Here is a 57,671-nt window from a genome sequence, read left to right on the forward strand (position 1 = left end):
CAGCGCACCCATAGGACCGACGAAACCGCATGCTGGCGTAATCGCTACCAGACCAGCTACCGCACCGGATGCACCACCCAGCATGGAAGGTTTGCCTTTGGACATCCATTCACCAAATACCCAGGAAACAGTCGCTGCAGCAGTTGCCAGCAAGGTGTTGATGAATGCCAGTGCTGCGACGTCGCCTGCTTCCAGCGCGGAACCGGCATTGAAACCAAACCAGCCCACCCACAACAGGGATGCACCGATCATCGTCATGGTCAGGGAGTGCGGTGCCATCGATTCTTTACCGTAACCTACACGTTTGCCTATCAGATAAGCACCCACCAAACCGGCGACCGCTGCATTGATATGAACCACCGTACCACCGGCAAAATCGAGCGCGCCTTTTTGTTGCAGGAATCCGCCTTTAGCCAATTCAATTGCCCCGCTGGCTGCATCTTTGATGGTATCCGGACCTGTCCAGAACCAGACCATATGTGCAATCGGCAGATAGCTGAAAGTGAACCACAACACCACGAACAACAGAACCGCTGTGAATTTTGCACGTTCAGCAAATGCACCGATGATCAGGCCGCAAGTGATGGCTGCAAATGTCGCCTGGAAGGCCACATAGGCAAATTCAGGAATGACCACGCCTTTGCTGAATGTCGCTGCCGTAGCGAATGTTGCCTTGGCTGGATCCCAGATGCCTTTCAGGAACAGACGGTCAAACGAACCGATGAACTTGCCACCTTCGGTGAATGCCAGTGAGTAGCCGTAGATACACCACAAAACAATGATCACCGCGAAGATCATGAAGACCTGCATCAGGATGGACAGCATGTTTTTGGAACGAACCAGGCCGCCGTAGAACAGTGCCAGGCCAGGTATGGTCATCAAAATGACCAGCAAGGTGGCAACCATCATCCAGGCGGTGTCGCCTTTATTCGGTGTGGGTGCCGGTGCTGCCGCCGCAGAAGCGGCAGCCGGATCAGCAGCAACCGCTGGTGCAGCTGGTGCAACCGCTGCCGATGCAGGCGCTGCTACTGCCGAAGCAACAGGAGCAGATGCTGCAGGGGCGGATGCTGATGCAGATACGGCGGTAGATGCTGCTGCAGCCTCAGGCTTGGCTGGTGCATCTTCGGCGATTGCCATCGATGCAAAACCCAGACTGACCAGTATGGCTGTCCCTGCCACTACATTTTTTAATAGTTTTTTCATGTGAACTCCCTGGTAGCCGATCAGAGCGCGTCGTTGCCGGTTTCACCGGTACGAATACGCACAACTTGTTGCAAGTCGTAGACGAAAATCTTGCCATCGCCGATTTTTCCGGTGCGCGCAGCGGTTTCTATCGCTTCGATCGCACGGTCAACAATGGCATCATCCACGGCTGCTTCAATTTTTGTCTTCGGCAGGAAGTCAACAACATACTCGGCGCCACGGTACAGCTCGGTATGGCCTTTTTGACGGCCAAAGCCCTTCACTTCAGTCACCGTGATCCCCTGTACACCGATGGTGGACAAGGCTTCGCGGACTTCATCGAGCTTGAAAGGCTTGATAATTGCAGTAATCAGTTTCATGCTAGCCTCAAATGTTTAAAAGGTTTTGACTGCAGACAATACCAGAGTGGTCTTGCCTGTAAACTTGCCTGCTGGTGTCACATACAGCTTCTTGTCGGCATTGGTGCCCAGTGCTGCCAGACCAAAGTTGACGCCGAAGAATTCCTTGTTGATGCTGATTTTCCAGTCAGAGTAAGAAGAAGCGCCATTGTTTTTGACAGTTTGGCGGCCTACATGCAGACCCAGTGTATAGCCTTCAGGTACTTCAATATTCGCCCCCAGGTCCAGGTAACCACTGTTTTTACTGTTGACGAAACCGAACAGGTTGGTCACGGAGTGCGAATATTTTGCATACACAGGGCCGGTGCCGATCTGGCCATAGATTTCTGTCGTGTTGGCATCAGCAAAACCAGCCACTTTGTTCAGGCCGTTGGATGGGTATATATAGCTCAGTACACCGACATCATACGAAACGTCTTTGACAATCTCGCCCTTTTTACCGGCATAGATATCCCATTCGATGTCGCCGCTACCACCTGCATCCTTGGTCCATTTGATGGTCGACAACCATGTACCAGCGTAAAAACCGCTAGGATTGTTCACATAATCAGCACCGCCCTGCAAAGCCGGGTCAAGACGAGACTGCGAAATGGCACGATAGCGGTATTCACTGACTACGCCAACGTTGAAGCTGACTTCATTATCTGGCTTGGCATCTTCTGCCTGGGCAAAACCACCAAAGAATGATGCGGCTACAGCAGCGGCGATTACTAATTTTTTCATTGCGCTTCCCCCTAGTTGATTAAGATTTGAATCGGATTAAACCTTTTGTGCATGCATGGCCTGCTTAGAACCTGTTTTCGATCTTACTGCGCGAGCGTGATCGGGGCTCATGTGCTGCTCAAAATGCTCATGTACTTAAGTACATTCCGCTTTTTGCGCTGCTCTTCACCCCGCTGACGCTCGCTCGCTACAGATCGTAAACAGGTTCTTACAGATACCACTGCCATGAATGCCTGAATTCTCTTTTCATCTCTCTGTTAGCAGGAGTCGTGCCAACTGCGCAAGTTTCTACGTATTAACCGAAATACCTCCGGCAATACCAATAAGCATCAGGGATAGATGCGTTATCATTACCTTATGGGTAAAATGGCAAGCGCATTGTGCAGCATAGATGCACCAATAAAATGCACTGATTATTCTGCACGAAAAAGTGGCGTCAGCAAATTTGCACCATATTGGTGCAAATTCCAGAGAGAGGATAGAAAATGAATAAGCAAAATTTCTTTAGTGACATGCAGGCCAAAGTTAACCAGGTGCTGGAAAATTCCCCGGCAAAAGACCTGGAAAAAAACGTCAAGGCCATGATGAGCCAGGGATTTTCCAAGCTGGATCTGGTCACCAGAGAAGAATTTGATATACAGGCGCAGGTACTGGCCAAGACCCGCGCCAAGCTGGAAGCACTGGAAGCCCGGGTCGCCGCCCTGGAAGCACAACAAAACGACGAATAAACAGGTTCAGCAGCCGATGTCGCTCGCCGTCCTCAAAAGCCGCGCCCTGAATGGCATGGATGCACCACAAGTTACCGTGGAAGTGCATCTGGCCAATGGCCTGCCAGCCTTTACCATCGTCGGCCTGCCCGAAACCGAGGTGAAGGAATCCAAGGACAGGGTCAGGGCTGCGCTGCAAAATGCGCGTTTTGATTTCCCGGCCAAGCGGATTACGGTCAACCTGGCCCCGGCAGACCTGCCGAAAGAATCGGGCCGTTTTGATTTGCCCATCGCACTGGGCATACTTGCCGCCTCCGGGCAAATCCCGGCAGATGCACTGGACCAATATGAATTTGCCGGCGAACTGTCACTATCGGGTGAACTAAGACCGATACGCGGCGCGCTGGCAATGACCTTTGCCATCTGCAAAAGCCAGCAGCACAGTAAACAAGAACCCGCCTTCATCCTGCCGCGAGCCAATGCCGATGAAGCAGCGTTGGTCAGCGACGCTGCCATTTACCCGGCAGATTCATTGCTACAGGTGTGCGCCCACTTTGCCGCTCTGGGTAATGATAGCAAGCTGGTACGCCACCGAGCGCATTCCCAGGTGCAGCGCCCTCGCTATGCCGACTTTGCCGAAGTCAAAGGGCAATTGCAGGCCAAGCGGGCACTGGAAGTGGCGGCAGCAGGTTCGCATTCGGTCATCATGGTGGGCCCGCCAGGCACCGGCAAATCCATGCTGGCAGCCCGTTTCCCCGGTATTCTGCCGACCATGACCGATCAGGAAGCACTGGAATCAGCCGCTGTACTATCGCTGACATCCGGCTTTGCGATAGAGCGCTGGAAGGCCAGGCCTTACCGTTCACCCCACCATACAGCATCTGCCGTGGCGTTGGTTGGTGGTGGCAGCACGCCGCGCCCCGGTGAAATTTCACTGGCACATCGCGGCGTGCTGTTCCTCGATGAACTTCCGGAATTTGACCGGAAAGTGCTGGAAGTCTTGCGGGAACCACTGGAGTCTGGCCACATTACCATTTCAAGAGCGGCACGGCAGGCAGATTTTCCCGCCAGTTTCCAGTTAATCGCTGCGATGAACCCATGCCCTTGCGGTTATTTCGGGCACAGTAATGGCAAATGCCGCTGCACGCCGGATAACATCGCCCGTTACCAGGGCAGGATATCCGGCCCCCTGCTTGACCGCATAGACTTGCAGATACAGGTCGGTGCCCTGCCCCATGCAGATTTGCTGAAACAAGCGGATGGTGAAGCCAGCCAACAGATACACGCACGGGTTGAAGCTGCTTTTGCACACCAGCAGCAACGCCAGGGCAAAGCCAACAACCTGCTATCCACCACTGAAATCGACGAATACTGCCGCCCCGACAGCAGCGCCGAACAGTTGCTGCGCAACGCCATGAACAAGTTCAGCTGGTCTGCCCGCGCCTATCACCGCGTATTAAAAGTCGCCCGTACCGTTGCCGACCTGGCAGGAGCCAGACAAATCACGGCTGCGCATGTGGCCGAAGCCATACAGTACCGGCGGGCGTTGAGGGAACATTAAGTAGTTCTAAGCATTTCTGTGTCGGATGCCGACATACACGACCATGACACCAAGTCGCCTTGACCTTGAACAAGCATTGAAATCCCCAGCTACGTAACCACATAGTGAATAGTTAGTTACATCAGGAGATGACCATGTCCCCACAAGAAACCCAGGCTTTACAGAATTTTCTCGATCAGTTGGTGAAAGTGCAAGGCATCAGCAAAGATGTGCAAGCGCAAAGCCTGATTAATGATGCTGTCAGCAAGCAGCCTGACGCCAGTTATCTGCTGGTGCAAAGGGCTTTGCTGCTGGACCAGGCATTGGCCCAGGCCAATACCCAGATCACCAGCCTGCAGACAGAGCTACGTGAATTACAGGCGGGTAAGAATAACGGCTATGGCAATCCTGGCGACAATTTCCTGGATCCGGCCACCAGTGCCTGGGGTAATAGTTCCAGCAGCCGCCCCATACAGGCAGCAACGGCAGCGACCACAGCAACATCAGTCACTGGTAGCCCCCTGCCAGGCTACAGCGGCATGCAACCGCCACCGCTGCCCGTCAGCGCCATGGCTGCGGCACCGGCTTCCAGCTTCTTTGGTGGTACTGGCGGCAGCATGCTGGGCACAGTGGCAGCAACGGCCGCTGGCGTAGCGGCGGGTGCTTTTTTGTTCCAGGGTATAGGTCATTTGATGGGCAACCAGTCGCATCAGCAAATGGCTGACAGCGGCAGCGGTACAACGCAATTGAACCAGGGTGGCAGTGATTTGTTACCCGGTTATTTTGACAAGGCACCAGAAGTGCAAGAGACTGCACCGGAAGTTCCAGCGGTAGATGACACGCAATCGGCCAGCCTGATGGATGATTTTGGTGGCGATGATATGGCGGATTTTTCCTGAAACCTTGCTGGCAACATAGCCCTTCCTTATCGCCTACTGCCCCGCAAGTAACAAAGTTTGCAAATTGATTACGGCGCTGTAACAACTACCCTTGTTCAGCGCCGCACAAAGATAGCTTCCCCCTTGCCAGATCAGATTTGAAGCCTTGCCATTGTGCAAGGCTTCAAGCATGTCCATAAAGCACATCGATGCTGACACTGGGTTTGCGGAGGGTGCTTTCACAGGCGCAGCCACCATCCCGGCAACATTGATCCCAATGGCAATTTTCTGCTAGAAGATATCGCCAGATCTGCGTTGTTACAGCGCGTTACCAAATTTCCTTAAAATTTCTTATTTCAGGTATCACAATTCGCCAGTCGGTGCGTTAATGGCTGATGTCAGTCCATAATCGGGTGGCACCACTATTCTTTTGTGCAATACGGAAGAGGTTAAAAATGAGAATTCAACAGACCATACAGCAGATGCTGAGTGCCAGCCTGATCGTCTTGCTGGCAGCATGTAGTACCAATCCACAACAAGCGAGCAATACTGGCAGCAGCAAAAGCCAGCCTGTCATAGGCAATACCCTGACGCAAGCGGCGATTCCACCCGAACAATTACTGAACCGCATCACCTGGGGTAGCAACCCGACGACCCTGCAAGCCTTGCAGGCAGTTGGCCCGGATCAATACCTGGACCAGCAATTGCGCAGCCGTACTACGGCCTTGCCTGCCCCTATCCAGGCGCAGATTGATACCCTGACTATTTCCAGCAAGCCGTTTGAAGACATCATGCGTGATCTGGAAGCGCGCCGTATCGCTTCAGACCAGCAAAAAGGCACGGATGACACCTTGCGCAAGGAATACCAGCAAGAGTTGACCCGTCTGGCACGCGAAGCGTCCAACCGTGCGCTGCTGCGCGACGTGTATTCGTCGAATCAGTTGCAGGAACAGATGAGCTGGTTCTGGATGAACCATTTCAATATCCATAATGGCAAAGCGAATGTACGCGCCATGCTGGGTGATTTTGAAGAACAGGCGATACGCCCGAACGCGCTTGGCAATTTCCGTGACCTGCTGCGCGCCACGGTCATGCATCCTGCCATGCTCAGGTATCTGGACAATGAACACAATGCCGTCAACCGCATCAATGAAAACTATGCGCGCGAGCTGATGGAATTGCATACCATGGGCGTCAACGGCGGCTATACCCAAAAAGATGTGCAGGAACTGGCACGGGTACTGACCGGTGTCGGCATCAGCATGAATAAAGACACACCACGCATGAAGCCGGAACTGGAAAAACTGTATTACCGCAAAGGCCTGTTTGAATTCCAGCCGCAACGTCATGACTTTGGTGAAAAACTGATCCTCGGCAAAACCATCAAGGGTCGCGGCATGGCCGAACTGGACGAAGTCTTGCTGATGCTGTGCAGGCAACCTGCCACCGCCAACTATGTCAGCCAGAAACTGGCGGCCTTCTTTGTCTCTGATACCCCGTCCAAGGCACTCATAGACAAAATGGCGGGCCGCTTCTTGCAGACCGATGGCGATATTCCATCTACCTTGCGGGCGATGTTTGATTCACCTGAATTCATCGCTTCGCTGGGCAAGAAGTTCAAAGACCCTATGCACTATATGCTGGCATCGGTACGCCTGGCGTATGACGGCACGACCATCGTCAATACCGGGCCGATGCTGAACTGGCTGAACATGATGGGTCAGCAATTGAACGGACGCCAGACACCTGACGGCTATGGCCTGAATGAAAGCGCCTGGGCCAGTTCTGGCCAGATGACGGTGCGTATCGATATTGCCAAGTCCATCGCCGGTGGTAACCCGGGCCTGTTCAAGGTAGACAATCAGCCCGCAGCACAGGAAAAACCACCACAACCAGCACTGGCGATATCCAATTATGTCAAGAGCTGGACCAAGCAATTCAGCCCGTCTACCCAGACGGTCCTGAGCCAGGCAAATACGACACAGGAATGGAATACCTTGTTTCTTGCCTCCCCCGAAATGATGCGTCGTTAATCTTTTCATAGAAAGATCAAGGATATGAACCGCCGTGACTTATTGAAAGCGATGGCCTTGTTGCCATCCACCGCCATGCTGGGCATGAGCAGCCATGTAATGGCCGCACCCGCCACCCAAAACCGCCTGCTGCTGGTGTTTTTGCGTGGTGGCTATGACGCCAGCAATTTGCTGATCCCTACTTCCAGCAATTTTTATTATGAAGCCAGACCAAATATCGCCATTGCGCGACCAGGCTCAGCACCGGATTCGGCGCTGGAACTGACCGCCGACTGGGGCCTGCACCCGGCGCTGAAGGACACGGTCTACCCCATGTTCCAGAACGGGGAAGCCAGCTTTATCCCGTTTGCCGGCATTGATGACCTGTCGCGCAGCCATTTTGAAACCCAGGACAGCATAGAACTGGGACAGCCACTGACGGGCAGCCGGAATTTCCATTCCGGTTTCATGAACCGTCTGGCCAAGGTATTGAGCAACAACAGCAAAGTTGCTGCCATGTCCTTCACCGACCAGTTGCCAATCGCCATGCAGGGCTCGGCGCGCATCTCGAATACCGCTTTGCGCAATGTCAACAAGCTCAATGTCGATCAACGTCAGCGCGACATGATCTTGCAGATGTATGGCGATACCAGTCTGTCGCAGGCAGTCAAGGATGGCTTTGCCATGCGCGAAGAAGTGGCCCGTGACTTGCAGGAAGAAATGAACAGCGCCAACCGCAATGCCATTTCCACCAAAGGCTTTGAGTTGGAAGCGCAAAGAATCGCCAAGCTGATGCGGGAAAAATATGCGCTGGGTTTCATCGATGTCGGCGGTTGGGATACGCATGTGAACCAGGGTGGTGTCAACGGCACGCTGGCAGTCAAGTTTGAAGAACTGGGACGCGGCCTGGCGGCCTATCGCACTGAAATGGGCAGTGCCTGGCGCAATACCACCGTGGTGGTCATCAGTGAATTTGGCCGCACTTTCCGTGAAAACGGCAAACGTGGCACTGACCATGGTCATGGCAGTGTGTACTGGGTGCTGGGCGGCGGTGTCAAGGGCGGACGTATTGCCGGTGAACAGATCGCGCTGGAACAGGGCAAGCTGTTCCAGAACCGTGATTACCCAGTGCTGAACGAATACCGGGCCGTGCTGGGCGGCTTGTTCACCAATATCTACGGGCTGAGTAGCGCCCAGGTGGACCAGGTCTTCAGCGGTGTCAAAGCGCGTGATCTTGCTTTGGTGTAATGGTACCCATGTCGGTAATCACTTCTTCATGCAGGGGTAAGTCGATATAGAAATGGGTGCCGACAGCCTCAAACGCAGACTCCATGTAATAACCGATATCACCATGCATCTGCCGGATGATGGCCTGGGAAATTGCCAGGCCTAATCCGGTTCCCCCTTTGGCGCGGGTATCTGAAGAATCTGCCTGTGAAAATTTCTGGAACAGGCGTTCGCGGAAATTTTCCGGGATGCCGCTGCCCTGATCTATCACTTCTATACGTACGCTTTTCCCCTGACGAATCTCGGTCAGGACGCGCACGACTGTGCCTTCCGGCGAATATTTGCAGGCATTCGACAACAGATTCGCCATCACTTGCTGGAAGCGGCCCGCATCGACCATCACATGGGCATCCGTGATGTGCGCGTCAAAGACGATTTCCGTGCCTACGCTGTGGGCAAAAGCCTGGTTATTGTTCACGGCAATTTGCAACAGCGCATACAGGTTCAGGTGTTCAAACATGAAGTCCATCTTGCCCGCTTCGATTTTCTGGATATCCAGCAAATCATTGATGAGCCGGGTCAGGCTTTCGCTATTCTTGTGCGCCATGTTGAGCAGAGGGGCAATCTTGTCCGGCACACTGCCGACGGCACCACCCACCACCAGGCCCAGTGCACCACGGATGGCAGTCAGCGGGGTACGCAACTCATGGCTGACGGTAGAGATGAATTCACTCTTCATGCGTTCCATCTTGCGTCGTTCGGAAATATCCCTGACGATGACGATCAGCTTGCGCCGGCCTGCATGATAATACTCACTGATGGCCAGTTCGGCGGGGAACAGGCTGCCATCCTTGCGCATTCTTTCCACCTCGGTACGCAGGCAGCCGGTTTCCAGAAATTCACTGCGGCTCATGGCCAGGCCCAGCAAATCGGGTTGCCCCGGCGGCGAAAAAAACCTGCCATTCTTGCCCACCACTTCGCTGGCCGGATGACCATAGATGGCCACCGCAGCCGGGTTCAGTGCCTCTATCTTGCCGGTATCATCAATCATGACGATACCGTCTGCGGCGTTCTGGAAGATGGCTTGCAGACGCTCGGATGAATCTTTCAACGCGATCTGCTGTTCCGTCAGGTTTTTCAGTAAATGGGCCTGGTTGCGGTTGATAATTTCAGCCTGCTGCTTCAATTCGGTCGTGGCGAGCAAATCATGCTCGCGTTTTTCCAGCAGATTGACCAGCACGCTAAATGCCGCTACCAGCGCCAGAATGCCACTCATGGCGACCACCACGATGCCGGTCGTGATCTTGCGCCAGTCAGACAGGTATAAATCTTCATCCACCGAGAAATTAATAATCAGCGGATATTTCTGCAACGATTGTACGGCCGCCATGCGCGTCACATGCTTACCCCCATCCCCCATGCGTGAAGTGTTGGTGATGATGACGCCGGATTTTTTGTTTTGATTGTGCACCAGCTCATAGGTGCTGCCGGTCAGGTTTTTCATGCCCATGATTTCACCGCGCTCTGGCCAGCGTGCCAGATAGGTAAAATCATTCCTCAGCAAGGCTATCGATGCATGTCCATCGGCGCTGAGTTTTTCATAAAACTGTGAATAGAACGAGGGCGACATGCCAAGGATGACCACACCGATGAATTCACCATCACTGCCAGTCAACCTGTGGCTAAGGAAAAACATCCATTTCCCGGTGGTCTTGCTGCGCACCGAAGCACTCAGGTAAATTCCCTGCACAGGATTGTCGCGCTGGGCAATGAAATAATCACGATCAGCCAGGTTGTAGGTTGGTGCCGGAAAATTGCGCGAAGTGTTGATCACATTGCCGTTCACGTCCAGCACAGAAATCACTTCAACGGCCGGTGACAGGCTGGCCTTTTCGCGCAAGAACTGATGGAAGTCATACGTTGATAATTTGGCAGACAGGTATTCAGCACTGACGCTCCAGCGATCCTGTATGCGTTCAGAAATACTGTCCAGCGCCGTATAGGCAAAATCCATTTGCTGGCTGACGGTTTCCGTCAGGACGACACTGAAGGTCTCGGTCTGTTTTTCCCATTTGCCGACTTCCTGCGCCCGCAACATCCAGACCGCACTGGCTGCCCCCAGGATAATCGCCAACACCAGGCACGCGGCAAGCGCGATGGCCAAACGACTGGTGGGTAATCCTGTTTCCTTCATCTCAATCTGTCCATTGACGCTTATTCGCCATATTATTCACCATGTTATACGCCATGTTGTCCGCCAAATAGTATTCGTAAATTTTGCCACACAGACATGTTGCCTGATTTTTACACTTGGGGGAATGCCTGTCGATGTTGCCCAACAATTTAGCGACGATTCGTCTATAGTAAAAAAGGATACTGGTGATCCCGGCATCGATTCTTATCATAGCTATAACTGCTGTTTTACGCGAAAAATAGATATGCATTACTAACGCAACAACTGCCACAGCTTATATTAATAAAAAAATAATTCCACTTTTCCCCAGGGGGCTGTCGTAGAAATGCCATACCAATCAACATAAAAATAGCTAACAATTACCACTGCAATGCATTGTTGCGGATGATTTACTACACTTTCCCTAAAGAAATGAATGTATTTCTGTTAAAACTTGGCAAGAAATGTTACGGTTTTACCACCTGCCGGACAGAGCACCGTTCAAACAACAATCAAGACCTGGAAATGCAACATCAAGCATGGAACAGGTCTGCACAATATCCGATCAAGGAAAAGGAGCAAACAAAATGAAAAAAAACGTATTGATACATACCTTGGCAAGCGGTTTGCTGCTCATTGCTGCCGCAGCCCATGCAGAGGCCGGCATACTCAGTTGTGAAGCCTTGAAAGAAAAAATTGCCACCAAGCTGGAAGGCAAGGGGGTGAATAACTATACCCTGCAAGTCGTCTCGAAAGACACCGAAACCAAACACCGCGTGGTTGGTTCCTGTGAAGGGGATAAGAAAAAGATCATCTATAGAAAGGAAAAAGCTGGTGCCAAAGCAGAAGAATAAGCAGAAGAATAAATAGAAGATTTGCGGTCGCGGTCCCAGGCGCATTGCACTTGTAAAAGTGCAATGCGTTTATTTTTCTACCTGCGTATCAACGTATCAACGTCGGTATGTAAGCGCTATCTTCATGTAAAACGCATCGCCTGTATAGCTGGCCAGCTTTTCCAGTTGCTGTTGGTCGAGCCCGGTTTGCTCGACAAATCCACGGCGTTGCCAGAATGCACTGGTGCTTTGTACTGATACCAGACATACGTGCTGCCAGTTTTGCCTGCGGGCATAGGCAAAGGCATGTGCCAGCATGGCCTGTGCCAGACCTTTGCCGGCATGTGCCGGATCAACCGCCAGATCATGCACATACAAGGCATTGGGCTGGCCAGCCAGGCTGAATGCCTGACCCAGTGCAGAAATACGACCGCCGATACTGGGATAAGCGACCAGATATGCCATGACGCAGCCGTCCTGCTCTGCCACCCAGGCTGTATCAGGCGCACTTTGCAGGCGAGCTGCCAACAGGGGCAAGGCTTCCACCATAGCGGGCACATAGGCCAAAGACTGTATATCAAATACCGCCGCCACATCCTGCGGCAGCATAGTGCGCACCTGCCACGTCATGTCCGCAGATTTCTTTTACTTTTCTGCTTTGACACTGGCAGCGACACTGGCACTGGCACTTTCTGCCTTGGCGGATGCATCTGATTTGGCCAGTTCTGGCTTGACGACATCGATCTTGTTTTCGCGCATGTAGTCATTCATTTCCTTCCAGCCGGCGTATACCGCAGCACGGGCCGCATCAGGATTGAGGGCGTAACAATCTTCGATGGCACGTCCGGCATGACGACAGGCGCTGCCGGTCGCCCTGGCATCCGATTCCCTGGCAGCCGCGTCTCTTGCCGGATCAGGCAGACCAAGGCGGTCACAGGCGCTGATCGATATCAATGATATCAATAGCAATAAGGAAATTCCAAGTGGTTGGCGTAATGACATCGTGGCACCAGAATAATAAATAAAAAACCATAGTCGAATTCAGACTTGCCCCCATGATACCCCAGTGTATGGCTACTTTGACAGCAGTGATCATGGAAGCAAAGTCAGAATATTGCATGCTGACAGTGTTTACGGCCAATCTGGCCCAGACTTAAAAAACCGGCGCAAGCCAGGGCAAAGCATTATCATGTGGGCTTGGTCGCTGCTTAGACTGACTGGCCACTGTTTGTCTCGCACACCCACAGAATTGACGTCATACCAGAACCCGCAAGTCTCATGAAACTCATCATCAGAAGTATTATCCTCAGTGCTGCCATCGGTCTGGCGGCATGCAGCCCCAGGTTTGACTGGCGCGAAACCCGCAGTAATGACGCCCCGTTTTCCATCCTGATGCCCGGCAAGGCTCTCAGCGATACCAAGAGCATGCAGTTGGAAGGCGTGGATGTGAAAATGACTATGCTGGCTGGAGAAGCAGGCGGCGTCAGTTTTGCCGTCGGCAGCACCAAGCTAGCCGATGTGGGCCATGCAGGCCTCATCATGGAAGCGATGAAGAAGGGCATGATACGCAATGTCCAGGGCAATGCCGACAATACCCGTGTCACCCCCGAAGGGGATGTGGAAGTCCGCGGCAAATTACGGAATGATGTACCGGTACTGATGGTAGGCCGTTTCCTGATACGTGGCCCCTGGGTATATCAAATCGTCATACTGGGGCCGGAAAAAGCGGTCAGCCGTGATGTTATTGATACATTTATGACATCATTCAAAACAAACTGAACCAACACCGGGTAAATTTAGGATTATGATATGACTATGCGGGGCGCATTTCTCTATCCGACATGCGCGCCAACATCATAGCTACCCACAAAGAGGAGAGATGTCCATGCTGATCACATTCAAATCCAAAGCTGCTACAGAAATCACCATGTATAAAGAGCATGCGCGTCGCATCCTGGATCTGATACAGAAAGATGTGGAACGCGGTGTGATTACACCGCAGGAATTACCACAAGCCATACAAAAGATTGAAGCTGCAGTAGCGGACAGCAAAGCCCATCCCATCTCGGATGAAGTCAACCGCGACATCAATGCGCATCACAATGAAAACGGTGATGACAACGAGCATGAAGCGCCGGAACCCGTCAGCTTTGCCACCCGCGCCTTCCCGGTACTGGAAATGCTGCACGCGGCCAACAAGATGCAACGCGACGTGATGTGGGGCGTATAAAGCCATGACTTCCCATGTAGAAAATACCCGGGAATTCGATCTGGATGCCGCTGACGGCACTCCCATTTTTGTACGCGACTGGCCACCGACAAACCCGGCCAATGCCACCAATACAGCATTACCGCAGCAGCAGGGCGTGCTGATCATGCATGGCCTGGGTGAGCACTGTGGACGCTATAGTCACGTGGCACGCTTTTTCAACGCCCTGGGGTTTGTAGTCAGGACTTATGACCACCGCGGACATGGCAAATCCGGTGGTGCCGTGGGCGACGTGCCGGATAACCACGCCATGCTGGATGACGCGCAGATGGTGCTTGCCGACTTCCGCCAGCAATTGTCCGGCCCGCCGATTTTACTGGGGCACAGCATGGGTGGCCTGTTTGCAGCCCGCTTTGCGCTGGAACACCAGAACGACTTGCGTGCCTTGATCCTGTCTTCGCCAGCGCTGGCGATACGTATGTCGGGCTTCCAGCAAGGTCTGTTGAAAACAGCATTCCGCCTGATACCAGGCGTAGGCTTACCGAACGGCTTGCAAACCCGTTACCTGTCACATGACGCAGAAGTGGTGCAAGCCTATAAAAACGATGCGCTGGTGCACGGCAGGCTCAGTGCGCGGCTGTTAACCAGCATGCTGACGGCCATGGCCTATTGTCACGAGCATGCTGCAGAGCTGCATATGCCCGCGCTGCTGATGGTGGCCGATGACGATCACCTGGTTGATCCCGACGGTAGCCGCCGCTTTGCGCAAAAAGTCAATGAAACCTGGCTCAGCAGTCATTTTTATGCCGGTTTTTATCACGAAATTTTCAATGAACTCGATGCAACCCGGGTTTTTGATGACTTGCGTACCTGGCTGGAAGTGCAACAATTCACCCCGCTGGAAATGGACCAGAGAGCAGCTTAAGTCCGCGCAGCCAGCGCTAATCGCTCACAGCCTGAGCGGGTTTCATCTGCAGCAAAAGCCATAGAAACCGGGTTTATACGCACCTGCTGTTACACTTACGCGTCGGTTCAGACCTAGCCAATTCAAAATATGCAAGAAAATACAAGAAAAACACTGGGGAAACCCCAAAAACCTGCACGCCCGGATGCACGTAAAGATCCACGCTCAGGCCCGCGTTCAAGTGCGCGCCCAGGTGCCCGCCCCGATGCAAGTAAAAATGCACGCCCAGACACCCGTACAGAGGTGCACCCGGCGGTAGCAGTGGCCACAGCCACAGCGGCCGCAGAATTCCAGCCTATCGACATCAAACCCGATTCGTTGGCCTTTTGCCTGGTAGGTGCAGCGCAGGCGGTCAGTTATGTACTGGAAGGCACGGCCTTGCCCATGGCCCTGTCACGTGTGTTTACCCAGACCAATGCCTTGCCTCAGGCACGCGGCGCGATCCAGGATATTTCTTACCGGACCATGCGCCAGGTAGGCCGGGTAGATGCCCTGATCAAGGTCATGGCCAGCAAAACCCCCGAACCAGCCCTGCTGTACAGCCTGTTGTGCTGTTCCCTGACTTTATTGATAGGCAATGAAGGGGAAGAGCATCCCGCCTACGAAGAGTTCGTCGTGGTGGACCAGGCGGTCACCGCCGCCACCTCCAGCCCGCATATGGTGTTTGCCAAAGGCATGGTGAATGCCGTGCTGCGCCGCTATTTACGCGAAAAAGACGATTTGCTGAAGCTGGTCATGAAACAGCCAGCCGCCACCTGGAATTATCCACAATGGTGGGTTGACCAGTGCAAAACTGCCTATCCGCAAGACTGGCAAGCCATACTCACCACCGGCAACCATGCGCCACCCATGACTTTACGGGTCAACAGCCGTGTCACCACGGTCGCTGCCTATCTGGAATTGCTTGAATCGAAACAAATTGCCGCCAACCAGATCGGCCCGTCTGCCATCAAGCTGGTAAAACCCATGCCGGTACAGCATATTCCCGGCTTTGAAGAAGGCATGGCATCGGTGCAGGATGCCGCAGCCCAACTGGCGGCCCCATTGCTGGATGTGCAAGACGGCATGCGCGTGCTGGACGCCTGCGCCGCCCCCGGGGGCAAAACCGGACATTTGCTGGAGCTGGCTGATATTGAACTGTTGGCGCTGGATAGCGATCCGGCCCGCATACAGCGCATACATGACAACCTGGCAAGACTAAAACTGTTCGCCACCGTCAAGGATGGTGATGCCAGCCGCACTGGCTGGTGGAATAACAAGCCGTATGACCGCATCCTGGCCGATGTGCCCTGCACCGCCTCTGGCGTGGTACGACGCCATCCGGACAGCCGCTGGCTGCGCCGCAAGACGGATGCTGCCCAACTGGCCGCCCTGTCTGCCCGCATCCTGGACAATCTGTGGCACATGCTGAAGCCGGGCGGCAAGATGCTGATGGTGACCTGCTCGATCTGGCCACTGGAATCAGAAGCCCAGGCTACCGCCTTTGTCACCCGGCACGGTGCCATAAGGCTGGATGCGCCGGGCCAAATGTTGCCGACACTACCAACAGCGTCCGCTGGCAACAACGAACATGATGGTTTGTTCTATGCATTGTTTCAAAAACCACCGCAAAATTAACGAATGCCAACAAGTTCAAGCTATCATTAGCAGACTTTTGATTTCGTATTGATTGCATGATCCGACGCTCAACCTCCCTGCTGCGCCAATTGCTGCTGACGTTTCTGTTAGCCTTGCTGGCATTGGCGGGCCCATCGCTGGGCCATGCGGCGGATGTGGAAGTCAAATCAGCCAAGATAGAATCCGGCGAGGAAGGCTACCGGCTGGCAGCCGTGTTTTCCATAGAACTGAGTGACGGCCTGCGGAAAGCCATCAAGGAAGGCATTCCGGTATCCTTCACGACCGAGGTCGAATTGACGCGCTCGCGCTGGTATTGGGTTGATGAAAAAGTCGTGCGCAGTGAAAACACGGTCAAGATCGCCTTCAATGAATGGACGCAGCAATACACCGCCATCGTCAATAATGGCCTGCAACAGACCTTTCCTTCACTCGATGCTGCGCTGAACCTGGTAGTCAGGCCCAGTCGCTGGCTGATCGCTGAAAAATCGCTGCTGACCAATGGTGCCACGTATAACGTGGCTTTACAGTTACGCATGGGCCTGTCCAAGATACCAATCCACTTCCAGATTCCGTCCTTCAGTGACAGTAACTGGAGTCAAAAGACGGAGTGGAAGCGTTTTTCCTTCAAGGCAGACGACAAGTGACACGATTTTTGCGGTATGCCCTGATTATCGGCGGTGCTCTGATGAGCATACTGCTATTCTTTCTGACCACCGTTTCAGAAAATTCCTCGCGCTTCGAACGCTATTATGAATGGCTGCTGGACGCCAATGCCATCGTTGCCCTGGCACTGCTGATCCTGGTTCTGACCCTGGTCTGGCGTTTGTTCCGGCGCTTTCGCGCGCGCGAATTCGGCTCGCGCCTGATGACCCGGCTGGTGGTCTTGTTTGCCCTGGTCGGCATTTTGCCGGGTACCGTCATTTATGTGGTGTCGGTACGCTTTGTGTCGCTGTCTATCGAATCCTGGTTTGACGTCAAGGTCGAGTCGGCACTGGATTCCGGCAAGAACCTGGGCCTGACGGCACTGGATTTCCTGCTGGCCGATTTGCAAACCAAGGCGCGTGACATGGCGTCGGAACTTTCCGACCCGACCGAAAGCTCGATGTCCATCCACCTGTCGCGTCTGCGTGAAAGAATGCAGATACAGGAAGCCACCATCGTCAACGGCAAAGGCCGGCTGATCGCCACTGCCAATGAAAATGTGGGCAGCCTGTTACCAGAATTACCCACCGCAGAAATGCTGCGCCAGGTTAAGTTGTCACGCTATTACGCCGCCAGGGATGAAAAAATCGCCCCGGCCGATTCGGAAACCGCCACTGCTGCGAATGCCAATCGCGGTGCCAGCCACCCGACGCTGGCGGCAGAACCAGCCAGGATACTGCGCTCGCGGGTGGTCGTGCCGATACGCGGCAACAACTGGATTTCCCTGCAAAATCAAGCGCTGTACCTGCAACTGATACAACCTGTGCCCGCCAATCTGGCCATGCATGCCGAAGCACTGAGCAGTGCCTCACGCGAATACCAGGTGCGCTCCATCGGTCGGGTGAACCTGAAAAAGATGTACATCATCACCCTGACGCTGACCTTGTTGCTGGCGATTGTGGCCGCCATTACCAGCGCCTTCCTGATTTCCGGTGAGGTGGCCCGCCCCCTGCTCTTGCTGGCGGAAGGTACCAAGGCGGTGACTGAGGGTGATTTCTCGCCACGCCCGATCGTCACCAGTGCGGATGAACTGGGCAGCCTGACCAAGTCCTTCAACACCATGACCAGGCAGTTGTTTGATGCCCGCGCAGCGGTGGAAAAAAACCGCAGTGAACTGGAAAATGCCAAGGCTTACCTGGAATCGGTACTGGCGAATATGTCGGCCGGAGTGATGGTGCTGGACCAGAGCGGCAACCTGGTGACCTGTAATGAATCGGTGGAACGCATACTGCAACGCAAGCTGGAAAGCGAAATCAATAAACCGCTGGCCACTATCGAAGGCATGCAGGCATTTGCCTTCGCCATTTCCAAGGCGTTTTCCGAACAGCATGCACAATCGGCTGCCGGAGGTGAAAACGAACGCGAACAACACTGGCAGCAACAGATAGAAGTACCCCGCCCCAACAAGGGTAAAAAAGTAGCCACGACAGGGGACAACGTCGCCGCCGAAGAAGAGCAAAGCATTACCTTGCTGGCACGTGGCTCACACTTGCCGGTTGTGTCCGGCAGTGGCTACGTGGTGGTATTTGATGACATCAGCAATATCATTTCTGCCCAGCGCTCTATCGCCTGGGGTGAGGTAGCACGTCGTCTGGCGCATGAAATCAAGAATCCGCTGACGCCGATACAATTGTCGGCCGAACGTCTGCAAATGAAACTGCAGGACAAGCTCAGCGAGAGTGATGTCCTGATACTGAACAAGAGCACAACAACGATTGTCAATCAGGTCACTTCCATGAAACGCATGGTGGATGATTTCCGCGATTATGCGCGCACGCCGCCAGCGGTTTTGATGCCTTTGAACCTGGCTGGTCTTATCGACGAAGTGCTGCATTTATATATCGCCGGCGACGACAGGGACGCAATACGTTTGACGCTGGCGCCCGATTTGCCGCAGATAATGGGCGACGCAACCCAGCTTCGACAGGTAATTCACAATCTTTTACAAAATGCCCAGGACGCGGTTGCCGACAACACCAATCCGGATTTTATGCCACGCATTGACGTCATCACCGATGTGGTGCGTTACACCGGGACTGACCAGATTACTCATTCTGCAGTACGGCTGTCAATTATCGATAACGGCCCGGGATTTTCGAGCAAAATTCTCGGTCGCGCGTTTGAACCCTATGCCACTTCCAAGCCGCGAGGCACCGGTCTGGGGCTGCCAATGGTGAAGAAAATCATCGATGAACACGGCGGTAGAATTGATATTCAAAATCGCAGCGATACAAACGGTGCAAAAGTAGCGATTTTGCTGTTAAAGTTAGCACCGGATTCAAATACAGTGTAAGAAAGTGGTATTTGAGCGAACCATCCTTCTGATGTTCCCAAAAGAGGAATACGGACAAAAAGCAGTCGGGTCATTTTGAAATTTTTATCCGGCAGACAGTAGGCGGCAATTTCCGGAAACGGGATGGTGGCAGACAATGCAGGAAATGAACGGCAAGAAGCACCCAAGAAAACATAGAGGCAGTAATAGGGTAGATTTATGGCAAACATATTGGTCGTAGATGATGAAATGGGGATCCGGGAATTGTTGTCTGAAATTCTCGGGGATGAAGGCCACGTGGTCCAACTTGCTGAAAATGCACAGCAGGCGCGACAGGCGCGACAGGAAGCGCGACCAGACCTGGTCTTGCTCGATATCTGGATGCCGGATACCGACGGCGTGACACTGCTGAAAGAATGGCAGCGCGACGGATTGCTGACCATGCCAGTCATCATGATGTCTGGCCATGCCACCATCGATACCGCAGTGGAAGCAACTCGTATCGGTGCCCTGAATTTCCTGGAGAAACCTATTGCCCTGCAAAAACTGCTGAAAGCCGTACAACAAGGCCTGACCCGCAGTTCAGAAGCACCAAAACCGGCCACACCGGCCCTGCGTGTGATCAGCAATGACAACACAGCAGCACCGACCATGTCTGGCAGCTTTGGCAATGCCACTCCGGCGTATGAAGCACGTCATTTTTCGGCAGCGCAACCGGTAGCGGCAACGCCGAATAACCAGTTTGCCAGCCTGTCCTTTGACTTGCCGCTGCGCGAAGCGCGCGACGCCTTTGAACGCATCTATTTTGAATACCACCTGAACCGCGAAGGTGGCAGCATGACACGTGTTGCTGAAAAAACAGGTCTGGAACGTACCCATCTGTATCGCAAGCTTAAGCAACTGGGTGTGGAATCGATGAAATACGCCAAACGTGGTGAGTAAGTTTGAACACCGCGAAAGCGCAATTACATCTGGTACACGGTGGTAGTTATACGCAAAGGGAGACGGCGATTGCCGCCTCCCTTTCCCGTTTACCTGCCACACTGAGCAATGCCGTCATCCTCGAAGGCTTGCCCGCCGGGCAAGATATCCTGCTCGCCACCAACAATCTGCACGTCACTCGCATTGCCCCCGGCTGTTTTTGTTGCATAGGCAATCTCAGCCTGCGCGTCACCCTGAATCGCGTCCTGCGTCAAAAACCTGCCCACATCTTTCTGGGCGTCGCCAGCGATGCCCATCTGGACCAGTTAAGCCTGACCCTGCAAGAGCCGGGTTATGCAAACTGGCTGGAGATCGCCAGCCAGCCTCGCTTGTGAACCAATGTTACGCGCACTAAAGTTGAGGGGTTGCCGTGCCGTAATACTTCATGTAAGCCAGTAACACATTAAAAGAAGAGTACCCGAGAAAGCGTAGCAAACGGCGCTGGTTTGAGTTAAGAAGCGCAAACGTACGAAGCTACGGTGAGCATCACTGGCACAAAATTGCGTTTGCAGTAGCTTCATCAGGTACTATTCTTGAAATTCGCTGTCGTCAGCACCATGTCTGCTCTATGTACGGTAACCAGAGGAAAATCTCCTCCAGCCAGAAAGGATGCACAAAATGAATCTTATTTATAACAGCGAACAATACAGCGTCATCGAATATGTCGCTGACACTGATCACGAAGCCCTGCGCTTCGGCGGTTATGAAATCACTGACAAGTCGGTACGCCGCGAATGGTTTATCGGTGGTCCACTGGCGATCAATTTCCGCAAGGACGTCACCGACCTCATCGCATCCGAACCCAGCATAGAAGAAATCGACGATTTTCTTGGCCAATATGATGGCTATATGGGCCAGAGCGTCCTGCTGCACTAACTACACTAACACCAGTCTGCCATGACACCGCTGTCATGGCAGCATGCTTACCTTCTTTCCCACATCCATCATTGCTTGCCGTGATCGAACAAACGTTAAGCAAAACCACTGACGATATGCCGCCAGCGATACAGGACATCATGTGCACCTGATATCCGCATCGCTGCCAGAATGTTATTTTAGAACGCATTTCATCCATATTTCATCAATACGTGGTTGGCATGATTGATGCATCCTCCGCTGATACGAAACGGCGTTTGCATTACACTGAGCGCTTGGCGTCCCACTATTTTTATTCTTGATCCAGGTCTGACTTATGAGTACTACGCACCATGACTTTATCCGCGGCCTGCCGAAAGCCGAATTGCATCTGCATATAGAAGGTTCACTGGAACCGGAACTGATGTTCGCCCTGGCACAAAAGAATGGCGTGCAACTGCCGTATGCGACGGTGGATGAAGTACGCGCTGCCTACGACTTTGAAGACTTGCAGTCTTTCCTGAACCTGTATTATGCCGGTGCAGCCGTATTGCAGACCGAACAGGATTTCTTTGACCTGACCCACGCCTATATCCAGCGTGCGCTGGCCGACAATGTACGCCATGTGGAATTGTTTTTTGACCCGCAAACCCATACGGCACGCGGCATCCCCATCGCCACCGTGTTTGCCGGCATCGCCCGCGCCTTGCGTGAAGCACGAAGCAGCCATGGTTTTTCTGGTGCAATGATATTGTGCTTCCTGCGTCATCTGAGTGAAGAAGATGCCATCACCACACTGGAAGCAGCACTGCCCTTGCGTGACCAATATGCCGACCTGTGGGCAGGCGTGGGACTGGATTCTGCCGAAGTCGGCAATCCACCAGAAAAATTTGCCCATGTGTTTGCCATTGCCCAGGCCATGGGTTTTCGCCTGGTCGCGCATGCGGGTGAAGAAGGTCCACCGGCTTATATCCATAGTGCCCTGGATGTGTTGCAGGTCGAACGCATAGACCATGGTGTACGTGCCGAAGAAGACCCGGCCCTGATGGCGAAACTGCAGCAAAGCCGCATGCCACTGACCGTCTGCCCGCTATCGAATCTGAAACTGTGCGTGGTCAAGGATATGCGTGATCACAATCTGGCGCGCATGTTGCGGGCTGGCTTGTGCGTGACCATCAATTCAGACGACCCCGCTTATTTCGGCGGCTACATGAATGCGAATTACATTGCCACCGCCGATGCCCTGCAACTCAGCCAGGAAGAATTGCTGCAACTGGCGCGCAATGCGTTTGAAGCCTCGTTTGTCACGCCTGAACAAAAACAGGTATGGCTGGATGAGCTCGATGCGTATGCTGCTAGCACGCATTAATTCAAATCACATTCTTTTCCAGCAGCGGCCTGCCATCCAGTAAACGTTGCGCTGACAAAGCTGACAAATCCAGACTGCTATATGCACCATCCGTCAACAGTTCTGCAATACCGCGCCCGACTGCGGGTGCGTGTTGCATGCCATGGCCACTGAAGCCATTTGCCAGTATCAAATTCGATAACTGCGGATGCGCGCCGATGACTGCATTCTGGTCAAACACATTGTATTCATAGTAACCAGCCCAGGCTCTTTGCATGCGCAGGGCTTCAAAAGCAGGAACACGGCTTGCCATGATTTGCCAGACTGTATCGAACTGTTCGTAATCCGCTTCCAGCGGCGCATCGTCGGGATCATCTGCCGGCGGCAAGCCGCATATCCAGTACTGACCTTCGGGACGTAACCACAAACCGGATGGATCAATGATGAGCGGGCAGGCGGGTGTCTGTGCCGGGCTGGACACCACAAATACCGTGCGCCTGCGAGCAACCACCGGCAAATCGAAACCTGTATCGGCCAGCAAGGGGCGCGCCCAGGCGCCAGCCGCATTCACTGCCACATCACAAGAGATGACGCGACCATCGCGCAAACGCACGCCCTGCACTTTGCCCTGACTGTGTTCAATCCCTTGTGCATCCGCCTGCACATAATTGACACCCAGGCTGCGCGCCTTGCGCCGAAACGCCATCAGCAAGGCATAGCCGTCGAACCAGCCTTCACCACTCAAACCTAAGGATCCGAGCGCCAGATCATCTACATTCAACCATGGAAATCGGCGTTGCAATGCATCTTGCCCAAGCAAGGCAACATCCACCTGCTGCGCCTTTTGCACCTGATGATTTTCCCGCAGGGTGACGGCACCGGCCGCCGTTGCCAGGTACAGGTAACCGTGTTCGGTCAAACCCAGTTGCGGTACCTCGCCATCCACCGCCAGATGCTGATGCAGTTCACGCAAGAAGGCGATGCCGAACTGCGACATCTGTATATTCAGCGGGGTACTGAATTGCTGGCGTATGGAACTGGCCGACAGGGCTGAAGACGCATGGGTATAAGTGGGGTCGCGTTCCAGCACGCTCACCCGACCCTGAAAGCGCGCATGCGCTGCCAGAAAATAGGCAATCGCACTGCCAATGACGCCACCGCCCACGATGACTATGTGTCTGTTATCCATTGCGCTATCCATTGCGATTGTCCCATCCCGGATGTTTAAAAACGCAGGCCAAATCTGCGCCGGTAATCCTTCGGTGTCACCTGCGCCCACTGCTTGAAGATTTTACTGAAACTGGAGACATCTTCATACCCGCAACGTGCAGTGATATCTTCCAGCGACAGGCGCGTGGTTTCCAGCAGCGCCTTGCCACGTTCAACCCGTAATTGCTGCACATAGTGGATGGGGCTGAGATTGGTGGCATCCTGGAAGCGTCTGAGCAAGGTGCGCTGGCTGACATGGCAATAGCTGGCCAGTTCTGCCATGCTCCAGCGCTGGTCCAGGCGCTGGTTCAGCCAGCGACGTGCGCGCTCTATCACTGCATGGCCCTGGTCCTGCATCATGGCCTTGGCAATATACGGTGCCTGGCTATTCCGGTTGGCATCGACTACCAGAATCTTGGCCGTCAACTGACGTAATTCTTCACCACCGAAATGGGCCACCAGCCACAACGACAAATCGATATACGAAGTCACCCCGCCCGAAGAAACCAGCTTGCCATCCTGAACGATGAGTTCTTCTGCCTCCAGCAAAACCTTTGGGAAATGCTTGCGGAAATAGGCACTCAGCCACCAACTGGTGGTAGCACGCCGGCCATCGAGCTTGCCGGTCCTGGCTAGCAGGCTGGTGCTGGAACAACTGGAAATCAGCAGGCTGTCACCTTGCAGGTAATCATGCAGTAAAGCCTGTTCCGGCCCCAGTGCGGCCATCAAGGCATCGAGCTGGCTACTATCCCGGTGGTCAATGCCAGGCACCATCAGCGCATCCAGCTTCTGCGTTGTGATGTCACGCGCCTGGAAATGCAGGCCGCCGACTTCCTGCAAGATGTCGCCGCGGGCGCTGACCCAGAAGGCCTCGAACTGTACTGGCCTGGCACCAGCCGGGCGTATGCCGGCCAGAGTATTGACAATCGAGAATACATCCAGCGGCATCACGGCACCGCTGCGCAAACAGCCGGGATACACCAGCACGCCGATACGAATAACAGGGTCTGCGATCGCCATATGGCCAATTCACACCTTTTTTTGTCGATTCAGCCAATGGTACAACTTTTCAATGGCCGCCACAATCCAGGTTCTTACCAACCGCTGTGGACTGTGATTCAGCTTCAGCCGCAGCCACAACCATCTCTACAGGAATCCGCCATGCCCTACGTGCAAATACATACCATCAAAGGAATGTTAACCCCCGGTCAAAAACAGTTATTACTGGAAAGAATTGCCGATGTCATGGTGGACATCGAGGGGGCGGGTGACCCTGAATTCAGGAAATCCATCTGGATCAATATCCAGGAGACTGAGGCAGAAAACTGGTCCATGAGTGGCTTGCGCCCGTCCACCCGGCACATCGAACAATTCCTCGCTGTCAGGGATGCACGGGCTACAACGCAAGCGGAGGTGGCCAAATGATGGCCTTCCCTGCCCTGTCCAGCTTTGTGCTGGCCATGCTGGCCCTGTTTTTGAAAGCCAGCCTGTTAAGTGCCATACAGATCATCAGCCGCATACGCAGCCGCCGCTACCTGTTGCCGGAAGACGCCGGCATGTTTAGCCTGCGACCGGCGGATGCCGAAGCTGAACTGGTGCAGCGCTGCGCCCGTGTCTGGCGCAATGATGTCGAAAACCTGCCGCTGTTTCTGGCGCTGGCACTCAGCCATGTCTTGCTGGGTGGCGACGCACACAGCGCCAACTGGCTGTTTGGTAGCTACGTACTGATACGCTACCTGCATACCATCGTCTACCTGCGTGGTTTGCAACCCTGGCGTGCCATGCTGTATTTGGCGGGCATGCTGGTATGCTGGATGATCGCAGTGGGCAACTTTCACCATATCCATCCATAAAGCAGTATGCTGTTATTTTGCTGCATGTTCAGATGCATACTCAAAGACATATTCGTAGGCATATTCAGAGACATACTCAAAGGTAAATATGGCTTTCATTGGTCCCGATGTCACACTCGATCAACCCGTGTATGTGCATGACACGGCACACCTGTATGGCAAGATCAGCGTGGGGCAACATGCCTCTATCTGGATCAATGTGGTCGCCAGGGCCGAGCACAAGGAAATCATCATCGGCCCCTACACCAATATCCAGGATTTTGTCATGCTGCATATCGGTGACCAGACCCCGACCATCATAGGCAGCCATTGCTCGATCACCCATCATTGCACCATCCATGGCTGCACCATAGGGGACAACTGCCTGATAGGCATCAATTCCACCATCATGGATGGCTGCGTGATCGGGAAAAACTGCATTATTGCCGGCCACAGTTTCCTGAAGGAAGGCACGGTGATTCCCGACAATTCCATCGTCATGGGTACGCCAGGCAAAGTCGTACGCACCCAAAACAATTATGTGCGTAATCGCCTGAATGCCTATATGTACTATAAAAATGGGCTGGCCTACGCAGCCGGGGCATACCGCGAATGGGCGCGGGAAGAATTCCCGGTAGAAATCATGGCAGAAATTGCCAGGCTGAACGCCCAACTCAATGTTGAAGAATGACAACTTAAGTTAAAAGCCGGCCTGAAACCGCTTGCAAGGCTGGCTTGGGATTGACACGCATCAGGCAAATATACACACTGAAAGCTCTGGCCTGCGCGGTCGATTAGTTGAAGTGAAAGGGACACCGTGTCGAATACCCTGAGCAAATTCTTTAGCCGTCTATTTGGTGGTGGCGGTGGTGGCGGTGGTGATCAGCTACCGGCAAGCGCCCGCCCTGCCAGTCTGCCTGCCACCGCTTCAGAACCGGCAATGAGCGCCGCAGCGGCGCTGGTCAAGGCGACCACGCCAGCAACGATACCTGTGGCAGCACCAGTTAGTGCCGGAACCGATACCAGTAACACGCCAGCGTCACCGGTAATCGCCAGCGCCGTCAATGCAGAAAAACTCATTGCCTGGAAACCGGCGTTGCCTATCGACAGTCTTTATTTTGACTGGATCATGGGCTATCCGGGTGAAGGCGGCAACGTGGATACTGAACAGACCATCCTGCAGGCCCTGTATAAATTGCTGGCATCTGATCTTAACGATGCCGTCATCGTGCCACGTGTGCCCAGCGTCGTCCCGCAATTGCTGAACAGCCTGCGCAACAAGACCATCTCTGCCGGTGAATTGTCACGTCAGATCGTCAAGGACGTAGTGCTGGTCGGTGAAGTCATCAATACGGTCAACAGCGCCCTGTACAATCCGGCCGACCGTATCAACAGCCTGGGAAAAGCCGTGATGATCCTGGGTGAAGAAGGCTTGCGGCTGGTGATTGCCAAAGTTGCCTTCCGCCCTATCATCAACCTGAACGCCGGACAATTTACCCGCCGTGCTGCACCCCATATCTGGAACCAGTCAGAAAAATGTGCCGTCGCCTGCCACACACTGGCCCGCAATATCGATCCTTTCCATGCGTTCTTGACGGGGTTGATGAAAAACGTCGGCCTGATCATCGCCTTCCGCCTGCTGGACCAGACTTGCGAACAGGGTAAGTTCAAGTATTCAGCCAGTTTCCAGCCCATCTTCTCGTCCGTGGCTGCCACCCTGTCTTATCGCATCGCCCAGCGCTGGGAATTCCCGGAGCATGTCATCCTCGCCTTGCAACAGCAGGCAGGCGGGCGCAAGCCCATAGAATGGAGTCCACTCGGACATTTGCTGCATACCGCCGACCTGATCAGCAAGATGCGCCTGCTGGTCAACCATGCGCAATTGGGCAGTAGTGACAAAAAACTCAGGGTAGGCCTGAACCCGGATGAAGTCAGCTGCTTTGATCTGTTGAATGAAATCCAGTTGTATGACACCACTGGCGTACAGCAGCAAGCAGCTGAATTGAAGGAAAGTTAGCGTCAGCCCCTGGCCAGCGCTCCTGCTGCCAGACTTGTATGGGACAATTGTATGGGACAATACAGGCCCCTCCCGGAACATGCGCGCTTCAGGCCGCAACCGGCGACCCATCAACAAGTGGCATCAGCAAACTGGAAGACAGACCATGCATATTCCCGGCCTCGGAACACTGGAAAAAGATCAAGAAAATGGCTGGCATATCAGCCAGACTGTCGTGGTCCCGGCACTGAATCAGCAAGCCTGTACCTTCTTGCTGGAAGGCTATGACGATGCCGACGAGGCGACCAAAACCGCCTATCAAAGTGCCATCACACACTTCATTGCGCTGGATCCAGCCGTCCTGAGCAAGGCAGAAGCAGACATCTTTGCCTATTACCAGGACACGGCCGCTTACCGCAAATCCGAAAAGCTGGAGGTGGTGCACATCGCCACCGCAGCCGATGTCTGGCAACACATACAGTTCGGTGATGAAGCGCTGGTATGCCAACGCCCGAATGGCGACAAGACCGTCTATATTTCTATCGAATGCGATTGCGACTGGGAAGTTGAACACGGCTTGCAAATCGTCTTTCGCCAGGGCCTGGCGATCAGCAAGGTCGGTCCTTTCGATGACTTCATGAGCAATGCAGATGCCTATGGCGAACCCGGCCTTGATAAAGTCATTTATCAAAGCCGCGGCTAATTCACCAAGACCAGTCACCAAAACCACTCACCAAGACCAGGGTGTATCAACGCATGGAAAAATTTTTTCCAGAAGCAATCGCCACCCGGTTCCATGCATTCATGACACCCACAGCGAAGGCCAGGTCAACCTGTTCCTTTTCTGTGAAATGTTTCGGCAGTTCTTGCTGAAGATCTGCGTCAACATGCTTGCTGGCGATGCCGGTGAGCGCTTCGCTCCAGGCCAATGCGGCCCTTTCACGCTCACTGAAGCAAGGTGCTTCGCGCCAGCATACCAGGCTGTTCAGGCGTTGAAAGTTGTCGCCATGCTCAAGCAGGTCATGCGCATGTTTGTCGACACAAAACGCGCAGCCATTGATTTGTGAAACCCGTAAAAAAACCAGGTCGATGAGGGACTTGCCAAGACTGCTGCTGTCGAGGGCAGCATTGACACCCGCCATGGCTTGCGTGGCCGCCGGTGCCAGGCCAGAAAAATTGAGATTGATTGTCATGATAATGTCCAGTTGAAGTTAAGAAATGAGAGAAGCCAGAGTCTTCAAGCATTAAATTAATACCTCATTTAATACTTCAAGACCTTATTGCTTTCTTCATCTATAAGACGCTGGAAGAAATCATTTTGTGACAGTCTGATTGAATAATTTCCTAATTATTTTTCGCCGGTATGCGCATACCCTGATAAGCCTGCAATTTATCCGGATTGCGCACGGTGTAAATATCAAGAATTTTTTCACCGTCGCTGACGATGGAGACGGTGCCATCAAGTTTGCCATCAATAAAACGCAGCAAGCCGGGTTCGCCATTGATGTTAACTTCGACAAACTGCATGCGTAGTGCAAAGTTTCGGGCAATCACATGGTACAGACGGGATATGCGACTTGCCCCGTGCAGGATACGGTTAACCGAAGCCACCTTGCCACCGCCATCACCTATCAATTGCGCATCATCGGCAAACAAGGCATTCAGGGCCTTTAAATCACCACTTTGCGCGGCCACGGAAAACCGCTGCAGCAATTGGCGGTGATGGTCACGGCTGACCTGAAAGCGGGGCTTATCCTGCTGTACCCGCTCTTTTGCCCTATGCACCAGTTGGCGGCAGGCTGCTGCCGTCTTGTTGAGCATGCCGGCAACCTCAGGATAATCAACATCAAAGACCTGGTGCAAAAGAAATGCCGCCCGTTCTTCTGCCGACAAACGCTCCAGCATGGTCAAGAAAGCCAGCGACACATCGCTGCTGAATTCGGCCATCAGTTCCGGGGTCTGGTTATCGACTTCGATCAGGGGTTCTGGCAACCAGGGGCCGGTATAGTTTTCACGCTCGCGCTTGAGCACCCGCAGTCTATCCACGCAAAGACGGCTGATGACGGTCACCAGCCAGGCCTGGGGTTCACGGATTTGCAGCACTTCATCCTCACTGAGTGCATGCCAGCGCAGGTAGGTGTTTTGCACCAGGTCTTCCGCCTCGGCGCGCGAAGCCAGCATGCGGTAGGCAATGCCGAACAGGCGTGGTCTATGGTCAGTAAAGCTTTGCAGGCGGTTCATCATGGTTGCGTCCCGGAGTAATCATGATGATAAGACGAAACAGCCTAGCCATTTGTGACAGCCAAATAAAAAAACCGCCATTTTTTCAGATGACGGTTTTTTCTTTCGTACTGAAGGCGATCAGAATCTATGACGTATGCCAGCAATCACGCTGGTGGCACGATCCGCCGTGCTGATCTTGTCACTCATCAGCACGCCATAGATATCGGTACGCTTGGACAAGTTATAGTCATACCCGGCCGACAGGGTATCGCGCTTGAGCTCGGTATTGGCGGTCAGCGAGCCATTGCGTCTGGTGTTGGCATAGGCCAGCAAGATATCACCGCCGCCTGCCGGAATCTTGGCACCCAGGGTGTAAATCTTGTCATCCATTTGTTTGCCGGCTGCAGTGTCATTCTTGCTGGATATATAAGTTGCATACAGCTTGGCCGCTGTCAGGTCGTAACTGCCACCCACAAAATAGGCAGTCTGATTATTGATGGAAGCAAAGTTCACCGGGGTAGCCGTCGCATCGACAATCGCAGACCCGCCAGTAGGATTGGATACCTGCACTTTTTGATAGAAGGCACCCAAAGCAAACGGGCCATTGAAGTACAGGGCATTCAAACCGATATTGCGGATACTGGTATCACCGGCTTTTTCGCCAAACTGGTAATGCATATTCGAACTGAAGCCGTCGAAATTGGGCGTGCTGTAAATCACCTCATTGCTCCAGCCAGAATCACCTGCGGCTGAATTAGCCCAGCTACGCGCAGCAAAACCACCGGAAGGTACATACCAGTGCAAGACCAGCGGTGACACATCAAAGGAATCACCATAGGGATTGAAAATCACTACCGGTAAAAAGCTGGGGGCCAGATCACGACCTAGCGAAACACGGCCAAAGCTGCCGGACAAAGCAATGTTTGCATCACGCGAAAACAGGGTGTCGCCACTAAAGCGGCCAGACTCGCCGGTATCCGCACGCAGGAAGGAAGTCAGCGCAAATTCCGCTTTCAAGCCGCCGCCCAGGTCTTCTACCCCCTTGAAGCCCAGCCATGATGTCGTCATGCCGCCAGGTGTGATGGCAGCCGTGCTGGCTTTGTCGCCACTCATTTTGACTGAGCCCACGGACAAATCGACCAAGCCCTGCACCGTGACACTGGATTGTGCCAGCGCGCTACCGGCCAACAGACAAGATGCAACAGCCAACGCCAAGTGTTTCATTTGCATTTTCATCTTTCTTCCTCTTCATCAGGTTAATCAAGTTAATCAAATGGGACTTACGCAAAATTGTCCCGGCAAGGCTGCAACACAGCCGGGGCGGTTTTGCGTAAGTCCTGTCAAATAGTCCCATCCATATCGAAGCATGATTGCAGATCCAACTTTGTTCCCACTCTTTTCATTGCTCAGGGTCTTGCGGTTTGAAACGGGTGCACCTGCATCCAGTGCTGGGCAATGTCGATACGGCGGCAGATCCAGACCTTGTCATGCGCCTGCAAGTAATCCAGGAAACGTTGCAAGGCGCGAAAACGCCCGGGCCGCCCCAATAAGCGGCAATGCATGCCTATCGACAGCATCTTTGGTGCATTGTCGCCATCGGGATCACCTTCGGCATACAGCACGTCGAAACTGTCTTTCAGGTAATCATAGAAATGGTCGCCGGTATTAAAGCCTTGCGGGGTTGCAAAACGCATGTCATTGCTGTCCAGCGTATACGGCACCACCAGATGCGGCTTGCTTTGCCCGCTGCCGGTGGCCACCTCGGTCCAGAATGGCAGGTCATCACCATAGTAATCGGCGTCATAGGCAAAGCCACCATGCTCGACCACCAGGCGGCGGGTATTCGGCGAATCGCGCCCGGTATACCAACCCAGTGGGGCTTTGCCAGTCAGTTCACGCAGTATCTGTACTGCCTGCTGCATATGTTCACGCTCGGTCGCTTCATCCATACCCTGGTAATGTATCCAGCGCAGCCCGTGACAGGCGATTTCGTGACCGAGTTCGCCAAAGGCAGTGGTCAATTCCGGATGACGCTGCAAGGCCATCGCCACACCAAAGACAGTCAGGGGCAACTGGCGCTTTTCAAATTCGCGCAAGATGCGCCAGACCCCTGCCCGCGAGCCATATTCGTAAATGGATTCCATCGACATATGGCGCGCTTCATACGCGGCTGCACCAACGATTTCGGACAAAAACTGTTCGGATGCACGATCACCGTGCAAAACACAGTTCTCGCCACCTTCTTCATAATTCAGTACAAACTGCACGGCTATCCTGGCCTGTTGCGGCCATTGCGCATGGGGCAGATGACGGCCATAGCCTATCAGGTCACGTGGATAATCATTGGGTGTGGACATGCTGGTGTTCTCCGGGAAATGCCGGGCCGGCCTTGCCTGACCCGTATTTGTTCTGGTTTGCTTCGCTACCGAATGCAAGTGACGTGCCATCCTACTAAGCTGCTACGACAGCTTGTAACAACACGCCCTGGTCTTTTGCATTTACGAAACACGATTGTCAGCAATTTTATGGCAATGTTTATACTTGTTTTAGTATAAGTTCTATTCGCAATTTCTTAGCAGCGAACGCCGCTTTTATCATTAAAGCCACAACACCCTGTGACACTTGTTAAAATACCGGCTATGCGCCTGCAATCCATAGACCAATTCCTGATTCAAGCTCCACGACCAGAAAATCTTCAGGGGTTTCCCCGGTTTTTGCTGGAATTCTGGTATTTCGGCATCAAGGAAGTCCGTTCCTGTCTGTTTGTCGGCTTGTTTTTCGCTTCCATACTGATCGTACCCAAGGCTGGTCTGTTCGGTGTGCCGCGCTACGATGTGCTGTTCCTGATTGCCATCCTGATACAGGCAGGCATGGTCTGGAGTAAGCTGGAAACCGTGGATGAGCTCAAGGCTGTGACGTTGTTTCACCTGGTGGGTTTTGCGCTGGAAGTGTTCAAGGTGTCGGGCCAGATACAAAGCTGGGCCTACCCGGAATTTGGCTACACCAAACTATGGGGCGTGCCGCTGTTCAGTGGTTTCATGTATGCCAGCGTAGGCAGCTACATCATCCAGGCCTGGCGTTTGTTTGACTTGCGCATACGTCACCACCCACCTTACTGGATGGCGGCCCTGATAGGCGTACTGATCTATCTGAACTTCTTCACGCATCACTACATCGGAGACTATCGCTGGTATCTGGCAGCTTGTGCGCTGGGGCTATACGCACGTTCATCGGTGGTATTTCGCCCGCTGGACCGTGACCGCAGCATGCCGCTGCTGCTGTCTTTCGTACTGATAGGCTTCTTTATCTGGCTGGCGGAAAACATGGGGACTTTCTTCGGTATCTGGCGTTACCCGAATCAATTGGGTGCCTGGTCTACCGTCCACCTGGGGAAATGGAGTTCATGGTCTTTGCTGGTGATCATGACTTTTACCATCGTTGCCCATCTCAAGCATATCAAGCGGCATATACACATTGCCGAATAAATTACTAAATAAATAATGCAAATGGTACAGGCAAAAAAATAGCCCGCAAAGTTTGCGGGCTTAAATCCAAACCTTAGGAGGTGTTGGAGGAGACAGGTCTACTTTAATGCGCCGCAACATATTTGTATGCTTTATTCTTAATATATCAGGTATACACAAAACGAATATCTCTATCTACATACATACCACTAATAAATTATCCCTTTGGAAGCACAGCTCAGTAGTAATACCAGTTAGTTTGTAACAGACAGTAAATTCTGTGTGGCCACCCCTGTTTTCCTGTAAATCCGCTTTGCGCTGCATCAAATAAAAGCTTAATACAGGAATTTTGCCATAATGAAATCATCGATATAGTCAGCGTCATCACTACGTTTGTAGAATTGACGAAGTCTGCCTTCGGTCTCAAACCCCAGACCTTGATAAAAAGCCAGCCCGCGCAGATTGTCGGATTCGACGATCAGTTCCAGACGGCGCACGCCTTCATTTTTCATAGCTGACATGGCCTCTGCCAGCATAGCCTGGGCGACGCCCTGTCCCTGGAATGACGGCGCAACGGCTAGCGTACCCAATTGCGCAACATGCGCTGCACGTCCTGCAAAGCGGCTGACTTTATAAAAACCTGCGATTACGCCATCCACCGTATAAACATAAAAACTGCCGCAGGCTAGCAGACCAGCAAACATGGCCGCAAATTCTTCCATGGGCATGGGGTCATAACCCAGGTAAGGGATGACATCTGCATGCATATAGATGGCATGAACAGCAGCCAGGTCTTGTGGTTCAGCCAGTCTTCGCATACGGATTCCAGATTGATTAGCAATGATGCGCTTTTTCACGCGCATGCTGTGGTGGTGCGGTGCTTTGCTGGCGCAGACAGATATCGCCGCTGGCCAGATGATAGCGCAGCCTCTGAAAAGACGAAAAAAGCAGAGAAAAAGGCAAAAAAAAACCCGCAAGTGATTGCGGGCTTAAATCCAAACCTTAGGAGGTGTTGGAGGAGACAGGTGTAACTATATCGCAGCGCAACAAATTCACCAACATCAATTTTCGCATATCGATCATTCATAAATCACATATTGAAGAGTAGCAGCTACGAGGCAGGGATTTTTATTGTGTTCGTATAAAAATGCCATCCCCTGGCAGTATTGTTAAATTTGCTCTTCAAATGTAAAAGGACAAAAAAAACCCGCGACCTTGCGGTTGCGGGTTAAATCCAAACCTTAGGAGGTGTTGGAGGAGACAGGTACTACTCTATCGCAGTGCAGCAAATAAATCTGCTTTATTTTTTGTATACCCATCATCACTGATGCAAATATCAGACAGTTGTACTTACAAGCCAGACAAGACAGCTCAGGTATTCAAATGGCAGGCAGAAAAATGCAGTGCTGCGATCTGTTTCAGCTCAGGTTTTTCCACAGCGCACCGGGGCATGGCATGCGGGCAACGGGGATGGAAATGGCAGCCGGCAGGAGGATGCAAGGGCGAAGGGATTTCGCCCTTGATGGCGACAAAGTCTATCTTGCGCACTTCCAGTTTCGGGGCGGAAGCCAGTAAAGCCTGGGTATAGGGATGATTGGCATGCCCGAAAATTTCGGCGGTCGCTGCCGATTCCACGATGCGCCCGAGGTACATGATGGCGACCCGGTCAGACACATGCCTGACGACACCCAGGTCATGGCTGATGAACAGATAGGTCAGCTCAAGCTCATCGCGCAGGCGTATGAACAGATTCAGTACTTGCGCCTGTATCGATACGTCCAATGCGGCCACGGCCTCGTCGCAGACCAGCAATTCCGGCTTCACGGCCAAGGCCCGGGCAATGCCGACACGGGCACGCTGACCACCAGAAAACTGATGCGGGAAACGCCGCAGTACAGCCGGGTCCAGCCCCACTTTTTGCAGGATTTGTTCTACATACTCGGCCTGTTCATTGGCCTTGATCAGACCATGCACTACCGGTGCCTCGCCGATGATGTCCAGCACGCGCATGCGCGGATTCAACGAAGCATATGGGTCTTGAAATATCATCTGCATGGCCAGCTTCATTTTTTGCTGGGCTGACTTGTCCGCCAATGCCAGGTCATTTCCACGCCACCAGCGCGTGCCATCAGACAAGCCGTGCAAACCGACGGCCATACGCCCAAGTGTCGATTTGCCGCAACCGGATTCACCGACCAGGCCCAGCACTTCACCAACACGCAGGGACAAATCAATATTGTCCACGGCGTGCACGATATCGGGTACTGCCGCAGCCCCCAGCCATTGCGTCAGCCTGGCTGTCAGAGCTACAGGTTTGGCAAAACGCTTGCTGACGCCGCGTAGTTCCAGCAAGGGGGTGTCGTCCACTGGCATGGTTTTAATCATTTCAGACATGCGCGGCTCCTGCTCTCAGACTGTCCGTGCTGTGCATAGGATGGAAGCACAGCACGCTGTGCCCATCCGTCTGCTGCAAAGGCGGCACCTGCTCACAAGCGGTACTGGCACGTTCGCAACGATTGCGAAAAGCACAGCCGGACGGCAGATTCAGCAAGGAAGGCGTGGCCCCGGGTATCTGGTGCAGGGTCTGGCCATGCTGATTACGCGACGGTGATGAGGCAATCAGGCCGTGGGTATAGGGATGCAAGGCTTGCTCCAGCACCTGGCTAACCGTGCCGCTTTCGACGATCTTGCCGGCATACATGACGCTGACGGTATCCGCCAGCCCGGCCACCACCGATAAGTCATGGGTAATCCAGATCAGGGCGGTCCCGGATTCTCTGCACAGCTTCTGCATTTCATACAATATCTGCCCCTGTATGGTGACATCGAGTGCGGTGGTAGGTTCATCGCAAATAATCAGTTCAGGCTGGTTCAGCAGAGCAATCGCAATCGCCACCCTTTGCCGCATGCCGCCGGAAAACTGATGCGGATAAGCCAGCAGTCTTTCATCCGGCGAAGCAATGCCGACTTTCACCAAGGCCGCACGCGCCATCTCGCGGGCGCTTTCGCGGCTGACCTGCTGATGGGCAGAGATGGTTTCCATCATTTGGGTATCGATACGCAAGACCGGGTTCAGGGTCATCATCGGGTCCTGGAAAATCATGGCGATACGGTTACCGCGAATTTGCCGCATGGCTTCTGCCGACAGGCCACGCAAATCCTGGCCCTTGAACAAGACCTGGCCACCCCTGACCTTACCAGGTGCATCAACCAGGCCCATGATGGAATACGCGGTCATGGATTTGCCAGAACCGGATTCACCGACCAGACCCATGATCTGCCCGGGCTGCACGCTGAATGACACATCGTTTACTGCCAGGACAGTACTGTCCCGGCTTTTGAATTCAGTCTGCAGATTTTGCACTTCCAGTGTCGCCATCGTCATGTCTGTTCCACCTAGTGCGTCTGCAAGCGCGGATTGAGTACGTCACGCAAATGATCGGCCACCAGATTGATGGACACCACCGTCAGCAACAAAGCCAGGCCAGGGAAAAAACTGATCCAGTATTTACCCGACAGCAGGTATTGAAAGCCATTGGCAATCAACAATCCCAGCGAAGGTTCGGTCACCGGCAAACCCAGCCCGAGGAAGGACAGGGTCGCTTCCAGCGAAATGGCCGAAGCCACCTGCAAGGCAGCAATCACGATCAGCGGTGGCAGGCAGTTGGGCAATAAATGACGCCAGATGATGCGTGCCGGCGACAAGCCCAGGCCAACTGCCGCTTCTATATATTCCTTGCGTCTTTCCACCAGCGCCGCACTGCGTGCCGTGCGGGCATAATAAGCCCACTGCACCAGTACCAGCGCCAGGATGATCTTGCCCACGCCCTGCCCGGTCAGGGCCAGCAAGATCAGGGCAATCAGGATCGCCGGGAAGGACAACTGTATATCGGCGATACGCATGATCAGTGCTTCAGTGCGGCCACCCCGATAACCGGCCAGCAAACCCAGGCCCAGGCCAATGAAGAGGGCAATCACAGTGCTGGAAAAACCAACGATGAGGGAAATCCGCAGCCCATAAAAAATCGCCGACAGCATGTCGCGCCCCTGTTCATCGGTGCCGAGCAAAAAAGTGTGCAGGCCATCGGCAGACAATTTGCCTGGTTCCAGCCTTGAATCCATGACATCCAGCGCTGCCAGGTCATAAGGATTTTGTGGCGATATCAACGGCGCAAACAAGGCCACCAAGACCAGCAGCAATAACACCAGACTGCCTAGGGCCGCGATGCGGCTGGCAAAAAAATCATGCAGGAAACGTCGCAACGGCGTTTCGACAATGAGGGTTGATGGCTGGCTGGTCGATAGCATAGAGGTTCAGGCCTGGTTATCGGACAGGCGTACACGCGGGTCCAGCAAGGAATACAGTACATCCACCACCAGATTGATAAGGATGAACAGGCTGACGATCAGCAACAGATAGGCGACGATAACTGGCCGGTCCAGTACCCGTATCGAATCAATGATCAGCTTGCCCATGCCAGGCCAGGCAAATACCGATTCAGTCACAATTGCAAAGGCAATGATGGAACCGAATTGCAGGGCGATCACTGTCACTATCGGTATCAAGATGTTTTTCAACACATGCACACCTATGATGCGGCTATTGCGCAAGCCCTTGGCACGGGCAAAGCGCACGTAGTCTTGCAACAAGGCTTCTTGCGCGCCTGAGCGTGTCAGGCGTATCACCATGGCGATATTGAACAGGGCCAGGTTCAGGGCTGGCAAGAGCAGATGCCTGAGGCCATCGACAGTCAGGAAACTGACCGGCACACCCAATAGCAACACAGTTTCGCCACGGCCGCTGGAAGGCAGCCAGCCCAGTTGTACAGCAAATACCATGATCATCATCAAGCCCACCCAGAAGGTAGGCAAAGAAAACCCGAGTATGGAGATGGCCATGATGCTTTTGCCGACCAGACTGTCAGGCCGTAGCCCCGCCAGCAGTCCCAAGGGTATGCCCAGCACGATGGCAATCAGGATGGCAAACACTGCCAGTTCCAGCGTCGCCGGCATGCGTTCCAGTATCAAGCCCAATGCTGGCGTGGCATGGGCGAACGATAGACCCATGTCGCCGGACAAGGCATTGCGCAAGAACAACCAGTATTGTTGCGGCAAGCTCTGATCCAGGCCAAAGGCGGCGATGATGCGCGCACGTTCGATCTGATCGGCATCCGGGCTGATCAGCACATCGACAGGATTGCCTATCGCATACACACCGGCAAACACCAGCAGCGACATCACCAGCAAGACAGCCAGGCTTTGCAGCAGGCGACGCAAGATAAACTCCAGCATCAGTCAGGCCTGCCTGGTAAGCACAGGCAACGCACAGACAATATGCAGGGAAGGCACAGCCATCGCCGGATGCACGATCCGCGTATGGGTACAGCACTGCTTGAGAGGGTTCTTCATCATCGATGGTCTATATGCTTTCTTTACCTGCGGAAATTCCTAGCCGGCGGATGCGGTTTGCCTGTTTTGCGGAATTTTACAGGCTTTGCCATAGCGCTGTGCTGCCGGACAAAGCCTGGCAGCTGTCTTGCCTGCAAGCCAGCATGCTACTACCACAGCAATTCAACTGGCAAACCCGTTTTTGTAGAATGGATATACGGTCTGCGACTACCAGCATGCATGGAATCTGGTATCTTTCTCTATATGGAGAAAGACATGCAAACAGGCCCATGAATCGGGCCCTGGCTGAGCTTTTTCATCAACAGGGTGATATCCTGATAAGAATAATGTGTATTTATGGCCACGCGCCTGCCCATGGCTGCAATACACGATACGCGGTACGGAGACAATTATGAAACTGATCGACCCCATAGTGCAATTTCATGCTGAAATCCAGCAAATCCGACGTGATATTCATGCGCATCCCGAGCTGTGCTATGAAGAACACCGGACTTCCGAAGTCGTGGCGCAAAAACTGCAAGCCTGGGGCATCCCTGTGGTACGTGGTCTGGGCGGCACCGGCGTGCTGGGCATATTGAAGAATGGCAACAGCGAACGTGCCATAGGCTTGCGGGCCGACATGGATGCCCTGCCCATGCAGGAAATCAATACCTTTGCCCATACCTCCCAACATGCGGGAAAAATGCATGCCTGCGGGCATGATGGCCATACCGCCATGTTGCTGGGCGCGGCCCATTATCTGTCGCAATACAAGGATTTTGACGGCACCGTCTACCTGATCTTCCAGCCCGCAGAAGAAGGCGGTGGTGGCGCCCGCCGCATGATAGAAGATGGCCTGTTCGACAAATATCCCATGGATGCGGTGTTTGGCATGCACAACTGGCCTGGCGTAGCGGTCGGCACCTTTGGTGTCACAGCCGGCCCCATGATGGCGTCATCAAATGAATTCGAAGTCGTGGTCAAGGGCAAGGGTGCCCATGCAGCCCAGCCACACAAGGGTATAGACCCGATTATCGTGGCAATACAGATCGCCCAGAGCTGGCAAACCGTCGTCAGCCGCAATGCCAGTCCGCTGAAATCAGCCGTGCTGTCAGTGACGCAAATCCATTCTGGCAGTGCCACCAATGTCATCCCTGACGATGCCACGCTGATAGGTACGGTACGTGCATTCAGTACTGAGATGATCGATCTGATAGAAAAACGCATGCAGACCATCGCCGAACACACGGCGGCGGCGTTCGATGCCCAGGTAGATTTCCAGTTCAAGCGCAATTACCCACCACTGATCAACCACGCCAAAGAAACCGCTTTCGCAGCCGAAGTCATGCGCAGCGTGGTAGGCAACGACCATGTTGACGCTCAGGTAGAACCCACCATGGGCGCCGAAGATTTTGCCTTCATGCTGCAGGCCAAGCCGGGCTGCTATGCCTTCATCGGCAATGGCGATGGTGATCACCGTGACATGGGTCATGGCCTGGGGCCTTGCAATCTGCACAACCCCAGCTATGATTTCAACGACGATTTGTTACCCATAGGTGCAACTTATTGGGTCAGACTGGCCGAAGCCCACTTGAAAAAAGCGACTTAGGTAGCCATGTAAGTAGACATCTAAGTAGCCATCTAAGTAACCATATTAACCACCAGAATCATCATTACTGAATCATTCAAATCCAACATTAACCAAGACTTCACTAAGACTTCCATGGCCGACGACAAAGACAATAACGATATACAACGCAGCCCTTTTCTTGAAGAAAAGGCCTTTAAATCCCGTACCGTGCTGGTATTTGGCACCATCAACGACAAACTGGCAGCCGAAGTCAGCAAGCGCCTGATCGCCCTGGCGGCAGAATCAAAAGACCCGATCACCATCCTGGTCTCTTCCCCTGGTGGTCACGTGGAATCAGGCGATGTCATCCATGACATCGTCAAGTTCATCGATGCCCCGGTCAATATGGTGGGTACAGGCTGGGTAGGCAGTGCAGCAGTCAATGTTTTCCTGTCGGTGCCGAAAGAGCGCCGCGTCTGCCTGCCAAATACACGCTTCCTGATTCATCAGCCTAGCGGTGGTTGCGGTGGTCAGGCAACCGATATCGCCATCCAGGCACGTGAAATCGTCAAGGTACGCGAACGCATCGCCGCCCTGATCGCCAAAGAATCTGGCCAGACACTGGAAAAAGTCACGGCCGATATCGACCGCGATTACTGGATGAGCGCCGCTGAAGCCAGCGAATACGGCCTGGTATCACGCATTATCGTCAAACAGACAGAGTTGAGCTGATTTCTGCCAGGCAGACCAGAGCCTGAACAGTAAAGACAGCAAAATCGGGCCATCCGCATAGGCACTATGCGGATGGCCTTTCTGCTTTCTAAAACCTTTCTAAAATTCTTCCCAGTCAGATTGCCCACCATTCACCACCGCTTCTTTCCGTGAAACAGCCGTTGTATTCGCCGCTATGGCTGGGCGGGCCACTCTGACTATCGGTTTCAGCGCTGGCTGCGCGGCCCGCGTCATCGTCGGGACAGCCAGTCTGTCAGCGGCTTGCCGGGGTCGGTCGCCGGATTGATTGAGCTTGAAAATACTCACGACCTGACTCAGGCTGGCCGCCTGTTCCTGCAAGGCCGCTGCCGCTGCGGCAGCCTGTTCCACCAGCGCTGCATTTTGCTGGGTGACCTGGTCCATCTGTATGATGGCGGTATTGATCTGGTCTATGCCGGAACTCTGCTCCGATCCGGCTGCCGTAATCTCGCTGATGATGTCGCTCACGCGTTTGACGCTTTCCACCACTTCTTTCATGGTGGAACCGGCCAGGCCTACCAGACGTGTACCCTGATCGACTTTTTCTACCGAATCATTGATCAGGTCCTTGATTTCCTTGGCAGCACTGGCAGAACGTTGGGCCAGATTGCGTACTTCTGACGCCACCACGGCAAAACCACGGCCCTGTTCGCCGGCCCGCGCAGCTTCCACTGCCGCATTCAAGGCCAGGATATTGGTCTGGAAGGCAATGCCGTCGATGACCGCAATGATATCGACGATTTTTTTCGATGAAGCATGGATAAAACCCATGGTATCAACCACCTGCGACACCACATCCCCCCCCTTTTGTGCCACCGCCGAGGCAGAGTGGGATAGTTGATGGGCCTGGCGCGCATTGTCACTGTTTTGTTTGACGGTCGACGCCAGTTCTTCCATCGACGACGCGGTTTCTTCGAGTGAACCAGCCTGGCTTTCTGTGCGTGCAGACAAATCCATATTACCGCTAGCGATCTCTGTCGAGGCTGTCGCAATCAGGTCAGTACCGGTGCGCACTTCGCTGACGACAGACAGCAAGTTGCCATTCATCTCTTTCAGCGCCTGCAATAACTCACCGGTTTCATCCTTGGATTTGACTTCGATATCACTGGTCAGATCACCGGATGCCACTGTTCTGGCAACCCTGACCGCCTCCTGCAAGGGACGGGCCACCACTCTGGCTATCCAGTAAGCCAGCAGCAAACCCAGCGCGACTGTCACCAGAATCAAGCCCAGTATCAAGGTCCTGGAATTGGAATAGATAGCCTCCCCCAGACGATAAGCAGCAATGCCGCCATTTGAATTAGTCTGCACCATCTTGTCTGCCATCTTGAGTATTTCGGCATTCAGTCTGGAGGATTCACCACGCAAGGTCGTACGTGCCGCTTCCATATTGCCGGCACTAGCCTGCTCAGTCAGTTTTTTGGCTTCGATGACATACAGATCCCACAGCTTGCCATATTCTGCAAATTCTTTTTGCCCATCTGTGGAACTGATCAGTTTGACATAGTCCTTCTCATATTTCTTCAACTCGGCCACATAGTCTTGCCAGCGCTGTTCATATTTTTTCAGATTCTCTGCATCACCTGCCGACAACACGATCTGCATTTCCTGGGTACGCAGGCGCGACATTCTTTCCTTGATGCCCATGGCAGCATTTACACTGGGCATCCAGTTGGTGCCCAGTTCCAGTGCAGTCTGGTTGACGCGTGACAATTGAAAGATGGAAAAACTGCCCAGAAAGGCAGTCAATATCAACAGCAGAATAAAACCCACAAACAGTTTGGCTGAAATCCTCAGGTTATAGAACAATTTCATAGCGAGTCCTCAGGTAAAAGAACGACACGATGCGATAAAAGGGAAATCAGGCGGGATGGATGGACTACTACTTAGTTTTAGTTGATATTTATACAAAAATCAACTTTCTAACGCGAATTGGTACACGAAACTGGATTCTCGTTGTAAAAATTGCCAAGGCAGAAGGCAAACTCATCATTGGCATGTGGTGTAAAACCTGTCTCTGCGTTGCTTCAACGTGACGAAATTCAGATGGATAAAGAAGCTGAATGAGCGCTTTCACTCTCGGAACGCAAGGTTTTGTGCTCTCAAAAAAAGGCACGCTTTTGAAGCGTGCCCGTGTCAATTTTCTGCGATTTTCTTAGAAATCAGCACTTATTGAAGCACTCCAGCTGCGCGCCGGTTGGAAGGTATATTGATCAAAGGCCACACCCTTGCTGTTGGCAGACAGCGAGGTTACATCCTGCTTGTCGAAGAGATTGTTGATGCCCATCTGCAACTTGATATTTTTGACCATCGTAGCCGGTGTCTTCCAGCGATAACCAAGCGTCAGGTCGGCAGTGGTATAAGACGGGATTTTATACGCGGCTGGCTCACCATCTTTCGCATATTGTGTGCCCGTGGTTTTGGCGATCAGGGAGCCATACAGGCCATGGGCTTTATACAGCACGCCGAAAGCAGAAGTGCTGTCCGGTGCCTTGGCCACTTGCAAGCCTGTGTCTTTGGCTTTGGCGCTGTTCAGAGAAGCATTTGCATGCAAAGAAAAGCCGCTGCCGACGTAGTAAGTCACGGCGGCTTCCATTCCCTTGTACACCACCCCGCCCTGGTTGTAATACACCAGATCATTACCAGTACCGGTGGACGCAATTTTATTGTCGAAATCGATGTAGTAGACATCGGCATCCAGCGTCAGGTTGCGTGACTGATGGACTGCACCGAATTGGTAATTGGTGGAAGTCTGCGGTTTTGGTGTGCTCAGGCCTGGATTGTTCACATAGAACATCGACAGATCAGGTACCAGGAAACCCTTGGCGACCTGTGCATAGGCAGACCATTCCTTGTTAATGCTGTAATTTACCGTCAGGAACGGCAAGGTCGAGGTATATGTCTGTTCTGCCGTGGTTGGAATGCGGGTGGTCTGGTTGACTGTGGCATCCAGCGCGCGCTTGAAGTGCATGTATTTCAGGCCGGGTGTGATGGTCCAGTCAGCCATGGGTGCCCATTCAAATTCCACGAAAGGCTGATATTGCTTCCATGATGAACGCTGGTCATACGAGACATTCTTTGGGGCAGTGGATTCTTTGGGATTGGGCAGGCCCAGCGTCCAGTCCAGGTCATAGGTATGGCGGTTGGTATTCGCGCTTTCCAGCCAGACGCCGACACGCAGCAAACCGGCATCCAGCTGATTGGTCGCCTTGAAGATATCGCCATTGACACGATAGGCATTCAACTTGTTATAACCAGGCACATTCTTGTTGCCGGTGATGCCGGACTTGGTACCGTTCGCCGTTGCGCCACTGGCATCCTGGCCGGAGTAAGTGTCGTTGGTATAGGAATAGGTATACAGCGTATTGTCGAGGTTCCAGCCGGCCAGTTTGGACTGCAGGCGCAGGTAGTCGAAATCAGTGCTCTTGTTGTTGAAGTTATAGCCAAAATAATTCTGACTGGTCGGGTCATTGTTCAGCGCATAGTTTTTTCCGAATTGTGCAGCCTGGTTCAAGGTTACACCACCTTTATCCGGTGTATAGCTGGTGATTTTGTTATAGGTGGAAAACACGGTGATCACCGTATCTTTGCCCAGGCTGCGCTGCAATTTGAACTGGTAATTATCTTCCGTCACGCCACTGTAAGTCAGGTAACCATCGGTAGTCAGGCGTGAGCCGTTGAACATGAAACGGGTATCACCAAAATGTGAAGAAATACCGCTATCAAGTTGTACGCCCAGCATTTTTGTATTCCACGAACCAAAGGTCGCATACGGTGTGAAATTGAAATCCTGCGACAGTTCTTTGGAAAACAGGTTGATGGAACCGCCAAATGTTGCCTGCCCCAGATTGCTGGCATTGCCCGGGCCTCGTTCTATCACCATGCCACCGATGATGCGTGCCGGGAAATAAGAAGTCGAATGGTGGGTAGGATTATTGGTATCGCCAAATGGGATACCGTCATACGTCATATTGTATTCACCATCCTGAAAACCGCGCAGCGTGACTTTGGTCTCTGCCAGGCCAGGGCCATTTGCAGAAACACCAGAACCTATGCTGGGTGCGATACGCGCCACGGCGTTAAAGTCAGCCAGCGGAGTAACCGATTGTTCTATGAAAGTGGCAGTAATGACAGACTGTGGCTGGGTGGCTTTCAATGATGTCTGTACCGGCGCGCGGTTACCGACGGCGGAGCCGCTAATCACGACCCTGGATTTGATCGCATCCGCATCCAGTGCAGAAGAAGATTCCGATGCAGTTTCCGGCGTTGCATTGGTGGTCTGCGCCTGCGCGCTGTGCTGTGCCATGCAACTGAGTGCCAGTAATACCTGAGCTGTCATGACCTGCATGGAGAACTGTTGTTGCTTGCGATTCATCATTTGCCTTCCAGTGAACTTGGTGGGTAGAAAGCCCGCAAGTGTAGGAAAGCGATATGACAAGACCGTGTAATGAAGATGACCGTTTTGTGACACTACAACAAAAAAACGGAGCATCAAGCTCCGTTTTCTCTTGCAGAAAGAAGACTATTATTTCATTGCCTTGCATTCGGTTTTATTGCCCTGCATGCGACATTCGGTAATCAGCTTGCCCTGCTTGTTCCAGGCCTGGACTTTCCAGCTTTGCTGCTCCCGTTCCATGGTCATGAAACCAACGTCATTGGAATTGCTGAAATGATCGAGCTTTGCCTCGGTGTAGGGCGTGGCAGTGGCTTCCAATGGCGTTGGCAAAGTGGTATCGAGTGAAGAACCGCCATTGCCAGACACAAATTGCACAGGTTGACCACTACTGAAGGTGAGTGCTTCAAACAAGTGCACATGGCCCGCCAGGGTAGCCTGTACCCTGGATGGAAACAGGCGTGTGCTGTTCAGCGTTTGCATGATGTCTTGCATGGCCAGATTGCCTGGGTAGATTTTCAACTCACCTCCTTTTTTGGATTCGGCAGCAAAACCCAGTACCGGATGATGATCAATGAAGAGATTGAAGTCCGCGGTTTCTGCCAGTTTGTTGACTGCCTTGAACTGCTCCATATACAACTGATAGGCAGCATCGGTTTTTGCTATTGGCTTGTTGGGCACTTTGGCAGAATCAAAGACGATGAATTGTGCCTGCTCGCTGCCGACCCGGCCCAAAGGTACGGCATAGGGGGCGCTGTAATCGCCACCCTGGTCATCTTGCTCGGCGATGCAATCACGACCCGCCTGCAAAGTACGCGGGTCCATCAGGCGCCACCAGCCCTGGCCTGCCCGCGTGCAGGATTCATGATTGCCGCGCACGACTATCCAGGGTGCGGTTTTCAGCAAAGCGGCGGCGGGGGAAAAGAAATCAGCCTGCCAGGTATCCCAGCCATAACCCCAGGGGCTGCCGGCACATTCCTTATTACCTTCGGGACAGGCATTTTCGCGGTAATGGTAATCACCCACATGTACCACCAGGTCAGGTTTGAAACGGGCCGCGGTTTCCACCATTTCACGGAAAGCCCATTTTTCACTGTCATTGCAAGACTGGAAGTAATTGTCCTTCGATTTCAAACGACAACCCGTATCACCGATCACTACAATTTTTTGCGTTACCGCTTTCGGTAAAGGCAAAGCATGACCCGCGATACTGGCGGCTTTGGTGCTCGCCGGTAATACTGCATCACAAGTCAGGACCGGGAAAGCAGATGCCTTGCTGTCTACCGGGTCGCTGGCGGTCTTGCGCACAGGCAGGGTAGCAGCAGCCGCGCGTATCTGCATGGGCTGGGCCACACCATCTTGCATCAGGGTCGGGCATGCGGTATTTGTGGTGACGGCGCGGGCGATCGCCTGGCCATTTTCACCCAATACCACCCACGCTGCCTGCAACTTGCCAGCCGGTTCATTTTGCGTAGGCACAGTGCCGCACGCAGCCAGCAGGCTGACAAGCGTCAGGCTGGAAATCACACGCAGTCTTTGCGTCATACTGAAGCTCATTATTTTCTCTCCCATGAAGTAATACTATCCTTGCCGCACAGCTTAATGCAGAATCATGTCCGCTTGATGAAGGTCTGTCCGGTACTGATTTAAGTGTGTCCCAGCGCCTCATACGTCAGGCGTTTGAAATCAAATGAAAACGGGTGCCAGAAGCTCATCAGTCTTTGCGTCATCAGTACACCGGCAATATTGTGACGTGGTGATATCCACCAATGCGTACCGGCGATGCCACCCCATTCAAATTCACCCCTTGCTGCTGGCGGGTCGATTGATGAAGGCTGCAGGGTTACAGCACCACCCAGGCCAAATCCTTTGCCAGGCACTGCACCGACGCCGGGAAAAGCTATCCCGGTACCTGCTGGCAACTGGTTCTGCATCATCAGCTTGATAGTCGCGGCTTGCAGCAGAGTATCGCCATCCGGCATGAAACTGCGCATCAGGGCCAGCGTGTCATGGATGCTGGAAACCAGTCCACCACCACCCGACAAACGCGCCACCGGCGTGACAAAGGCACCGGGATACGGTGATTTGTCGAGCTTGCGCAAACCGCGTTGCAGGATATTTTGCGGATCAGTACCCGCATAATAAGACGCCAGGCGATCACGCTTGTGTTCGGGTACGACAAAACTGGTGTCATGCATGGCCAGGGGATTGAGTATGCGCAATTGCAGGAAGCGATCAAAACTCATGCCGCTGACCACTTCCACCAGCCGCGCCAGCACGTCGGTGGCGATCGAATATTCCCAGGCTGTGCCCGGATGAAAGCTCAAGGGCAGTTCGGCCAGCACATCCATCATGTCGGCCAGACTGGTGAAGGCATTCAATACCCGTTTTTCATTGTAGGTCTTGTACATCAGCGTGCCGTGATCCAGCAATCCATAGCTGAGTCCGGAAGTATGGTTCAGCAATTGCCTGATGGTGATCTTGCTGCGTGACGGTTCGGTGTCATCCAGACTGGTGGCACCGGGTTTCAATACCTGACGCTGTGCCAGTTGCGGCAAGAATTCTTCAGCGGGCTGATCCAGTTCCAGCTTGCCCTCTTCCATCAAGAGCAAAACCGCCATCGAGGTAATCAGCTTGGTATTGGAAAACACGCGAAACAGGTGGTCCTCGCGCATGGGCGTCTGGCTTTCGCGGTCTGCCCAGCCAGTGCAATGCTGATGCACCAGTTCGCGCCCGACCAGAACGGCGGTCGATACGCCGGCCAGGATTTCCCTGTCCACATATTTTTGCATTGCTGCATTTACCTTGCTGAAATCGTAAGTCATAGTCTGAACTGTGCGGACATCAAAAAACAGCTATCTTACTACGCAGTTGGTACATAGTTAGTCGTGCCACTCCGTGAACAAAGGGCTTGAATGCAAAACTTTCATCAGCCAAGCATGAATTGCCAACTGAAAAATACCAGCAGACCAACGATGATGGTAGCCAGTTGATGGCGTGTTGCGGCGCAGACCATGACAGCCACTGAGGCGGCCACCAGTTGCGGATTACGCCAGCTCAATTCCAGTTCTTGTCCGTGCGGCGACAATATCATGGGGACGATAATGGCTGTCAGCACCGTCACCGGCACAAAGTCCAGCGCCTTGCGCACATTGGCAGAAAACATCACGCGGTCACCCAGCATGAAGATCAGGGCCTTGACCAGGAAAGTGATGACAGCCATGCCCAGTATGGTTAATGTGGTGCTCATGCTGTCTCCGCTTCTTTTTGCTTATTTGTACTGAATCTGGACGACAGCATGCCCGTACCCACACCAGCCACCACGGCAACCAGCAAACCCAGTTTGTAAGGCAAGCCCTGCAATGCATAGGCACTGCTGCCAGCCACGACGGCTGCCAGCAAATGCGGTCGCCGGTATAACTGCGGCACCACAATGGCAATGAAAGTTGCCACCATGGCAAAGTCCAGCCCCAGAGTCTGTAATTTCGGGAAAATCGCACCAAACAACAAGCCAACCAGCGTCCAGCACTGCCAGTTGGCGTACATGGACAAGCCAGATCCCAGGAAATACCAATGCCCGTCTTTGGCATGATGATGCTCGCGATAATAGCGATCGACCACGGCAAAGGTTTCATCCGTCAGCAAAAATCCCAAGGCCCAGCGCCAGCGGCGCGGCAAATGACGCACGTAGGGCATCAGTGAAGCCGCATACAGCATATGGCGCAGATTCACGATCAGGGTCGCCAGCCAGATCACCAACATGCTGGCATGCCCGGCAATCAGACCAACGGCAATGAACTGGCTGGAACCGGCAAATACCGACAGCGACATGAGTTGCCCCTGCCAGGCACTCAATTGTGCGGTAGCAACCAGGGTGCCAAATATCATGCCGAAAGGGGCTGCGCCCACCAGCATGGGCACGGTATCGCGCACACCGGCGGTAAATTTGGTCAAACGGGAAGAAGCGTGCAAAGGAGGCATCCTTTTGAATCCCTTTTAATATGGATATGGAATCATGCCCGTTTCGGGAAATTTGCGCTTGTACGATCTTGCGCTTTGACGGTGCTGACGAGAAAAAAATCAATTTCCCTGGCCAACAGCAATTCTGCATCCCTAAAGAGCGGGGGCAGCGTTTTATATTATATGTACCATGTGTTCAAGGCGGGAGGATGGCAAGCTGGCAGAATTCTTGCTGCATGTAGTGGGTAAGACCTGCATGATTGATGCTTGAAAACAACGTGAGCGGGCAGTCTGCTGCGAATTTCAACATGACTGCCAATTGCCCAAGATCATTACAAGGCGCCTGCCATGTAAATGACGCAGAGATTTTGAGTTTGGGCGGTTGACACACTTATAATATGATGCAAATGATGCGCATGCCGTACACGTGATGTTGAGCGACCTGCTTACTCTCTACTCTTGACTCTCCACCTTTGTTACGAAAGGATAAAGTGAATTCTGCCGCTCCGCCAAGCTTGCCCCGACTGCAACTGAAAGGCATCTCCAAACGCTATCCGGCGGTCATTGCCAACGACCAGGTTGACCTGCAAGTGGCACCGGGTGAAATCCATGCGGTACTGGGTGAAAATGGCGCTGGCAAGTCGACACTGATGAAGATCATCTTTGGTGCCGTAAAACCTGATGCCGGTACACTGCGCTGGAATGGTGAAGAAATCAGGATCACGACACCGCAAGATGCACGCAAGCTGGGCATTGCCATGGTGTTCCAGCATTTTTCTTTGTTCGATACCCTGACCGTTGCCGAAAACATTGCGCTTGGGCTGGACAAGAACGTCAATATGCAAGCGCTGGCAGAACAAATCGCCCAGACTGGCGACAAGTATGGGCTGGAACTGGAACCGCACCGCCATGTGCATACCCTGTCAGTCGGTGAAAGACAGCGGGTGGAAATCGTGCGGGCCCTGCTGACCAAACCGCAATTATTGATACTGGACGAGCCCACTTCAGTGCTGACACCGCAGGCCGTGCAAAAGCTGTTTGTGACCCTGCGCCAGATTGCAGCCGAAGGTTGCAGCATCCTGTATATCAGCCACAAGCTGGATGAAATCCGTGAACTCTGTCATTCAGCCACTGTCATGCGGGGCGGCAAAGTGACTGGGCATTGTGACCCGGCCCAGGAAACTGCCGCCAGCCTGTCGCGCATGATGATAGGTGAAGACTTGCCACCATCGACAGAGACCGGCGAATGCATACTAGGTGACTCACGCCTGCTGCTCTGTGGCCTGAGTCTGCCCAAGGCGCATGCGTTTGCGACCGCACTGTATGACATCGATATGGAAGTATTTGGCGGTGAAATCGTCGGCATCGCTGGTGTATCCGGCAATGGCCAGCAGGAATTGCTGGCCGCCCTGTCTGGCGAAGACCGTCGTGCCAACGCCAGAATGATACGGCTGAAAGGCAAGCTGGTCGGCAACCTGGGGCCAGAAGCACGCCGCAGCCTGGGCCAGAGCCTGGTGCCAGAAGAAAGACTGGGCCGTGGTGCCGTACCGGAAATGAGCCTCACCAACAATATGCTGCTGTCACATCAGCATGGACAATTCGTGCGCTATGGGATGATCGACTTTCGCCATACCATGCAGGCGGCGGCAAATATCATCAGCCGCTTTCGTGTCAAGGCATCTGGCCCGGCGGCACTGGCGCGCAGTCTGTCTGGCGGCAACCTGCAAAAATTTATCGTCGGCCGCGAGATCACGCGGCAGCCGGATGTCTTCATCGTCGCCCAGCCCACCTGGGGGGTGGATGTGGGTGCTGCAGCCCAGATCCATGCCGAAATTCGCCAGTTGAAACAGGCTGGCTGTGCCGTGCTGGTGATTTCTGAAGAACTGGATGAATTGTTTGAACTGTGCAACCGCATGCACGTGATTGCCAAGGGACGTTTGTCGCCATCGATCGCCACGGCCACCGCCACGCGCGAAAAAATAGGCTTGTGGATGAGCGGCCTGTGGAAAGACGGAGAAACTGCCGAAACCGTATCGCTGGGCAAGACCCGCCGCCGCAAAGGAGGGGAGCATGCTTAAGCTGGAATTACGCGCCGGCAGCTCGCGCAGCATGGCATATTTTTCGCCGGTACTGGCGCTGTTGCTGACCATCTTTTTTGGTGCCCTGCTGTTCATGGCCCTGGGTAAAAACCCTTTGACTGGCTTGCAGGTATTTTTGATCGAACCGATACGCAGCAAGGCCGCGATTGCCGAATTATTGCTGAAGACCACCCCGCTGGTACTGTGCGCGCTGGGGCTGTCAGTCTGTTACCGTGCGAATGTCTGGAACATCGGTGCCGAAGGCCAGTTGATAGCCGGTGGCCTGGCAGCGGGCAGCACCATCCTGTTTTTTGATACCGGCGTATCTGGTATGCCTGGTATGCCTGGTACGACTGGCCTGGCTGGTGGCACGGTGCTGGTACTGGCTACCTGCGCCGGCGTGGTCGGTGGTGCACTCTGGGCCAGCATTACCGCGTTATTGCGTGACCGCTACAATGCGAATGAAATCCTGGTGTCGCTGATGCTGACTTATATTGCACAACTGCTGTTGATGTATGCCGTGAATGGCCCGCTGAAAGACCCGGCTGGCATGAATTTTCCACAATCCAAGGTATTTTCCAGCGATTTTTTATTACCGCATCTGTTCCAGGGCAGCCGCCTGCATGTCGGCTTTATCGTCATGCTGATTGCCAGCGGGCTGATGGCGATCTTTGTGTATCGCAGCTTTGCGGGTTATCGCCTGACCGTGGGTGGGCTGGCACCGCTGGCGGCACGCTATGCCGGTTTTTCCAGCCGCAAAGCCTTGTGGCTGTCACTACTGATTTCTGGCGGCTTTGCCGGTATGGCGGGCGCATTTGAAGTGGCTGGCCCCATCGGCCAGGTCTTGCCTTCGATTTCACCCGGCTATGGCTTTGCTGCCATCATCGTCGCTTTTATTGGCCGCCTTAACCCCATAGGCAGCATATTTGGCGGTCTGGTGCTGTCACTGTTTTATCTGGGGGGCGAGATGGCGCAATCACGGCTCGGTCTGCCGTCTGCCATCACCGGCCTGTTCCAGGGCATGCTGCTGTTTTTGCTGCTGGCCTGCGATACCCTGATCAATTACCGCCTTCGCTGGCAGAAATAAGCGACCATGGAAAATTTTGCTGCGCTGATCGCCGCCTCCATCAATTCCGGTACGCCCTTGCTGATTGCTGCACTGGGCCTGCTGATCAATGAACGTGCAGGTGTGCTCAATCTTGGTGCCGAAGGCATGATGCTGGTGGCCGCGATTGTCGGCTTTGCCGTTGCCCACCAGACCCATATGCCGTGGCTGGGCTTTGTCGCCGGTGCCGTCGCCGGTATGCTGATGGCCACCCTGTTTGCCTGGCTGGCGCTGGTGCTGGCGACCAACCAGGTCGCTACCGGGCTGGCACTATCCATCTTTGGCGGCGGCCTGTCGGCCTTTATCGGGCAGTCTTTTGTCGGCCAGTCCCTGCCGGCTGGCGGACATGGCATACCATATCTGTCTGATATCCCGTTCCTGGGCAAGGCCTTGTTCGACCAGCATGGCATCGTGTATTTCAGCCTGCTACTGTGCGTGGCGATTGCCTGGTTTTTGTATCGCAGCCGGGCGGGCCTGATCTTGCGCGCCGTTGGTGAATCGCCTGAATCTGCCCATGCCCTGGGCTACCCGGTGCGCAAAATCCGTTATATAGCCCTGCTGTTCAGTGGTGCCTGTTGCGGCGTAGCGGGGGCGTACCTGTCTGTGGTCTACACACCGATGTGGGTGGAAGGCCTGGTAGCCGGGCGTGGCTGGATAGCCCTGGCCCTGACCACTTTTGCCACCTGGCGCCCGGCACGCGTCTTGCTCGGTGCCTTACTGTTTGGTAGTGTAACGATATTGCAGTTCCATTTTCAGGCGATAGGCATTGCTGTTCCTTCAGAAATCCTGTCCATGCTGCCGTATCTGGCGACCATCGTGGTGCTTATACTGATTTCGCGCAATCCAGACTGGATACGCCTGAACATGCCGGCATCGCTGGGGAAACCTTTCCGTCCGGGGTCTGCCTGACGGTATTATGGGATAAATTGATTGTTGTATTTTTCGTTTCAAGAAACTTTGTCATCCACGTTTCATCAATACTAGGAAGCTCACCATGAAAATTTCTCGCAGAAAAACCCTGACAGCCGGACTGTCCCTGGCGATTGTTGGAATTGCTGGGACTATGGGTCTTGCCGCTTGTGGTCAGAAAGAAGAAAGCAAGCCTGCTTCCGCTGCTTCGGCTGCGCCAGCCAGTGTAGCAGCTGTCCCTGCCGCCCCCGAACCCTTGAAGGTCGGCTTCATCTATGTTGGCCCGGTTGGGGACGCAGGCTGGACATTTGCACATGATGTCGGCCGCAAGGCGGTCGAAGCAAAATATGGTGACAAGGTCAAAACCACCTTTGTTGAAAATGTACCAGAAAGCGCAGCCGATGCTGAACGTGTGATCCGCGACCTGGCCACCCAGGGTAACAAGGTGATCTTCGGTACCACCTTCGGCTACATGGAAGCCATGCTGAAAGTGGCGAAAGACTTTCCGGATGTCAAATTCGAACACGCCACCGGCTACAAAACTGCAGACAACATGGCGCAATATGATGTGCGTACCTATGAAGGTGCTTATCTCGCAGGTATCGCCGCTGGCAAAATGAGCAAATCCGGCAAGCTGGGCGTCGTTGCGTCCATCCCTATTCCTGAAGTGCTGCGCAATATCAATTCCTTCACTCTCGGTGCCCGCTCGGTGAACCCCAAAGCCACTACCAAGGTAGTCTGGGTTAACAAATGGTTTGATCCGGGCAAGGAACGTGAAGCCGCCACCACCCTCATTGGCCAGGGTGTGGATGTGCTGATGCAAAATACTGACTCTGCCGCCGTGGTACAAACTGCCGAAGAAAAAGGCGTGTACGCCTTTGGCTGGGACAGCGACATGAGCAAATTCGGCGCCAAGGCCCACCTGGCGGCATCCGTCATCGACTGGGGGGTGTATTACACCAAACGCGTTGGTGAAGCACTGGATGGTAAATGGAAATCAGACACCACCTGGTGGGGCCTGAAAGAAAACATGATAGACCTGAAAAACTTCAACGCCAGCCTGTCTGATGACGTGAAAAAACTCATCGCCGACAAACGCCAAGGCGTCATCGACGGCACAGGTCCAATCTGGAAAGGCCCGATCAAGGACAACACCGGCAAGGAAGTGCTGGGCAAGGACGCCGTCGCTGACGACAAGTTTTTGCATGATGTGAAGTTTTATGTCGAGGGTGTAGAAGGAAAGGTTCCGGGCTGATGTAGGGTGTCAATACAAAATTGATCTGTAGGTTGGGCTACGCCTCATCAGCCCAACACTGGGCCTCAACAAACGTATACGTTATTTAAACGCCGAGTGTTGGGCTGGTAAACCGTAGCCCAACCTACGATCCCACCTACACCATCACCTTCGCCGAAGCCTCAGCCACTATCCTTCTTAACCACTGCACTTCCGCTACTGCATGTGCACGTTCATGCCAGAGCATGAAGAATTTCATTCTGGGTACGGTGATGGGCAGGACTTCTATCGATCAGTCTTTGGCACATTGCACGGCAAAGCTGCGGCTGGTGGTGAGGATCAGGTCTGTGCGGGCCAGCACATAGAGCACCATGCCAAAGTAAGGGATGAATGACCATCTACATCTTGCTGCCACTGCAGATGGCAAGATGAGTAAATCTGGTCGCATCGGTCTGTATCTTTATCTTCATTTGCTTGCCGGAACTTATTCCCAATCTGCGTGACTCCATTGCCGTCACGACACATTCAGCGGCGTTTATCTAATCAGAAAACCTACCTCATAGATTAATCACTTGACCATCATCGATACGTGGTACATTGAACTGCGATCTTTTTAATCTCAGCCAGTCTCACTATTCGTGCAGCGCTTTTTCGCGATGATGTTCCAAAGACAAAATCTCCCATAGTTACATACACAAGTATTGAGTAACATCAAAGTGGGAGTGCTATTGAACACCTCAAACACCCAGTCATTGGCGAAATCGCTGACTGGTATACGCGGTCTTGATGAAATTACCGAAGGTGGATTGCCCAAAGGGCGTCCCAGTCTGATATGTGGCAATGCCGGATGTGGCAAAACCATCCTGGGCATGGAATTCTTGTTGCATGGAGCGCTCGATTATGGGGAACCCGGTGTCTTTGTTTCATTTGAAGAAACCGATGAAGACTTGACCAGCAATTTCAATACACTAGGCTATGACCTCAGGGATCTGGATACCAGGAAGCTATTATCAATTGAGTATATCTACATTGAACGCAGTGAAATAGAAGAAGCTGGCGACTACAATCTGGATGGACTTTTCATTCGACTCGGTCAGGCGATCGATGCAATTGGCGCGAAGAGGATAGTACTCGATACCATAGAAGTGTTATTTGGCGGATTGTCGAATACAGCGATCCTGCGCGCAGAATTACGCCGTCTGTTCAGGTGGCTCAAAGAAAAAGGCGTGACGGCCATCGTCACCGGTGAACGCGGAGAGCGTACCCTGACCCGTTATGGCCTGGAAGAATATGTCGCCGATTGTGTGATCCTGCTGGATCTCAGGGTCGAAGAACAAATCGCCACCCGACGCCTGCGCATAGTCAAATACCGTGGCAGTGAACACGGTGCCAATGAATACCCCTTCCTCATCGACAAACAAGGCATCTCGATATTGCCGATCACCTCTCTTGGCCTTGATCATACAGTATCAGATGAAAGAATTTCCAGCGGGATTCCACGCCTCGATACCATGCTCAGCGGAGAAGGTTATTTCCGTGGCAGTTCAATTCTGGTATCTGGCACTGCCGGTTCGGGCAAAAGCAGTGTAGCGGCCAAATTCGTTGAGGCGGCCTGTGGTCGTGGCGAAAACTGTCTGTACTTTGCCTTTGAAGAATCACCACAGCAAATCATGCGTAATATGCTCTCCATCGGGATAGACCTTGCCCCCTGGGTTGAGCAAGGGCTGCTGCGCTTTCATGCATCACGCCCTTCCGTGCATGGGCTGGAAATGCATTTGGTCACCATGCACAAGCTCATTCTTGAATGCAACCCCGCCCACGTGGTGGTGGACCCGATATCGGCGTTAACTGTGGTTGGTTCAGACACAGAAGCCAAATCGATGTTGACACGCCTGATCGACTTTCTCAAGACCCGCAAGGTCACCACTTTGCTGACCGGTTTAACCCATGTCGGCGATAAACTGGAAGCAAGCAACGAAGAGATTCCATCCCTGATCGATACCTGGTTGAGCCTGCGTGATATTGAGCATCAGGGCGAGCGTAATCGTGGCATGTACATCTTGAAATCACGCGGCATGGCGCACTCTAACCAGATCCGCGAATTTATTTTGAGTAGCAAAGGCATAGACCTGTTCGATGTTTATCTGGGCCCGAAAGGTGTCCTGACTGGCGCTGCCCGTGTCGGACAGGAAGCGCTGGACAGATCCAACGTCGTGTCACGTCAACATGACATCCAGCGCAAGAAGCGTGAATATGAACATAAGCGACAGGCACTGGAAGCCAACATCGCGGCACTACGCGAAGAATTTGATACTGCCACCGAAATCATAGAAAGTCTTTCGGAAGAAGAAAAACAAAGGGACGCAGTCATTATTCATGACCGCGCCGATATGGCAAAACTAAGACGTGCTGATTTGACTGCTCTTTAGAAAAGAGGCCTGCATCATGCTTAAATTAATTACAGGAACTGGAAAAATGCCGCTATCGATGACGAATACCGTGAGTAAAAAATGGATGCTACGTCTCTACGTTGCCGGTCAAACCCATAAATCCGCCGTCGCACGTGCCAATCTTCACAAAATTTGTGAACAACATATGCCAGATAAATATCATGTCGACGTCATCGATTTATTGGAAAACCCGCAATTGGCAAAGGTAGACCAGATTCTGGCCATCCCGACCCTGGTGCGTGATATGCCCATGCCCTTGAGAAAAATTATTGGTGATCTTTCCAATACCGAAAGAGTATTGATGGGACTGGATGTGCATGCCGCTGATACGTGACGGGCTGCATAAAAATGTACCTGTAATTTCCCTTTGGCGCTGACCTTCCTGTATGCGCAGCAAGGCGCACGGAACATTTGTTCGAAGAGCATAGGGCTGCGCATTATGTTTGAATTGTGAATCTTTATCACGCC

At 53.3% G+C, this 57,671-nt stretch carries 54 protein-coding genes (1 of these 54 only partly in view); 30 read left to right on the forward strand and 24 right to left on the reverse strand.

The window, feature by feature from the left end; all coding sequences use genetic code 11:
• The 3 genes in view from ACO0LM_RS21235 to ACO0LM_RS21245 are tightly spaced (at most 20 nt apart) and all read right to left on the reverse strand, a layout consistent with a single transcriptional unit that may run on beyond the window.
• On the reverse strand, positions 1 to 1,203 hold the 5' portion of the coding sequence (locus tag ACO0LM_RS21235) for an ammonium transporter (RefSeq protein ID WP_423039683.1). Its footprint begins 393 nt before the window's first position; 1,203 of the gene's 1,596 nt are visible here — the first part of the coding sequence; the start codon lies at positions 1,201 to 1,203; the stop codon falls past the left edge of the window.
• 20 nt (positions 1,204 to 1,223) lie between these two features.
• Complete coding sequence (locus ACO0LM_RS21240; RefSeq protein WP_110254759.1) at positions 1,224 to 1,562, reverse strand: P-II family nitrogen regulator; 339 nt, start codon at positions 1,560 to 1,562, stop codon at positions 1,224 to 1,226.
• A 15-nt stretch (positions 1,563 to 1,577) separates the two neighbouring features.
• Positions 1,578 to 2,324, reverse strand: coding sequence for a TorF family putative porin (locus ACO0LM_RS21245; protein ID WP_423039685.1), 747 nt, complete (start codon positions 2,322 to 2,324; stop codon positions 1,578 to 1,580).
• 485 nt (positions 2,325 to 2,809) lie between these two features.
• Here ACO0LM_RS21245 and ACO0LM_RS21250 point away from each other — a divergent pair, with 485 nt between their 5' ends.
• The 5 genes from ACO0LM_RS21250 (at position 2,810) to ACO0LM_RS21270 (ending at position 8,709) form a co-directional block, all read left to right on the forward strand.
• Complete coding sequence (locus ACO0LM_RS21250) at positions 2,810 to 3,052, forward strand: accessory factor UbiK family protein (RefSeq protein WP_422983912.1); 243 nt, start codon at positions 2,810 to 2,812, stop codon at positions 3,050 to 3,052.
• Between the two features lie 16 nt (positions 3,053 to 3,068).
• The gene (locus ACO0LM_RS21255) at positions 3,069 to 4,592 is read left to right on the forward strand and encodes a YifB family Mg chelatase-like AAA ATPase (RefSeq protein ID WP_423039688.1); all 1,524 of its coding nucleotides are present in this window, start codon (positions 3,069 to 3,071) and stop codon (positions 4,590 to 4,592) included.
• Positions 4,593 to 4,726: 134 nt separating this feature from the next.
• Positions 4,727 to 5,470 carry a DUF2076 domain-containing protein gene (locus ACO0LM_RS21260; RefSeq protein ID WP_423039690.1) on the forward strand — a complete coding sequence of 248 codons (744 nt, stop codon included), beginning with the start codon at positions 4,727 to 4,729 and terminating at the stop codon, positions 5,468 to 5,470.
• A 434-nt stretch (positions 5,471 to 5,904) separates the two neighbouring features.
• Positions 5,905 to 7,482, forward strand: a complete 1,578-nt coding sequence (locus tag ACO0LM_RS21265) for a DUF1800 domain-containing protein (protein ID WP_423039692.1) — start codon at positions 5,905 to 5,907, stop codon at positions 7,480 to 7,482.
• Between the two features lie 24 nt (positions 7,483 to 7,506).
• Positions 7,507 to 8,709, forward strand: coding sequence for a DUF1501 domain-containing protein (locus ACO0LM_RS21270; RefSeq protein WP_422983904.1), 1,203 nt, complete (start codon positions 7,507 to 7,509; stop codon positions 8,707 to 8,709).
• On the opposite strand, the gene ACO0LM_RS21275 is transcribed toward ACO0LM_RS21270, so the two are convergent.
• The gene (locus ACO0LM_RS21275; RefSeq protein ID WP_423039694.1) at positions 8,681 to 10,882 is read right to left on the reverse strand and encodes an ATP-binding protein; all 2,202 of its coding nucleotides are present in this window, start codon (positions 10,880 to 10,882) and stop codon (positions 8,681 to 8,683) included. The two genes, ACO0LM_RS21270 and ACO0LM_RS21275, sit on opposite strands and share 29 nt — an antisense overlap.
• 566 nt (positions 10,883 to 11,448) lie before the next feature.
• Between ACO0LM_RS21275 and ACO0LM_RS21280 the strand changes: the two genes are divergently transcribed.
• Positions 11,449 to 11,715: a DUF1161 domain-containing protein gene (locus ACO0LM_RS21280; protein WP_423039696.1), complete on the forward strand. Its 267-nt coding sequence runs from the start codon at positions 11,449 to 11,451 to the stop codon at positions 11,713 to 11,715.
• A 96-nt stretch (positions 11,716 to 11,811) separates the two neighbouring features.
• Here ACO0LM_RS21280 and ACO0LM_RS21285 read toward each other — a convergent pair whose 3' ends face one another.
• Complete coding sequence (locus ACO0LM_RS21285; protein WP_423039698.1) at positions 11,812 to 12,324, reverse strand: GNAT family N-acetyltransferase; 513 nt, start codon at positions 12,322 to 12,324, stop codon at positions 11,812 to 11,814.
• Between the two features lie 15 nt (positions 12,325 to 12,339).
• Positions 12,340 to 12,696: a hypothetical protein gene (locus ACO0LM_RS21290; RefSeq protein ID WP_423039700.1), complete on the reverse strand. Its 357-nt coding sequence runs from the start codon at positions 12,694 to 12,696 to the stop codon at positions 12,340 to 12,342.
• Positions 12,697 to 12,972: 276 nt separating this feature from the next.
• Between ACO0LM_RS21290 and ACO0LM_RS21295 the strand changes: the two genes are divergently transcribed.
• From ACO0LM_RS21295 to ACO0LM_RS21340, 10 genes are all read left to right on the forward strand, one after another.
• Complete coding sequence (locus ACO0LM_RS21295; protein ID WP_423039702.1) at positions 12,973 to 13,473, forward strand: hypothetical protein; 501 nt, start codon at positions 12,973 to 12,975, stop codon at positions 13,471 to 13,473.
• A gap of 106 nt (positions 13,474 to 13,579) precedes the next feature.
• Positions 13,580 to 13,924 carry a DUF1840 domain-containing protein gene (locus tag ACO0LM_RS21300; RefSeq protein ID WP_422983890.1) on the forward strand — a complete coding sequence of 115 codons (345 nt, stop codon included), beginning with the start codon at positions 13,580 to 13,582 and terminating at the stop codon, positions 13,922 to 13,924.
• Between the two features lie 4 nt (positions 13,925 to 13,928).
• The gene (locus ACO0LM_RS21305) at positions 13,929 to 14,828 is read left to right on the forward strand and encodes a lysophospholipase (RefSeq protein ID WP_423039704.1); all 900 of its coding nucleotides are present in this window, start codon (positions 13,929 to 13,931) and stop codon (positions 14,826 to 14,828) included.
• Between the two features lie 129 nt (positions 14,829 to 14,957).
• Positions 14,958 to 16,484, forward strand: a complete 1,527-nt coding sequence (gene rsmB, locus ACO0LM_RS21310; RefSeq protein ID WP_423039706.1) for a 16S rRNA (cytosine(967)-C(5))-methyltransferase RsmB — start codon at positions 14,958 to 14,960, stop codon at positions 16,482 to 16,484.
• Between the two features lie 56 nt (positions 16,485 to 16,540).
• Positions 16,541 to 17,128, forward strand: coding sequence for a DUF4390 domain-containing protein (locus tag ACO0LM_RS21315; protein WP_423039708.1), 588 nt, complete (start codon positions 16,541 to 16,543; stop codon positions 17,126 to 17,128).
• Positions 17,125 to 19,479 (forward strand): ATP-binding protein, encoded by a 2,355-nt coding sequence (locus ACO0LM_RS21320; RefSeq protein ID WP_423039710.1) that lies wholly within the window; start codon positions 17,125 to 17,127, stop codon positions 19,477 to 19,479. Before ACO0LM_RS21315 ends, ACO0LM_RS21320 begins: the two co-directional genes overlap by 4 nt.
• Positions 19,480 to 19,677: 198 nt before the next feature.
• Positions 19,678 to 20,400: a response regulator gene (locus ACO0LM_RS21325; RefSeq protein ID WP_422983880.1), complete on the forward strand. Its 723-nt coding sequence runs from the start codon at positions 19,678 to 19,680 to the stop codon at positions 20,398 to 20,400.
• A 2-nt stretch (positions 20,401 to 20,402) separates the two neighbouring features.
• Complete coding sequence (locus ACO0LM_RS21330) at positions 20,403 to 20,774, forward strand: GTPase (RefSeq protein WP_423039712.1); 372 nt, start codon at positions 20,403 to 20,405, stop codon at positions 20,772 to 20,774.
• Positions 20,775 to 21,057: 283 nt separating this feature from the next.
• Complete coding sequence (locus ACO0LM_RS21335; protein WP_422983876.1) at positions 21,058 to 21,315, forward strand: BTH_I0359 family protein; 258 nt, start codon at positions 21,058 to 21,060, stop codon at positions 21,313 to 21,315.
• A gap of 316 nt (positions 21,316 to 21,631) precedes the next feature.
• Positions 21,632 to 22,663 (forward strand): adenosine deaminase, encoded by a 1,032-nt coding sequence (locus ACO0LM_RS21340; protein WP_423039714.1) that lies wholly within the window; start codon positions 21,632 to 21,634, stop codon positions 22,661 to 22,663.
• A 1-nt stretch (position 22,664) separates the two neighbouring features.
• Here ACO0LM_RS21340 and ACO0LM_RS21345 read toward each other — a convergent pair whose 3' ends face one another.
• Together ACO0LM_RS21345 and ACO0LM_RS21350 are read right to left on the reverse strand one after the other, a co-directional pair.
• Complete coding sequence (locus ACO0LM_RS21345; RefSeq protein ID WP_423039716.1) at positions 22,665 to 23,831, reverse strand: NAD(P)/FAD-dependent oxidoreductase; 1,167 nt, start codon at positions 23,829 to 23,831, stop codon at positions 22,665 to 22,667.
• A 35-nt stretch (positions 23,832 to 23,866) separates the two neighbouring features.
• Positions 23,867 to 24,871 carry a GlxA family transcriptional regulator gene (locus ACO0LM_RS21350; protein ID WP_423039718.1) on the reverse strand — a complete coding sequence of 335 codons (1,005 nt, stop codon included), beginning with the start codon at positions 24,869 to 24,871 and terminating at the stop codon, positions 23,867 to 23,869.
• A 141-nt stretch (positions 24,872 to 25,012) separates the two neighbouring features.
• On the opposite strand from ACO0LM_RS21350, the gene ACO0LM_RS21355 reads away from it, so the two are divergent.
• From ACO0LM_RS21355 to ACO0LM_RS21375, 5 genes are all read left to right on the forward strand, one after another.
• Positions 25,013 to 25,276 carry a tautomerase family protein gene (locus tag ACO0LM_RS21355; protein WP_423039720.1) on the forward strand — a complete coding sequence of 88 codons (264 nt, stop codon included), beginning with the start codon at positions 25,013 to 25,015 and terminating at the stop codon, positions 25,274 to 25,276.
• A complete protein-coding gene (locus ACO0LM_RS21360; RefSeq protein ID WP_423039722.1) occupies positions 25,273 to 25,704 on the forward strand; it encodes an MAPEG family protein in 432 nt (143 codons plus the stop codon). The genes ACO0LM_RS21355 and ACO0LM_RS21360 overlap by 4 nt, the downstream gene beginning before the upstream one ends.
• 88 nt (positions 25,705 to 25,792) lie before the next feature.
• On the forward strand, positions 25,793 to 26,374 hold the full coding sequence (locus tag ACO0LM_RS21365; protein ID WP_422983864.1) for a gamma carbonic anhydrase family protein: 582 nt from the start codon (positions 25,793 to 25,795) through the stop codon (positions 26,372 to 26,374).
• A gap of 126 nt (positions 26,375 to 26,500) precedes the next feature.
• Positions 26,501 to 27,700: an HDOD domain-containing protein gene (locus ACO0LM_RS21370; RefSeq protein ID WP_423039724.1), complete on the forward strand. Its 1,200-nt coding sequence runs from the start codon at positions 26,501 to 26,503 to the stop codon at positions 27,698 to 27,700.
• A 145-nt stretch (positions 27,701 to 27,845) separates the two neighbouring features.
• Complete coding sequence (locus ACO0LM_RS21375) at positions 27,846 to 28,382, forward strand: DUF6985 domain-containing protein (protein WP_423039726.1); 537 nt, start codon at positions 27,846 to 27,848, stop codon at positions 28,380 to 28,382.
• A gap of 46 nt (positions 28,383 to 28,428) precedes the next feature.
• Here the strand turns inward: ACO0LM_RS21375 and ACO0LM_RS21380 are convergent, their stop codons facing one another.
• The 4 genes from ACO0LM_RS21380 to puuE form a co-directional block, all read right to left on the reverse strand.
• Entirely contained in the window at positions 28,429 to 28,872 is a 444-nt protein-coding gene (locus tag ACO0LM_RS21380; RefSeq protein ID WP_423039728.1) for a carboxymuconolactone decarboxylase family protein, read from the reverse strand.
• Positions 28,873 to 29,023: 151 nt separating this feature from the next.
• Positions 29,024 to 29,920, reverse strand: coding sequence for an RNA polymerase sigma-70 factor (locus ACO0LM_RS21385; RefSeq protein WP_423039788.1), 897 nt, complete (start codon positions 29,918 to 29,920; stop codon positions 29,024 to 29,026).
• A gap of 120 nt (positions 29,921 to 30,040) precedes the next feature.
• A complete protein-coding gene (locus tag ACO0LM_RS21390) occupies positions 30,041 to 31,126 on the reverse strand; it encodes a porin (RefSeq protein WP_423039730.1) in 1,086 nt (361 codons plus the stop codon).
• Positions 31,127 to 31,308: 182 nt separating this feature from the next.
• The gene (puuE, locus tag ACO0LM_RS21395) at positions 31,309 to 32,259 is read right to left on the reverse strand and encodes an allantoinase PuuE (RefSeq protein ID WP_423039732.1); all 951 of its coding nucleotides are present in this window, start codon (positions 32,257 to 32,259) and stop codon (positions 31,309 to 31,311) included.
• A gap of 282 nt (positions 32,260 to 32,541) precedes the next feature.
• On the opposite strand from puuE, the gene ACO0LM_RS21400 reads away from it, so the two are divergent.
• Positions 32,542 to 33,387 (forward strand): DUF817 domain-containing protein, encoded by an 846-nt coding sequence (locus ACO0LM_RS21400; protein ID WP_423039790.1) that lies wholly within the window; start codon positions 32,542 to 32,544, stop codon positions 33,385 to 33,387.
• Positions 33,388 to 33,701: 314 nt separating this feature from the next.
• Here the strand turns inward: ACO0LM_RS21400 and ACO0LM_RS21405 are convergent, their stop codons facing one another.
• The 5 genes from ACO0LM_RS21405 to ACO0LM_RS21425 all read right to left on the reverse strand — a co-directional run bounded on the left by ACO0LM_RS21405 (position 33,702) and on the right by ACO0LM_RS21425 (position 38,658).
• The gene (locus tag ACO0LM_RS21405) at positions 33,702 to 34,229 is read right to left on the reverse strand and encodes a GNAT family N-acetyltransferase (RefSeq protein WP_423039734.1); all 528 of its coding nucleotides are present in this window, start codon (positions 34,227 to 34,229) and stop codon (positions 33,702 to 33,704) included.
• Positions 34,230 to 34,737: 508 nt separating this feature from the next.
• On the reverse strand, positions 34,738 to 35,760 hold the full coding sequence (locus ACO0LM_RS21410) for an ABC transporter ATP-binding protein (protein ID WP_423039736.1): 1,023 nt from the start codon (positions 35,758 to 35,760) through the stop codon (positions 34,738 to 34,740).
• Positions 35,753 to 36,751, reverse strand: a complete 999-nt coding sequence (locus ACO0LM_RS21415; RefSeq protein WP_423039738.1) for an ABC transporter ATP-binding protein — start codon at positions 36,749 to 36,751, stop codon at positions 35,753 to 35,755. The genes ACO0LM_RS21410 and ACO0LM_RS21415 overlap by 8 nt, the downstream gene beginning before the upstream one ends.
• Before the next feature lie 11 nt (positions 36,752 to 36,762).
• A complete protein-coding gene (locus ACO0LM_RS21420; RefSeq protein WP_423039740.1) occupies positions 36,763 to 37,674 on the reverse strand; it encodes an ABC transporter permease in 912 nt (303 codons plus the stop codon).
• Between the two features lie 6 nt (positions 37,675 to 37,680).
• The gene (locus tag ACO0LM_RS21425; RefSeq protein ID WP_423039742.1) at positions 37,681 to 38,658 is read right to left on the reverse strand and encodes an ABC transporter permease; all 978 of its coding nucleotides are present in this window, start codon (positions 38,656 to 38,658) and stop codon (positions 37,681 to 37,683) included.
• Between the two features lie 508 nt (positions 38,659 to 39,166).
• Here ACO0LM_RS21425 and ACO0LM_RS21430 point away from each other — a divergent pair.
• Both ACO0LM_RS21430 and ACO0LM_RS21435 read left to right on the forward strand, forming a co-directional pair.
• Positions 39,167 to 40,363 (forward strand): M20 aminoacylase family protein, encoded by a 1,197-nt coding sequence (locus ACO0LM_RS21430; RefSeq protein WP_423039744.1) that lies wholly within the window; start codon positions 39,167 to 39,169, stop codon positions 40,361 to 40,363.
• Between the two features lie 114 nt (positions 40,364 to 40,477).
• Entirely contained in the window at positions 40,478 to 41,056 is a 579-nt protein-coding gene (locus ACO0LM_RS21435; protein ID WP_422983838.1) for an ATP-dependent Clp protease proteolytic subunit, read from the forward strand.
• A gap of 99 nt (positions 41,057 to 41,155) precedes the next feature.
• On the opposite strand, the gene ACO0LM_RS21440 is transcribed toward ACO0LM_RS21435, so the two are convergent.
• From ACO0LM_RS21440 to ACO0LM_RS21465, 6 genes are all read right to left on the reverse strand, one after another.
• Positions 41,156 to 42,889 carry a methyl-accepting chemotaxis protein gene (locus ACO0LM_RS21440; RefSeq protein WP_423039746.1) on the reverse strand — a complete coding sequence of 578 codons (1,734 nt, stop codon included), beginning with the start codon at positions 42,887 to 42,889 and terminating at the stop codon, positions 41,156 to 41,158.
• 340 nt (positions 42,890 to 43,229) lie between these two features.
• Positions 43,230 to 45,452, reverse strand: a complete 2,223-nt coding sequence (locus ACO0LM_RS21445) for a TonB-dependent receptor (RefSeq protein ID WP_423039748.1) — start codon at positions 45,450 to 45,452, stop codon at positions 43,230 to 43,232.
• 147 nt (positions 45,453 to 45,599) lie between these two features.
• Entirely contained in the window at positions 45,600 to 47,024 is a 1,425-nt protein-coding gene (locus tag ACO0LM_RS21450) for a metallophosphoesterase family protein (protein ID WP_423039750.1), read from the reverse strand.
• Between the two features lie 89 nt (positions 47,025 to 47,113).
• Positions 47,114 to 48,259 carry a serine hydrolase domain-containing protein gene (locus ACO0LM_RS21455; RefSeq protein ID WP_423039752.1) on the reverse strand — a complete coding sequence of 382 codons (1,146 nt, stop codon included), beginning with the start codon at positions 48,257 to 48,259 and terminating at the stop codon, positions 47,114 to 47,116.
• A gap of 137 nt (positions 48,260 to 48,396) precedes the next feature.
• Entirely contained in the window at positions 48,397 to 48,717 is a 321-nt protein-coding gene (locus ACO0LM_RS21460; RefSeq protein WP_423039754.1) for an AzlD domain-containing protein, read from the reverse strand.
• A complete protein-coding gene (locus ACO0LM_RS21465; RefSeq protein WP_423039756.1) occupies positions 48,714 to 49,448 on the reverse strand; it encodes an AzlC family ABC transporter permease in 735 nt (244 codons plus the stop codon). The genes ACO0LM_RS21460 and ACO0LM_RS21465 overlap by 4 nt, the downstream gene beginning before the upstream one ends.
• 470 nt (positions 49,449 to 49,918) lie before the next feature.
• On the opposite strand from ACO0LM_RS21465, the gene ACO0LM_RS21470 reads away from it, so the two are divergent.
• The 4 genes from ACO0LM_RS21470 to ACO0LM_RS21485 all read left to right on the forward strand — a co-directional run bounded on the left by ACO0LM_RS21470 (position 49,919) and on the right by ACO0LM_RS21485 (position 54,774).
• The gene (locus ACO0LM_RS21470) at positions 49,919 to 51,505 is read left to right on the forward strand and encodes an ABC transporter ATP-binding protein (protein ID WP_423039758.1); all 1,587 of its coding nucleotides are present in this window, start codon (positions 49,919 to 49,921) and stop codon (positions 51,503 to 51,505) included.
• Positions 51,498 to 52,592: an ABC transporter permease gene (locus ACO0LM_RS21475; RefSeq protein ID WP_423039760.1), complete on the forward strand. Its 1,095-nt coding sequence runs from the start codon at positions 51,498 to 51,500 to the stop codon at positions 52,590 to 52,592. Before ACO0LM_RS21470 ends, ACO0LM_RS21475 begins: the two co-directional genes overlap by 8 nt.
• Before the next feature lie 6 nt (positions 52,593 to 52,598).
• On the forward strand, positions 52,599 to 53,519 hold the full coding sequence (locus ACO0LM_RS21480) for an ABC transporter permease (protein WP_422983820.1): 921 nt from the start codon (positions 52,599 to 52,601) through the stop codon (positions 53,517 to 53,519).
• Positions 53,520 to 53,604: 85 nt separating this feature from the next.
• Positions 53,605 to 54,774, forward strand: coding sequence for a BMP family ABC transporter substrate-binding protein (locus ACO0LM_RS21485; RefSeq protein ID WP_423039762.1), 1,170 nt, complete (start codon positions 53,605 to 53,607; stop codon positions 54,772 to 54,774).
• A gap of 271 nt (positions 54,775 to 55,045) precedes the next feature.
• Here the strand turns inward: ACO0LM_RS21485 and ACO0LM_RS21490 are convergent, their stop codons facing one another.
• On the reverse strand, positions 55,046 to 55,201 hold the full coding sequence (locus tag ACO0LM_RS21490; protein WP_423039764.1) for a hypothetical protein: 156 nt from the start codon (positions 55,199 to 55,201) through the stop codon (positions 55,046 to 55,048).
• 280 nt (positions 55,202 to 55,481) lie between these two features.
• Between ACO0LM_RS21490 and kaiC the strand changes: the two genes are divergently transcribed.
• Together kaiC and ACO0LM_RS21500 are read left to right on the forward strand one after the other, a co-directional pair.
• The gene (kaiC, locus tag ACO0LM_RS21495; RefSeq protein ID WP_423039766.1) at positions 55,482 to 57,182 is read left to right on the forward strand and encodes a circadian clock protein KaiC; all 1,701 of its coding nucleotides are present in this window, start codon (positions 55,482 to 55,484) and stop codon (positions 57,180 to 57,182) included.
• Between the two features lie 16 nt (positions 57,183 to 57,198).
• Positions 57,199 to 57,537, forward strand: coding sequence for a circadian clock KaiB family protein (locus ACO0LM_RS21500; protein ID WP_423039768.1), 339 nt, complete (start codon positions 57,199 to 57,201; stop codon positions 57,535 to 57,537).
• Positions 57,538 to 57,671 lie beyond the last annotated feature (134 nt).

The organism is Undibacterium sp. Di26W, from assembly GCF_049340265.1.
Classification (GTDB): Bacteria; Pseudomonadota; Gammaproteobacteria; order Burkholderiales; family Burkholderiaceae_D; genus Undibacterium.

Coding starts and splice junctions, on each gene's coding strand:
- ACO0LM_RS21240 (WP_110254759.1), bottom strand. CDS start 1,562: ATGAAACTGATTACTGCAATTATCAAGCCTTTCAAGCTCGATGAAGTC.
- ACO0LM_RS21245 (WP_423039685.1), bottom strand. CDS start 2,324: ATGAAAAAATTAGTAATCGCCGCTGCTGTAGCCGCATCATTCTTTGGT.
- ACO0LM_RS21250 (WP_422983912.1), top strand. CDS start 2,810: ATGAATAAGCAAAATTTCTTTAGTGACATGCAGGCCAAAGTTAACCAG.
- ACO0LM_RS21255 (WP_423039688.1), top strand. CDS start 3,069: ATGTCGCTCGCCGTCCTCAAAAGCCGCGCCCTGAATGGCATGGATGCA.
- ACO0LM_RS21260 (WP_423039690.1), top strand. CDS start 4,727: ATGTCCCCACAAGAAACCCAGGCTTTACAGAATTTTCTCGATCAGTTG.
- ACO0LM_RS21265 (WP_423039692.1), top strand. CDS start 5,905: ATGAGAATTCAACAGACCATACAGCAGATGCTGAGTGCCAGCCTGATC.
- ACO0LM_RS21270 (WP_422983904.1), top strand. CDS start 7,507: ATGAACCGCCGTGACTTATTGAAAGCGATGGCCTTGTTGCCATCCACC.
- ACO0LM_RS21275 (WP_423039694.1), bottom strand. CDS start 10,882: ATGAAGGAAACAGGATTACCCACCAGTCGTTTGGCCATCGCGCTTGCC.
- ACO0LM_RS21280 (WP_423039696.1), top strand. CDS start 11,449: ATGAAAAAAAACGTATTGATACATACCTTGGCAAGCGGTTTGCTGCTC.
- ACO0LM_RS21285 (WP_423039698.1), bottom strand. CDS start 12,324: ATGACGTGGCAGGTGCGCACTATGCTGCCGCAGGATGTGGCGGCGGTA.
- ACO0LM_RS21290 (WP_423039700.1), bottom strand. CDS start 12,696: ATGTCATTACGCCAACCACTTGGAATTTCCTTATTGCTATTGATATCA.
- ACO0LM_RS21295 (WP_423039702.1), top strand. CDS start 12,973: ATGAAACTCATCATCAGAAGTATTATCCTCAGTGCTGCCATCGGTCTG.
- ACO0LM_RS21300 (WP_422983890.1), top strand. CDS start 13,580: ATGCTGATCACATTCAAATCCAAAGCTGCTACAGAAATCACCATGTAT.
- ACO0LM_RS21305 (WP_423039704.1), top strand. CDS start 13,929: ATGACTTCCCATGTAGAAAATACCCGGGAATTCGATCTGGATGCCGCT.
- rsmB (WP_423039706.1), top strand. CDS start 14,958: ATGCAAGAAAATACAAGAAAAACACTGGGGAAACCCCAAAAACCTGCA.
- ACO0LM_RS21315 (WP_423039708.1), top strand. CDS start 16,541: ATGATCCGACGCTCAACCTCCCTGCTGCGCCAATTGCTGCTGACGTTT.
- ACO0LM_RS21325 (WP_422983880.1), top strand. CDS start 19,678: ATGGCAAACATATTGGTCGTAGATGATGAAATGGGGATCCGGGAATTG.
- ACO0LM_RS21335 (WP_422983876.1), top strand. CDS start 21,058: ATGAATCTTATTTATAACAGCGAACAATACAGCGTCATCGAATATGTC.
- ACO0LM_RS21340 (WP_423039714.1), top strand. CDS start 21,632: ATGAGTACTACGCACCATGACTTTATCCGCGGCCTGCCGAAAGCCGAA.
- ACO0LM_RS21345 (WP_423039716.1), bottom strand. CDS start 23,831: ATGGATAACAGACACATAGTCATCGTGGGCGGTGGCGTCATTGGCAGT.
- ACO0LM_RS21350 (WP_423039718.1), bottom strand. CDS start 24,871: ATGGCGATCGCAGACCCTGTTATTCGTATCGGCGTGCTGGTGTATCCC.
- ACO0LM_RS21355 (WP_423039720.1), top strand. CDS start 25,013: ATGCCCTACGTGCAAATACATACCATCAAAGGAATGTTAACCCCCGGT.
- ACO0LM_RS21360 (WP_423039722.1), top strand. CDS start 25,273: ATGATGGCCTTCCCTGCCCTGTCCAGCTTTGTGCTGGCCATGCTGGCC.
- ACO0LM_RS21365 (WP_422983864.1), top strand. CDS start 25,793: ATGGCTTTCATTGGTCCCGATGTCACACTCGATCAACCCGTGTATGTG.
- ACO0LM_RS21375 (WP_423039726.1), top strand. CDS start 27,846: ATGCATATTCCCGGCCTCGGAACACTGGAAAAAGATCAAGAAAATGGC.
- ACO0LM_RS21380 (WP_423039728.1), bottom strand. CDS start 28,872: ATGACAATCAATCTCAATTTTTCTGGCCTGGCACCGGCGGCCACGCAA.
- ACO0LM_RS21385 (WP_423039788.1), bottom strand. CDS start 29,920: ATGAACCGCCTGCAAAGCTTTACTGACCATAGACCACGCCTGTTCGGC.
- ACO0LM_RS21390 (WP_423039730.1), bottom strand. CDS start 31,126: ATGAAACACTTGGCGTTGGCTGTTGCATCTTGTCTGTTGGCCGGTAGC.
- puuE (WP_423039732.1), bottom strand. CDS start 32,259: ATGTCCACACCCAATGATTATCCACGTGACCTGATAGGCTATGGCCGT.
- ACO0LM_RS21400 (WP_423039790.1), top strand. CDS start 32,542: ATGCGCCTGCAATCCATAGACCAATTCCTGATTCAAGCTCCACGACCA.
- ACO0LM_RS21405 (WP_423039734.1), bottom strand. CDS start 34,229: ATGCGCGTGAAAAAGCGCATCATTGCTAATCAATCTGGAATCCGTATG.
- ACO0LM_RS21410 (WP_423039736.1), bottom strand. CDS start 35,760: ATGTCTGAAATGATTAAAACCATGCCAGTGGACGACACCCCCTTGCTG.
- ACO0LM_RS21415 (WP_423039738.1), bottom strand. CDS start 36,751: ATGACGATGGCGACACTGGAAGTGCAAAATCTGCAGACTGAATTCAAA.
- ACO0LM_RS21420 (WP_423039740.1), bottom strand. CDS start 37,674: ATGCTATCGACCAGCCAGCCATCAACCCTCATTGTCGAAACGCCGTTG.
- ACO0LM_RS21425 (WP_423039742.1), bottom strand. CDS start 38,658: ATGCTGGAGTTTATCTTGCGTCGCCTGCTGCAAAGCCTGGCTGTCTTG.
- ACO0LM_RS21430 (WP_423039744.1), top strand. CDS start 39,167: ATGAAACTGATCGACCCCATAGTGCAATTTCATGCTGAAATCCAGCAA.
- ACO0LM_RS21435 (WP_422983838.1), top strand. CDS start 40,478: ATGGCCGACGACAAAGACAATAACGATATACAACGCAGCCCTTTTCTT.
- ACO0LM_RS21440 (WP_423039746.1), bottom strand. CDS start 42,889: ATGAAATTGTTCTATAACCTGAGGATTTCAGCCAAACTGTTTGTGGGT.
- ACO0LM_RS21445 (WP_423039748.1), bottom strand. CDS start 45,452: ATGATGAATCGCAAGCAACAACAGTTCTCCATGCAGGTCATGACAGCT.
- ACO0LM_RS21450 (WP_423039750.1), bottom strand. CDS start 47,024: ATGAGCTTCAGTATGACGCAAAGACTGCGTGTGATTTCCAGCCTGACG.
- ACO0LM_RS21455 (WP_423039752.1), bottom strand. CDS start 48,259: ATGCAAAAATATGTGGACAGGGAAATCCTGGCCGGCGTATCGACCGCC.
- ACO0LM_RS21460 (WP_423039754.1), bottom strand. CDS start 48,717: ATGAGCACCACATTAACCATACTGGGCATGGCTGTCATCACTTTCCTG.
- ACO0LM_RS21465 (WP_423039756.1), bottom strand. CDS start 49,448: ATGCCTCCTTTGCACGCTTCTTCCCGTTTGACCAAATTTACCGCCGGT.
- ACO0LM_RS21475 (WP_423039760.1), top strand. CDS start 51,498: ATGCTTAAGCTGGAATTACGCGCCGGCAGCTCGCGCAGCATGGCATAT.
- ACO0LM_RS21480 (WP_422983820.1), top strand. CDS start 52,599: ATGGAAAATTTTGCTGCGCTGATCGCCGCCTCCATCAATTCCGGTACG.
- ACO0LM_RS21485 (WP_423039762.1), top strand. CDS start 53,605: ATGAAAATTTCTCGCAGAAAAACCCTGACAGCCGGACTGTCCCTGGCG.
- ACO0LM_RS21490 (WP_423039764.1), bottom strand. CDS start 55,201: ATGCGACCAGATTTACTCATCTTGCCATCTGCAGTGGCAGCAAGATGT.
- ACO0LM_RS21500 (WP_423039768.1), top strand. CDS start 57,199: ATGCTTAAATTAATTACAGGAACTGGAAAAATGCCGCTATCGATGACG.